The organism is Helicobacter sp. 23-1044, assembly GCF_053654695.1.
This window is the reverse complement of record NZ_JBSIUQ010000008.1, coordinates 1-54,626: the sequence shown is the minus strand read 5'-3', so window position 1 is coordinate 54,626 and position 54,626 is coordinate 1. Positions and strand designations below refer to the sequence as shown.

The 54,626-nt window shown below is 40.4% G+C and carries 70 protein-coding genes, 2 tRNA genes and 2 pseudogenes (1 of these 74 running past the window's edge); 52 read left to right on the top strand and 22 right to left on the bottom strand.

Features of this window, described 5'->3' with window-relative positions; all coding sequences use genetic code 11:
• Together ACWIUD_RS07835 and ACWIUD_RS07830 are read right to left on the bottom strand one after the other, a co-directional pair.
• On the bottom strand, positions 1–67 hold the beginning of the coding sequence (locus ACWIUD_RS07835) for an AMIN domain-containing protein (protein WP_454148282.1). It extends 932 nt beyond the left edge of the window; 67 of the gene's 999 nt are visible here — the first part of the coding sequence; the start codon lies at positions 65–67; its stop codon lies beyond the left edge, outside the window.
• Positions 64–342 carry a hypothetical protein gene (locus ACWIUD_RS07830; protein WP_454134376.1) on the bottom strand — a complete coding sequence of 93 codons (279 nt, stop codon included), beginning with the start codon at positions 340–342 and terminating at the stop codon, positions 64–66. Before ACWIUD_RS07830 ends, ACWIUD_RS07835 begins: the two co-directional genes overlap by 4 nt.
• Positions 343–420: 78 nt before the next feature.
• Here ACWIUD_RS07830 and ACWIUD_RS07825 point away from each other — a divergent pair, with 78 nt between their 5' ends.
• Positions 421–1,821 (top strand): alanine/glycine:cation symporter family protein, encoded by a 1,401-nt coding sequence (locus ACWIUD_RS07825; protein WP_454148280.1) that lies wholly within the window; start codon positions 421–423, stop codon positions 1,819–1,821.
• Between the two features lie 59 nt (positions 1,822–1,880).
• On the opposite strand, the gene ACWIUD_RS07820 is transcribed toward ACWIUD_RS07825, so the two are convergent.
• Both ACWIUD_RS07820 and ACWIUD_RS07815 read right to left on the bottom strand, forming a co-directional pair.
• The gene (locus ACWIUD_RS07820; protein WP_454148278.1) at positions 1,881–2,534 is read right to left on the bottom strand and encodes a hypothetical protein; all 654 of its coding nucleotides are present in this window, start codon (positions 2,532–2,534) and stop codon (positions 1,881–1,883) included.
• Between the two features lie 7 nt (positions 2,535–2,541).
• On the bottom strand, positions 2,542–2,901 hold the full coding sequence (locus ACWIUD_RS07815; RefSeq protein WP_454148276.1) for a glycosyltransferase family 2 protein: 360 nt from the start codon (positions 2,899–2,901) through the stop codon (positions 2,542–2,544).
• Here ACWIUD_RS07815 and ACWIUD_RS07810 point away from each other — a divergent pair.
• Positions 2,879–3,010 (top strand): hypothetical protein, encoded by a 132-nt coding sequence (locus tag ACWIUD_RS07810; protein ID WP_454148274.1) that lies wholly within the window; start codon positions 2,879–2,881, stop codon positions 3,008–3,010. The genes ACWIUD_RS07815 and ACWIUD_RS07810 overlap by 23 nt on opposite strands.
• 91 nt (positions 3,011–3,101) lie before the next feature.
• Here ACWIUD_RS07810 and dnaK read toward each other — a convergent pair whose 3' ends face one another.
• From dnaK to ACWIUD_RS07795, 3 genes are read right to left on the bottom strand one after another with little or no spacing between them, the layout of a single operon-like run.
• A complete protein-coding gene (gene dnaK / locus ACWIUD_RS07805) occupies positions 3,102–4,976 on the bottom strand; it encodes a molecular chaperone DnaK (RefSeq protein ID WP_454148272.1) in 1,875 nt (624 codons plus the stop codon).
• A gap of 10 nt (positions 4,977–4,986) precedes the next feature.
• Positions 4,987–5,574, bottom strand: coding sequence for a nucleotide exchange factor GrpE (gene grpE / locus ACWIUD_RS07800; protein ID WP_454148270.1), 588 nt, complete (start codon positions 5,572–5,574; stop codon positions 4,987–4,989).
• A 20-nt stretch (positions 5,575–5,594) separates the two neighbouring features.
• Positions 5,595–6,416: a hypothetical protein gene (locus ACWIUD_RS07795; RefSeq protein WP_454148268.1), complete on the bottom strand. Its 822-nt coding sequence runs from the start codon at positions 6,414–6,416 to the stop codon at positions 5,595–5,597.
• Positions 6,417–7,132: 716 nt separating this feature from the next.
• On the opposite strand from ACWIUD_RS07795, the gene ACWIUD_RS07790 reads away from it, so the two are divergent.
• From ACWIUD_RS07790 to ACWIUD_RS07750, 9 genes are all read left to right on the top strand, one after another.
• Positions 7,133–7,360 carry a hypothetical protein gene (locus tag ACWIUD_RS07790; protein WP_454148266.1) on the top strand — a complete coding sequence of 76 codons (228 nt, stop codon included), beginning with the start codon at positions 7,133–7,135 and terminating at the stop codon, positions 7,358–7,360.
• A 220-nt stretch (positions 7,361–7,580) separates the two neighbouring features.
• Positions 7,581–7,898, top strand: a complete 318-nt coding sequence (locus ACWIUD_RS07785; protein WP_454148265.1) for a hypothetical protein — start codon at positions 7,581–7,583, stop codon at positions 7,896–7,898.
• Positions 7,899–8,114: 216 nt separating this feature from the next.
• On the top strand, positions 8,115–8,756 hold the full coding sequence (locus ACWIUD_RS07780) for a class II aldolase/adducin family protein (protein WP_454148263.1): 642 nt from the start codon (positions 8,115–8,117) through the stop codon (positions 8,754–8,756).
• Complete coding sequence (locus ACWIUD_RS07775; protein ID WP_454148261.1) at positions 8,725–9,018, top strand: hypothetical protein; 294 nt, start codon at positions 8,725–8,727, stop codon at positions 9,016–9,018. The genes ACWIUD_RS07780 and ACWIUD_RS07775 overlap by 32 nt, the downstream gene beginning before the upstream one ends.
• Before the next feature lie 103 nt (positions 9,019–9,121).
• Entirely contained in the window at positions 9,122–9,658 is a 537-nt protein-coding gene (locus ACWIUD_RS07770; RefSeq protein WP_454148259.1) for a hypothetical protein, read from the top strand.
• On the top strand, positions 9,655–9,891 hold the full coding sequence (locus ACWIUD_RS07765; protein WP_454148257.1) for an ankyrin repeat domain-containing protein: 237 nt from the start codon (positions 9,655–9,657) through the stop codon (positions 9,889–9,891). Before ACWIUD_RS07770 ends, ACWIUD_RS07765 begins: the two co-directional genes overlap by 4 nt.
• Positions 9,892–10,217: 326 nt before the next feature.
• Positions 10,218–10,979 carry a tRNA 2-thiocytidine biosynthesis TtcA family protein gene (locus ACWIUD_RS07760; protein WP_454148256.1) on the top strand — a complete coding sequence of 254 codons (762 nt, stop codon included), beginning with the start codon at positions 10,218–10,220 and terminating at the stop codon, positions 10,977–10,979.
• A gap of 66 nt (positions 10,980–11,045) precedes the next feature.
• On the top strand, positions 11,046–11,264 hold the full coding sequence (locus ACWIUD_RS07755) for a hypothetical protein (protein ID WP_454148254.1): 219 nt from the start codon (positions 11,046–11,048) through the stop codon (positions 11,262–11,264).
• 36 nt (positions 11,265–11,300) lie between these two features.
• Positions 11,301–11,609 (top strand): hypothetical protein, encoded by a 309-nt coding sequence (locus ACWIUD_RS07750; protein ID WP_454148252.1) that lies wholly within the window; start codon positions 11,301–11,303, stop codon positions 11,607–11,609.
• Between the two features lie 120 nt (positions 11,610–11,729).
• Here the strand turns inward: ACWIUD_RS07750 and ACWIUD_RS07745 are convergent, their stop codons facing one another.
• Positions 11,730–12,539, bottom strand: coding sequence for a MetQ/NlpA family ABC transporter substrate-binding protein (locus tag ACWIUD_RS07745; protein ID WP_454148250.1), 810 nt, complete (start codon positions 12,537–12,539; stop codon positions 11,730–11,732).
• Between the two features lie 184 nt (positions 12,540–12,723).
• Between ACWIUD_RS07745 and hemJ the strand changes: the two genes are divergently transcribed.
• The 6 genes and pseudogenes from hemJ (at position 12,724) to ACWIUD_RS07715 (ending at position 16,087) form a co-directional block, all read left to right on the top strand.
• Positions 12,724–13,155 carry a protoporphyrinogen oxidase HemJ gene (hemJ, locus tag ACWIUD_RS07740; protein WP_454134536.1) on the top strand — a complete coding sequence of 144 codons (432 nt, stop codon included), beginning with the start codon at positions 12,724–12,726 and terminating at the stop codon, positions 13,153–13,155.
• A 9-nt stretch (positions 13,156–13,164) separates the two neighbouring features.
• Entirely contained in the window at positions 13,165–14,544 is a 1,380-nt protein-coding gene (gene argH, locus ACWIUD_RS07735; RefSeq protein ID WP_454148248.1) for an argininosuccinate lyase, read from the top strand.
• Positions 14,541–14,750: pseudogene (locus ACWIUD_RS07730) on the top strand (class I SAM-dependent methyltransferase); the annotation flags it as partial. The gene argH and the pseudogene ACWIUD_RS07730, both read left to right, overlap by 4 nt.
• On the top strand, positions 14,736–15,623 hold the full coding sequence (locus tag ACWIUD_RS07725; RefSeq protein ID WP_454148342.1) for a class I SAM-dependent methyltransferase: 888 nt from the start codon (positions 14,736–14,738) through the stop codon (positions 15,621–15,623). The pseudogene ACWIUD_RS07730 and the gene ACWIUD_RS07725, both read left to right, overlap by 15 nt.
• A gap of 133 nt (positions 15,624–15,756) precedes the next feature.
• The gene (locus ACWIUD_RS07720; protein WP_454148246.1) at positions 15,757–15,960 is read left to right on the top strand and encodes a hypothetical protein; all 204 of its coding nucleotides are present in this window, start codon (positions 15,757–15,759) and stop codon (positions 15,958–15,960) included.
• Positions 15,947–16,087, top strand: coding sequence for a hypothetical protein (locus tag ACWIUD_RS07715; protein WP_454148245.1), 141 nt, complete (start codon positions 15,947–15,949; stop codon positions 16,085–16,087). Before ACWIUD_RS07720 ends, ACWIUD_RS07715 begins: the two co-directional genes overlap by 14 nt.
• Before the next feature lie 39 nt (positions 16,088–16,126).
• Here ACWIUD_RS07715 and ACWIUD_RS07710 read toward each other — a convergent pair whose 3' ends face one another.
• Positions 16,127–16,258: a hypothetical protein gene (locus ACWIUD_RS07710; RefSeq protein WP_454148243.1), complete on the bottom strand. Its 132-nt coding sequence runs from the start codon at positions 16,256–16,258 to the stop codon at positions 16,127–16,129.
• A 54-nt stretch (positions 16,259–16,312) separates the two neighbouring features.
• On the opposite strand from ACWIUD_RS07710, the gene ACWIUD_RS07705 reads away from it, so the two are divergent.
• The 5 genes from ACWIUD_RS07705 to ACWIUD_RS07685 are packed head-to-tail and all read left to right on the top strand — an operon-like array spanning position 16,313 to position 21,877.
• Complete coding sequence (locus ACWIUD_RS07705; protein WP_454148242.1) at positions 16,313–16,774, top strand: RDD family protein; 462 nt, start codon at positions 16,313–16,315, stop codon at positions 16,772–16,774.
• Complete coding sequence (locus ACWIUD_RS07700) at positions 16,771–18,981, top strand: LPS-assembly protein LptD (protein ID WP_454148240.1); 2,211 nt, start codon at positions 16,771–16,773, stop codon at positions 18,979–18,981. Before ACWIUD_RS07705 ends, ACWIUD_RS07700 begins: the two co-directional genes overlap by 4 nt.
• Complete coding sequence (locus ACWIUD_RS07695; protein ID WP_454148238.1) at positions 18,974–19,636, top strand: phosphoribosyltransferase family protein; 663 nt, start codon at positions 18,974–18,976, stop codon at positions 19,634–19,636. The genes ACWIUD_RS07700 and ACWIUD_RS07695 overlap by 8 nt, the downstream gene beginning before the upstream one ends.
• 1 nt (position 19,637) lies before the next feature.
• Positions 19,638–21,722 carry a polyribonucleotide nucleotidyltransferase gene (locus ACWIUD_RS07690; RefSeq protein ID WP_454148237.1) on the top strand — a complete coding sequence of 695 codons (2,085 nt, stop codon included), beginning with the start codon at positions 19,638–19,640 and terminating at the stop codon, positions 21,720–21,722.
• Between the two features lie 32 nt (positions 21,723–21,754).
• Positions 21,755–21,877, top strand: coding sequence for a hypothetical protein (locus tag ACWIUD_RS07685; RefSeq protein WP_454148236.1), 123 nt, complete (start codon positions 21,755–21,757; stop codon positions 21,875–21,877).
• A gap of 126 nt (positions 21,878–22,003) precedes the next feature.
• Here ACWIUD_RS07685 and ACWIUD_RS07680 read toward each other — a convergent pair whose 3' ends face one another.
• From ACWIUD_RS07680 to ACWIUD_RS07665, 4 genes are read right to left on the bottom strand one after another with little or no spacing between them, the layout of a single operon-like run.
• A complete protein-coding gene (locus ACWIUD_RS07680) occupies positions 22,004–22,642 on the bottom strand; it encodes a tetratricopeptide repeat protein (protein WP_454148234.1) in 639 nt (212 codons plus the stop codon).
• Between the two features lie 10 nt (positions 22,643–22,652).
• Entirely contained in the window at positions 22,653–23,186 is a 534-nt protein-coding gene (locus ACWIUD_RS07675; RefSeq protein WP_454148232.1) for a hypothetical protein, read from the bottom strand.
• Complete coding sequence (locus ACWIUD_RS07670) at positions 23,183–23,434, bottom strand: hypothetical protein (protein WP_454148231.1); 252 nt, start codon at positions 23,432–23,434, stop codon at positions 23,183–23,185. Before ACWIUD_RS07670 ends, ACWIUD_RS07675 begins: the two co-directional genes overlap by 4 nt.
• On the bottom strand, positions 23,434–23,637 hold the full coding sequence (locus ACWIUD_RS07665; RefSeq protein ID WP_454148230.1) for a hypothetical protein: 204 nt from the start codon (positions 23,635–23,637) through the stop codon (positions 23,434–23,436). Before ACWIUD_RS07665 ends, ACWIUD_RS07670 begins: the two co-directional genes overlap by 1 nt.
• A 151-nt stretch (positions 23,638–23,788) precedes the next feature.
• Here ACWIUD_RS07665 and ACWIUD_RS07660 point away from each other — a divergent pair, with 151 nt between their 5' ends.
• The 5 genes from ACWIUD_RS07660 to ACWIUD_RS07640 all read left to right on the top strand — a co-directional run bounded on the left by ACWIUD_RS07660 (position 23,789) and on the right by ACWIUD_RS07640 (position 24,954).
• Positions 23,789–24,037, top strand: coding sequence for a helix-turn-helix domain-containing protein (locus ACWIUD_RS07660; RefSeq protein WP_454134323.1), 249 nt, complete (start codon positions 23,789–23,791; stop codon positions 24,035–24,037).
• Between the two features lie 30 nt (positions 24,038–24,067).
• On the top strand, positions 24,068–24,223 hold the full coding sequence (locus tag ACWIUD_RS07655; protein ID WP_454148229.1) for a hypothetical protein: 156 nt from the start codon (positions 24,068–24,070) through the stop codon (positions 24,221–24,223).
• Between the two features lie 94 nt (positions 24,224–24,317).
• Positions 24,318–24,629, top strand: a complete 312-nt coding sequence (locus ACWIUD_RS07650; protein WP_454134321.1) for a F0F1 ATP synthase subunit C — start codon at positions 24,318–24,320, stop codon at positions 24,627–24,629.
• A gap of 56 nt (positions 24,630–24,685) precedes the next feature.
• A tRNA-Leu gene (locus ACWIUD_RS07645) sits at positions 24,686–24,769 on the top strand.
• Between the two features lie 98 nt (positions 24,770–24,867).
• A tRNA-Leu gene (locus ACWIUD_RS07640) sits at positions 24,868–24,954 on the top strand.
• Positions 24,955–25,076: 122 nt separating this feature from the next.
• Here the strand turns inward: ACWIUD_RS07640 and era are convergent.
• The 3 genes from era to hslV are packed head-to-tail and all read right to left on the bottom strand — an operon-like array spanning position 25,077 to position 28,368.
• Positions 25,077–26,537 carry a GTPase Era gene (era, locus tag ACWIUD_RS07635; protein ID WP_454148228.1) on the bottom strand — a complete coding sequence of 487 codons (1,461 nt, stop codon included), beginning with the start codon at positions 26,535–26,537 and terminating at the stop codon, positions 25,077–25,079.
• A complete protein-coding gene (gene hslU / locus ACWIUD_RS07630; protein WP_454148227.1) occupies positions 26,534–27,838 on the bottom strand; it encodes an HslU--HslV peptidase ATPase subunit in 1,305 nt (434 codons plus the stop codon). Before hslU ends, era begins: the two co-directional genes overlap by 4 nt.
• Complete coding sequence (gene hslV, locus ACWIUD_RS07625) at positions 27,835–28,368, bottom strand: ATP-dependent protease subunit HslV (RefSeq protein WP_454148226.1); 534 nt, start codon at positions 28,366–28,368, stop codon at positions 27,835–27,837. The genes hslU and hslV overlap by 4 nt, the downstream gene beginning before the upstream one ends.
• 132 nt (positions 28,369–28,500) lie before the next feature.
• On the opposite strand from hslV, the gene ACWIUD_RS07620 reads away from it, so the two are divergent.
• Positions 28,501–28,800 carry a hypothetical protein gene (locus ACWIUD_RS07620; RefSeq protein WP_454134313.1) on the top strand — a complete coding sequence of 100 codons (300 nt, stop codon included), beginning with the start codon at positions 28,501–28,503 and terminating at the stop codon, positions 28,798–28,800.
• Positions 28,801–28,807: 7 nt separating this feature from the next.
• On the opposite strand, the gene ACWIUD_RS07615 is transcribed toward ACWIUD_RS07620, so the two are convergent.
• Positions 28,808–28,975, bottom strand: coding sequence for a hypothetical protein (locus ACWIUD_RS07615; protein ID WP_454148225.1), 168 nt, complete (start codon positions 28,973–28,975; stop codon positions 28,808–28,810).
• Positions 28,948–29,394, bottom strand: a complete 447-nt coding sequence (rplI, locus tag ACWIUD_RS07610) for a 50S ribosomal protein L9 (protein WP_454148224.1) — start codon at positions 29,392–29,394, stop codon at positions 28,948–28,950. The genes ACWIUD_RS07615 and rplI overlap by 28 nt, the downstream gene beginning before the upstream one ends.
• Before the next feature lie 68 nt (positions 29,395–29,462).
• Between rplI and ACWIUD_RS07605 the strand changes: the two genes are divergently transcribed.
• Both ACWIUD_RS07605 and lpoB read left to right on the top strand, forming a co-directional pair.
• On the top strand, positions 29,463–30,854 hold the full coding sequence (locus ACWIUD_RS07605) for a hypothetical protein (RefSeq protein WP_454148223.1): 1,392 nt from the start codon (positions 29,463–29,465) through the stop codon (positions 30,852–30,854).
• Complete coding sequence (gene lpoB, locus ACWIUD_RS07600; protein ID WP_454148222.1) at positions 30,851–31,441, top strand: penicillin-binding protein activator LpoB; 591 nt, start codon at positions 30,851–30,853, stop codon at positions 31,439–31,441. The genes ACWIUD_RS07605 and lpoB overlap by 4 nt, the downstream gene beginning before the upstream one ends.
• Before the next feature lie 108 nt (positions 31,442–31,549).
• On the opposite strand, the gene ACWIUD_RS07595 is transcribed toward lpoB, so the two are convergent.
• On the bottom strand, positions 31,550–31,693 hold the full coding sequence (locus ACWIUD_RS07595) for a hypothetical protein (protein ID WP_454148221.1): 144 nt from the start codon (positions 31,691–31,693) through the stop codon (positions 31,550–31,552).
• Positions 31,690–32,016, bottom strand: coding sequence for a hypothetical protein (locus ACWIUD_RS07590; protein ID WP_454148220.1), 327 nt, complete (start codon positions 32,014–32,016; stop codon positions 31,690–31,692). The genes ACWIUD_RS07595 and ACWIUD_RS07590 overlap by 4 nt, the downstream gene beginning before the upstream one ends.
• 111 nt (positions 32,017–32,127) lie before the next feature.
• On the opposite strand from ACWIUD_RS07590, the gene ACWIUD_RS07585 reads away from it, so the two are divergent.
• The 3 genes from ACWIUD_RS07585 (at position 32,128) to ACWIUD_RS07575 (ending at position 36,539) form a co-directional block, all read left to right on the top strand.
• Complete coding sequence (locus tag ACWIUD_RS07585) at positions 32,128–32,937, top strand: metal ABC transporter permease (protein WP_454148219.1); 810 nt, start codon at positions 32,128–32,130, stop codon at positions 32,935–32,937.
• The gene (locus ACWIUD_RS07580; RefSeq protein WP_454134302.1) at positions 32,937–33,161 is read left to right on the top strand and encodes a DUF5408 family protein; all 225 of its coding nucleotides are present in this window, start codon (positions 32,937–32,939) and stop codon (positions 33,159–33,161) included. Before ACWIUD_RS07585 ends, ACWIUD_RS07580 begins: the two co-directional genes overlap by 1 nt.
• A gap of 120 nt (positions 33,162–33,281) precedes the next feature.
• A complete protein-coding gene (locus ACWIUD_RS07575; protein ID WP_454148218.1) occupies positions 33,282–36,539 on the top strand; it encodes a type ISP restriction/modification enzyme in 3,258 nt (1,085 codons plus the stop codon).
• Here the strand turns inward: ACWIUD_RS07575 and ACWIUD_RS07570 are convergent.
• Positions 36,536–37,519 (bottom strand): hypothetical protein, encoded by a 984-nt coding sequence (locus ACWIUD_RS07570; protein WP_454148217.1) that lies wholly within the window; start codon positions 37,517–37,519, stop codon positions 36,536–36,538. The two genes, ACWIUD_RS07575 and ACWIUD_RS07570, sit on opposite strands and share 4 nt — an antisense overlap.
• 106 nt (positions 37,520–37,625) lie before the next feature.
• On the opposite strand from ACWIUD_RS07570, the gene ppsA reads away from it, so the two are divergent.
• From ppsA to ACWIUD_RS07490, 16 genes and pseudogenes are all read left to right on the top strand, one after another.
• Complete coding sequence (gene ppsA, locus ACWIUD_RS07565) at positions 37,626–40,052, top strand: pyruvate, water dikinase (RefSeq protein WP_454148216.1); 2,427 nt, start codon at positions 37,626–37,628, stop codon at positions 40,050–40,052.
• Positions 40,053–40,104: 52 nt separating this feature from the next.
• Positions 40,105–41,199, top strand: coding sequence for a hydrogenase formation protein HypD (gene hypD / locus ACWIUD_RS07560; protein ID WP_454148215.1), 1,095 nt, complete (start codon positions 40,105–40,107; stop codon positions 41,197–41,199).
• A gap of 56 nt (positions 41,200–41,255) precedes the next feature.
• A complete protein-coding gene (locus ACWIUD_RS07555; RefSeq protein WP_454148213.1) occupies positions 41,256–41,819 on the top strand; it encodes an isochorismatase family protein in 564 nt (187 codons plus the stop codon).
• Between the two features lie 35 nt (positions 41,820–41,854).
• Positions 41,855–43,201 carry a DUF3298 domain-containing protein gene (locus ACWIUD_RS07550; protein ID WP_454148211.1) on the top strand — a complete coding sequence of 449 codons (1,347 nt, stop codon included), beginning with the start codon at positions 41,855–41,857 and terminating at the stop codon, positions 43,199–43,201.
• A gap of 94 nt (positions 43,202–43,295) precedes the next feature.
• On the top strand, positions 43,296–43,634 hold the full coding sequence (locus tag ACWIUD_RS07545; protein WP_454148209.1) for a hypothetical protein: 339 nt from the start codon (positions 43,296–43,298) through the stop codon (positions 43,632–43,634).
• A gap of 48 nt (positions 43,635–43,682) precedes the next feature.
• Positions 43,683–44,225 carry an adenine phosphoribosyltransferase gene (locus ACWIUD_RS07540; RefSeq protein WP_454148207.1) on the top strand — a complete coding sequence of 181 codons (543 nt, stop codon included), beginning with the start codon at positions 43,683–43,685 and terminating at the stop codon, positions 44,223–44,225.
• A 40-nt stretch (positions 44,226–44,265) separates the two neighbouring features.
• A complete protein-coding gene (locus ACWIUD_RS07535; protein ID WP_454148205.1) occupies positions 44,266–44,913 on the top strand; it encodes a DedA family protein in 648 nt (215 codons plus the stop codon).
• Positions 44,910–46,295, top strand: a pseudogene (locus ACWIUD_RS07530) (leucyl aminopeptidase); the annotation flags it as partial. The gene ACWIUD_RS07535 and the pseudogene ACWIUD_RS07530, both read left to right, overlap by 4 nt.
• A 92-nt stretch (positions 46,296–46,387) precedes the next feature.
• Complete coding sequence (gene ychF / locus ACWIUD_RS07525) at positions 46,388–47,479, top strand: redox-regulated ATPase YchF (RefSeq protein ID WP_454148203.1); 1,092 nt, start codon at positions 46,388–46,390, stop codon at positions 47,477–47,479.
• A 190-nt stretch (positions 47,480–47,669) separates the two neighbouring features.
• Positions 47,670–47,837, top strand: coding sequence for a hypothetical protein (locus tag ACWIUD_RS07520; RefSeq protein WP_454148201.1), 168 nt, complete (start codon positions 47,670–47,672; stop codon positions 47,835–47,837).
• A gap of 221 nt (positions 47,838–48,058) precedes the next feature.
• Positions 48,059–48,703: an outer membrane beta-barrel protein gene (locus tag ACWIUD_RS07515; protein WP_454148340.1), complete on the top strand. Its 645-nt coding sequence runs from the start codon at positions 48,059–48,061 to the stop codon at positions 48,701–48,703.
• Between the two features lie 131 nt (positions 48,704–48,834).
• On the top strand, positions 48,835–49,191 hold the full coding sequence (locus ACWIUD_RS07510) for a hypothetical protein (protein WP_454148199.1): 357 nt from the start codon (positions 48,835–48,837) through the stop codon (positions 49,189–49,191).
• A complete protein-coding gene (locus ACWIUD_RS07505; RefSeq protein ID WP_454148197.1) occupies positions 49,137–49,349 on the top strand; it encodes a hypothetical protein in 213 nt (70 codons plus the stop codon). Before ACWIUD_RS07510 ends, ACWIUD_RS07505 begins: the two co-directional genes overlap by 55 nt.
• A 289-nt stretch (positions 49,350–49,638) precedes the next feature.
• On the top strand, positions 49,639–50,181 hold the full coding sequence (locus ACWIUD_RS07500; RefSeq protein ID WP_454148195.1) for an ankyrin repeat domain-containing protein: 543 nt from the start codon (positions 49,639–49,641) through the stop codon (positions 50,179–50,181).
• 173 nt (positions 50,182–50,354) lie between these two features.
• Positions 50,355–50,795, top strand: coding sequence for an ankyrin repeat domain-containing protein (locus tag ACWIUD_RS07495; protein WP_454148193.1), 441 nt, complete (start codon positions 50,355–50,357; stop codon positions 50,793–50,795).
• A gap of 66 nt (positions 50,796–50,861) precedes the next feature.
• On the top strand, positions 50,862–50,987 hold the full coding sequence (locus ACWIUD_RS07490; RefSeq protein ID WP_454148191.1) for a hypothetical protein: 126 nt from the start codon (positions 50,862–50,864) through the stop codon (positions 50,985–50,987).
• Positions 50,988–51,142: 155 nt separating this feature from the next.
• Here the strand turns inward: ACWIUD_RS07490 and argB are convergent, their stop codons facing one another.
• Positions 51,143–51,997, bottom strand: a complete 855-nt coding sequence (argB, locus tag ACWIUD_RS07485; RefSeq protein ID WP_454148189.1) for an acetylglutamate kinase — start codon at positions 51,995–51,997, stop codon at positions 51,143–51,145.
• Between the two features lie 58 nt (positions 51,998–52,055).
• On the opposite strand from argB, the gene ACWIUD_RS07480 reads away from it, so the two are divergent.
• The 3 genes from ACWIUD_RS07480 to ACWIUD_RS07470 form a co-directional block, all read left to right on the top strand.
• Positions 52,056–53,000, top strand: coding sequence for a D-2-hydroxyacid dehydrogenase (locus tag ACWIUD_RS07480; RefSeq protein WP_454148187.1), 945 nt, complete (start codon positions 52,056–52,058; stop codon positions 52,998–53,000).
• Positions 52,997–53,179 carry a hypothetical protein gene (locus tag ACWIUD_RS07475; protein WP_454148185.1) on the top strand — a complete coding sequence of 61 codons (183 nt, stop codon included), beginning with the start codon at positions 52,997–52,999 and terminating at the stop codon, positions 53,177–53,179. The genes ACWIUD_RS07480 and ACWIUD_RS07475 overlap by 4 nt, the downstream gene beginning before the upstream one ends.
• A gap of 1 nt (position 53,180) precedes the next feature.
• Positions 53,181–54,626 (top strand): hypothetical protein (locus ACWIUD_RS07470; protein WP_454148183.1); only part of this gene is annotated, 1,446 nt, incomplete at its 3' end.

Sequence of the window (54,626 nt, the reverse complement as noted above, 5' to 3'; positions counted from 1 at the left end):
TCGGCGTAAATGGGTCTTCTCGCGCCTCCAAACTCAAAAACAAAAATAAAATTATTAAAACTCTCATCCGCCCACCAACTCAAAGATTTCTTTTTGCAAAAACGCATTTTGCTCTTTGTAAAATCGCACACTCTCTTGCAGCGCGTCCTCTTGCTCCCACAGCGTCAAAAGCACCATCAAACTCTTATCGCCAATCAGCAAGTCAAAAATATGCCACAGCATCAAAGATAGCAAAATTAGCGCGATGAAATACGGAAAGTATAATTTATAAGTTTGCGTCGCCCTCTCCCTAAAACTCGCCTTTTTCTCCAAAATATCGTGCATTTTTGTATTCCTTGCCAAAAATTATCGCTGAATTGTAACAAAAAATTTTTTAAATTATATTAGAATTTCTCACTTTAAAAATTTCAAAGGATAAAAATGCAAGGTTTTAGTCAAATTTTAGATTCTGCAAATGGGTTTTTATACACATATTGGTTGGTTTTCGCGCTGATTTTATGCGGATTATTTCTTACGATTCGCACGAAATTTATTCAACTGCGATTTTTGCGTGATTGCATTTTCGTGCTAAAAGAAAAAAGCGAAAAAGAGCATATTTCGCCATTTGGCGCGTTAATGATTTCAACCGCATCGCGCGTGGGTATCGGCAATATCGTGGGTGTCAGCGTGGCGATTGCCGGTGGCGGGAGCGGTGCGCTATTTTGGATGTGGATTACGGCGATTGTGGGCGGGGCGAGTGCATTTGTAGAATCTACTTTGGCGCAAGTCTATAAGCGAAAAGTCGGCACTCACCGCTACAAGGGCGGTCCGGCGTATTATATTGAAAGCGCACTTGGTTCGCGCAAACTTGGCATTATATTCGCCGTGTCGCTAATTTTTTGCTTTGCCTATGGGTTTAATATGTTGCAAACTTACACGATGACTTCGGCATTGGAGATTTTTGTAGGGAGTGAAATGTATAATAACACGCATTTAACGGCGTTTGTAGGGATTGTGCTAGCGATTTTGGTGGCGTTCTTTTTCTTTGGCGATGATAAAAAGTCCGCTACGATTTCATCGATTTTAGTGCCGATAATGGCGTTTGGATACTTTGCGGTGGCACTTGTGGTAATCGCGCTAAATATGGATAAAATCCCGCTAATTTTTGGCAGTGTTTTAAGTGAAGCGTTTGACTTTCGTGCGATTTTTGGCGGATTTGCGGGGAGTGCGATGGTGCTTGGCATAAAGCGCGGACTTTTCTCAAACGAAGCAGGGATGGGCTCTGCGCCAAATGCCGCTGCCGCGGCGCACACTTCTCACCCCGCAAAGCAGGGTATGGTGCAAACGCTCTCTGTTTTCATCGATACGCTTGTGATTTGCTCGGCGAGTGCGTTTATGGTGCTGTGTTCGAGTGTGGATACGAGCGGATTGCAGGGGATGGCGTTAATGCAGGGCGTAATGCAGGGGCATTTTGGCGTGTTTGGATTGCTTTTTGTGAGTGTGGCAATCGTGCTTTTTGCCTTTACATCGCTAATTGGCAATTATTTTTACGCAGAGGCAAACTTCAAATTTATCACCGAAAATAAGGCGTTGTTGCAAATTTTTAGGTTTAGTGCGGTGTTTGCGGTGTTTATCGGGGCGCAGTTGAATTTGGCGTTGGCGTGGGACTTGGCGGATATTTTTATGGGGATAATGGCAAGCATAAATATCGTGGTAATGGTGCTACTAAGCAATATTGCGGTGAAAGTTTTGCGTGATTATGAAGCGCAAAAAAAGGCGGGCAAAAATCCCGTATTTAAGGCAAAAAGCGTGGGGATTTACAATACGGAGTGCTGGCGGTAGAGTAGGGCGATTTTTCAAAATCTAGCGCACTAAAACCGCAAAGATTCGCAGAATCTATCTCATTTTTTGTCAAATTCGCCTTTGTGCGCTTTTTCAAACTCTTTTAATGCCCTTTCTTTTTGCTTAATTTTTAGCGGTTTTTTTGACAAACTTAAAAGCAATCGTGCTAAAAATTTAGGATATCCGCGATTTAGTCGCTCTTTATATTTGCTAATCAAAGGCATTAGTTTATTGCTCGTGATGTGCCCTTCTAGCACGAGCGCAAGTCCTTTCATAAAAATCTCATATTGCCTATCTTTTTTGGTAGAGAGTTCGCTAACTTTGCTAATCACAAAGTGCAGATTTTCTATGCGCGTTTGCAGTTTTGCGCTGTCATTCATAATAGACTTTTCATTTAGCGCGTAGTAATAAAGTCCGCTATTTAGCGTTGCGATTGTCTCACTCACGCATAAAATCGCCATAGACGCGAGAATATCTTCTGCTACGATGAGTTTTCTATCCACGCGCACGAGATTTATCGCCTTTAAAAAAATGTCTTTTTGAACGCATTTTGTGGCGAGATTGAAATATCCGCCATTTTGGCAAAAATATTTTGCATAAAAGGCGCGATTATCGATGATTGCGTCACAATCAATAAAGTCTAACTTTTCAAACGCCGCATTTTCTTTTCGCTCAATCAAAAAGTCAAACATTATAAAGTCAATCTGTGGCACTTGCCTTTTATCTAAATCCCCCCCCCCCGTTTGCGTTTTGCAATACTTCGGCGCATTTTAGGCAGGTGTCCGCGTGCAAAAAATCATCGCCATCTAAAAATAGCAAATACTCGCCACTCGCGCTTCTTGCGCCGATATTTCGCGCTTCAAAAGTGCCAAAATTTTGCGAATTTCGCAGAATCTTTATGCGAGAATCTTTGTGAGCGAAACTCTCTGCCACCGCCAAACTTTCATCCACACTGCAATCATCCACGCAAATAATTTCAATGTTTGCATAACTTTGATTTAGCGCGCTTTTTATCGTGCGGGTGAGAAGATTTGCAACATTAAAGATGGGGATGATTATGGAGAATTTTGGATTTTTCATAAATTGCCTTTGTGAAAAAATGTGTGATTGCGAAATTATAGCAGATTCTGCGGAGTTTTGGATTGCCACGAGAATTCGCTTACGCTCATTCTCTCGCAATGACGGATAATTCGCAGAATCTCGCAGGATTTTGGTGACAGATTCTGCGAATCAAATTAAAACGCAGAATCTAGCAGGATTTCGCAGAATCTAGCGAAATTTTACTCCACTTCGGCGTCAATCACATCATCATCTTTTTTGGGCGATTCGCCTTTGGATTCGCCGTCTTTTTTGGCATACATCGCCTCTGCAAGTTTGTGGCTTACATCATTTAAATCTTTGATTTTTGCCTCAATCTCATCTTTGCTCGCATTTTCATTTTTTAGCGTCTCTTTTAGCGCGTCTATCGCACTTTGGATTTTCGCCCTATCTTCTGCGCCTAGCACATCATCTTTGACTTCGCTCAAACTTTTTTCGCTTTGATATACAAGCGAATCTGCCGTATTTCGCGCTTCTATGACTTCTTTGCGTTTGGCGTCCTCTTCTTTGTGTAGCTCGGCGTCTTTTACCATTTTGTCGATTTCACTATCGCTTAGTCCGCTTGAACCCGTGATTTTAATCTCTTGTGATTTGCCTGTGGCTTTGTCTTTCGCGCTAACGGTCAAAATCCCATTTGCGTCAATGTCAAATGTAACTTCGATTTGCGGAACGCCACGCGGTGCGGAAGGAATCCCTGTCAAGTCAAATTTGCCAAGCGATTTGTTGTCCTTTGCTAACTCTCTCTCACCTTGCAAAACGTGAATCGAAACTGCTGGTTGATTGTCCTCTGCGGTAGAGAAAACCTGCGCTTTTTTGGTTGGGATAGTAATTCCTCGCTCGATAACCTTTGTCATCACGCCACCAAGCGTTTCGATTCCCAAAGACAAGGGCGTTACATCAAGCAAAAGCACATCTTTGACATCGCCTTTTAGCACGCCCCCTTGAATCGCCGCGCCGATTGCCACGACTTCATCGGGATTTACGCTTTTGTTTAAATCTTTTGCGGTGAAATCTTTTACGCGCTCTTGCACTTTTGGGATTCGCGTGCTACCGCCTACCATTACAACCTCGCTAATGTCGCTTTTTGAGAGATTTGAATCTTTGATAACCGAATCAATTTTTGTGATAGTTTGCTCGATTAAATCATCAATTAGGCTCTCAAACTTCGCACGGGAGATTTTTTTGACAAGGTGCTTTGGACCACTCGCATCTGCCGTGATAAATGGCAAATTTATCTCTGTCTCACTTGCGCTACTAAGCTCTTTTTTGGCGTTTTCTGCGGCGTCTTTAAGCCGTTGCAACGCCATCACATCGTTTTTAATGTCAATGCCACTCTCATCTTTGAACTCTTTTGCCGCCCAATCGATTATGCGATTGTCAAAATCATCGCCACCCAAAAACGCATCTCCGCCTGTGGCAAGGACTTCGACGACATTATCGCCTGTTTCAAGCACTGTTACATCAAATGTCCCGCCACCCAAATCATACACGACAATTTTTTCCGCCGTCTTTTTATCCAAACCATACGCCAAAGCCGCGCTTGTAGGCTCATTTATGATTCGAAGCACATTTAGCCCAGCAATCGTCCCTGCCTCTTTTGTCGCCTTTCGTTGCGAATCGTTAAAATACGCAGGGACGGTGATTACCGCTTCGCTAATAGATTCGCCCAAATACGCTTCTGCGTCCTCTTTTAGCTTCATCAAAATTTTCGCGCTGATTTCTTGTGGCGTATAAACTTTGCCACTGATTTCAATCGCACACGCGCCATTTCTATCGACTATCTTGTAAGGTAAGCGTTTTTGCGCCTCTTTTGCCTTGTCCTCATCAAACATAAGCCCCATAATGCGTTTGATTGAATAAATCGTCTTTTCGGGGTTTGTGATTGCTTGTCGTTTTGCCGATTCGCCTACCAAAATCTCGCCTTTGTCGGTAAATGCCACGATTGAAGGCGTGGTATTTTTGCCCTCTTTGTTTGCGATGATTTTGGCTTCGCCACCCTCAAATACGCTCATTGCCGAATTTGTCGTTCCTAAATCTATACCTAAAACTTTGCTCATTTTTTACTCCTTAATTTTTAGTAATGGCTACCATTGAAGGGCGAATCACCCTATCTTTGTATTTGTAGCCTTTTTGAATCACTTGCGCTATTTCGCCATCCGCCTTGCCATCACTAGGCACTTGCATAATGGCATTATGCACATTTGGGTCAAACTCGCCATCTGTGCTGATATGCACGACATTATGCTTATTTAGTGCCTTTATAAAATTATCGATTGTTAGCTGTATGCCCTCGCGAATCTTTGCTACTGCCTCGCTTTCATCGTTTTTAGTCGAATCAAGCGCGGATTCCAAAGTATCCAAAATGGGCAAAAAATCTTTCAAAATCTGCTCATTTGCATACTCCAAAGCCAAATATTTTTCGCGCTCCAAACGCTTTTTGACATTGTCAAACTCCGCATAAGCGCGAATATATTTTTCTTCTAATGCTTTGATTTTGTTAGATTCGCTTGAATCACTCGAATCTACGCTAGATTTGGCTAAATCGCATTCATTTGAATCATTTTGATTTGATTCGCTTGAATCGCAATCGCTTGAATCTGCGTTTGATTCAAAAGATTCATCGCTAACTTCGCTAAATTCATCATCTTTTTGCATTGCTCCTCCTTATTTAAGATTTATGACGCAATTTCGTTGTAAAATCCCGCATAGTCGCAATCAAGCCGTCCAAAGACAAACATTTTGCCAAAGTTTTCATCAAAGCGCACATCTTGGATTAGCCCCAAATAGCCGTCTTTTAAGAAGTGAAAGCCGTTTTTTAGTCGATAAAAAATGTGGCTATTTAAAATCTCCATAAAAAGCGCACTATCGCCAATCTCTAAAAATTTGCACCCGAAATTTGACGCCTTATTTGCCAAATTTGCGCGATTTTCCAAACTATAAAACAACACATTAGCGCACACACTTCGCGCCATAAAGCGAATCTCTTCGATATTTTGATAAAGCATTTCTTGCAAAAACGCATACAAATGCGATGAATGCGGGAGAATCGCCTCGCTTGATTCGCCTTTTTGCGCTGACTTCGCATTAAATGGCTTTGTGCCACTAAAAAGCAAAATGATATATTTATCGCGAAAATTTACCACTTCGCGCAAAATTTCACTCTGCCACAGGCGAATCCCGCAATAAATCTCATATTTTTCACTCGCATTTGCCACGCTTTGCAGACTGCCAATCTCCAAAGGGACGCTAATGTCAATGTTTTTGCGCCAATAATTTTTTAGTGCGTTGTTTGTGGGGATTCGCCCACTGCTAATGTGTGGCTGGGACAAAACGCCCTCATTTACAAGCACCTTAAAATAATTTCTTATCGTAGCTGATGAAATGTGAAAATCCGCGCTACTAAGCTCCAAACGAAGCGATTCAGAGCCCAAAGGCTTACCCTCGCGTATGTAAATGGTTATCATTTCATTTAGTAGCTTTTCGCGCTTTTTATTCAAATCCAAAATCCTTTAATAAGAAATTGCGAAATTATAACATAAATTTTTAAAAAAATAGCAATATTTTGATTTGAGTGCTAATTTTTAGCTAAATTTTGCAAAAGTTTAGTGTAATAATATAAACTTACTTTATTCTATAAAACGCAATTTATTTTATACAAAGCGCAATAAGTTTATTGAGTAGAGTGTAAAAATATTATGAAATTTTAAAGGCAAAAGAAGAGTTATCAATTCAATCGGAGGGCAAATCCCCCGCGCAAGAATTACACAAAAAAATATAAACAAAAAGAAATTTTTAAAATTGTAAATTTTATCGCTATGCGTGATAAAAATCACAATTTTGCTGTGCGTTTTTGCGAGTCAAAAGTGGAATAATAGGGTTAATTTGGCGTTTTTAGTTGTTTTTAAGTGTGGTTTATGGTATTATTTCGGCAAAGGCGTTGGCAAAATATGTCGATGAGTTAATTGATGGATTTAGCGACAACAATTAAAGTGGAGTAAAAAATGAAAATTCAATTCAAAAAGTTAGCAGTTGCTTTGATAGCTGCAATGGTAGTAAATGGCGGTGCGGTATTTGGTGCTGATGAGCTGTTGGATTAAAGATTGTTTAATATTTCTTATGCAATAATTCCATCTACCTACAAGGTATATCCTTGTAGCCCCCACCCATTTAGAGCAGATGCGGTGGGGGACAAAATTTCGTATGGATATAGAATATGAGTAGAAAAGAAAGAGTAAAAGTTCGGTTGGATTATCTAAAAACGCTAATTTTTACTTGCATAGCTGGTGTTTTTGGTATTGTTGGCTATGTAGCTGTTAATTTTGATAATATTAGCCTAAAATTTGGCATTACTGCCCTAATTGGCTTTTTATTGTTAGGACTTATTATATTTTTTGCTAATCGAGCTTTTAACAAAAAATTAGATGAATTGGAGCGTTTATAATGAGTATGTTTGTGTTAATTTTTGGCATTATTACTTTTGCATTTTCATTGCTAATTACACTAAAAACCGCAATGGCTGAGTGAGACATTGCACATCATTAGTGTAATATTTGATTGTCTTTTTTAGCGTAGCTATTTCGTTATTCTTTGATGGCTTACTTTGATAACTTCATTATTTGGAATTTTTGCTTTATGGAATCTTAATCACAATGAGAAAATCTATGCTAGGAACAAAATTCATATTAGATGAGGAAAAAATACTCCGTGAGGACAAATATGATTTGGATAAAATCTATGAATTGATAGAGCAAATCGCCACTACACGAGCAAAACTCACAAAAGTTGCTAAAAATCACTTTGTATTCACAGGCGAGAGAGATGCTCCCGCATATTTGGGGATTTTGGTGTATAATCATTTGTCAAAATACGAATGGTTTGCCACAAATATCAAAGAGTGGCATTGGCTTGATGATGAAGAGGGCGATTCTAATATAATCGAATTTTTAAGAAAAGAGGGCAAGGAACTATGGGCGGTATAATAGCAAACGATATTCAAACACAAATACAAATCGCTAAAACTACCACAAACAAGCACAAAAAGTATAACCCCACAAGCTAAAATTAAACGAAAACAACAAAATAGATTTACAACGCAAATTAAAGAAAAAATATTAAAATTAGAAAAATAGATTCTGCGAATTTAGCAAAAAAATCGCAGAATCTACCTAAAAATCACGAAAATTAAAAGGCAAAATATGCTAAAAAATGTAGATTCTGCGCTGTTAAAAAGCATTAGAAATATCTCACGCACGATGTTTAAAAAGGATTGTTTTAATATCTTTCAAGGTTCAATCTCGCACAAACTAAATGAGACAAAATTCATCATCAACACAAAGGACGCGCTCTTTGATGATTTGCGGATAGAAAATTTAGTCATTCTCTCACACAAGCGCGATTATAGCTACAATGAAGCAAGCTCACAAGCCTCCCTGCACTCTTACATTTACAAAGAAATCGCCGAAGCAAAATGCTTTGCCTACGCGCTCCCGCCCTACACGATAGCGTATTCACTGCAACATTTAAAGATTATCCCAAAGGATTACTACGGCGCAAAGGTGCTAAAAGAGATAAATATCTACAATCCAAAATCCTTTGATAGCTGGGAAGAGCGCGCCGATACGGAAGTAGGCAACTTTTTAAAGCAAAATAACGCAAACTTTGTAATCGTGCGCGGATATGGGATTTATGCCTACGGGCGGGATTTAATGCACCTTGCAAAGACAATCACGCTGATTGAAAATTCTGCCAAAATCTTAACGCTTTATAATTTGGAAAATACGCTATTTAGGTATAAAGTCGAGCTAAGTGCGAATCAACATTCACTTTGGGATGAGTGAGATTCTGCGATATTTTGGGGCGATATTTGGGCTAGATTCTGCGAATCGTGCGAAAATTTTGTGTGATTTGTGGAATCTAGTATGTGCCTTGCCGTCATTGCAAGATTCGGCAACGCCGAATCGAAGCAATCCAAAAAATATTATTCTCGCGCGAATCGAAAAATCTCAAAATAGAGATTCTTCGCTACGCTACCGCTCCGCTCAGAATGACAAACACTTCATATTTCACACCACCCACAAAGGACGCAAAATGATTACATAAATCTATATTTTACGCACAAGATTCGCGCGTGGATTTAAATCGGCGGTAAAGAAAAAGTGCCTTGATTCACATAAAGGCAAAATTTACATTTTAAGGACAAAAAATGGAGCAAAACACAAAAAAACTCATAGACTATGCACTAAATTGCATAGAGAAAAATAATTGTCTGCCTACGACAAAGCAAAGTGCGCAAGAGTTAGGCATAAATGAAAGCGAAGTTGATAAAATCAAAGCAGACACCAAATACAAAGATTTTATAAAACTACGCAAGAGATTTAATAGCCTTGACAAAGAGCGCAAAGCTGATTTTGGCGGATTTAGGGCGTTTTATGAATGGTATAGCACACAAGAGCCAAAGTGCTATTATTGCGGGACTACACAAGCGCAATTAGAGCAACTTTTTAATGATGAGTTAATCCTATCGACTAAATTTAATCCGACTTTGCATATCGAGCAAAAAACGCCAAAGCAAGGCTATAAATCCACAAATCGAGTCCTAGCCTGTGCGCTATGCAATAACGCCAAAAGCGATATGATTAGCGATGAGAATTTTAGTGCGTATTTTGCGGATTGTGTGCGAAAATTTGTCGCTGATTTGCTTAGTGGCAAAATCACAAATGATATAAGGGGGATAGAATGAAAAGGATTCAAAGGATATTATTGGCTTTTATGTTAGGTGTGTTATCGATTCAAGTTGTATGGGCGGATAAAAATGCGGATTTGATATATGAGTCGCTTGAAGGCAATCTAGCCAAAGTCAAATCGCTAGTAGAGCAAGGCGCAGATGTTAATGCGAAAACGGATAATGGCAACACTGCATTAACTTTGGCAAAAACCAAAGCAATAAAAGAAGTTTTGCGCAATGCAAGATAAAAAAATAAGGATAGCAAAATGAAAAAGCTAATTTACGCCTTTGTGGCGATAATGTGTGGCGTGTGTAGTGTAAATGCTAATAAAGTGCAAGAAGCGTGGTGCGGTAATAAAAGTTTATCATAAGGGCTTGAAGTAAGCTGTATTTATTATCGCAGGGCAAATCATAGATTCGCCCAAAGCAATCCACGCTGAATCGTCATCACAATGGCTTTTACAAAAAGCCCAAAGCAATCCAAAAACATTTAATCCATATTAAGTCATTTTTTGCTAACATTCGCGCTTTTATTTTTCAAAATCCACAAATTACAGCGATTCAAAGGACACAAATGATAAGCAAAAAGATTTTAAGCGCGGTGGGGCGGACAAACGCCGAGTATGGCTTAATCAAAGAGGGCGACAAAGTGCTTTTGGGGCTTAGCGGGGGCAAAGATTCGATGCTTTTGGCTGCGATTTTAAAGCGAATGCAAAGCCACGCACCCTTTAAATTTGACTTTAAAGCAATCACAATCGACTACGGGCGCGGGGGCGAGTATGAATATATCATCGATTATTGCGCAAAGCACGGCATTCCCTACGAACTCTACCGCACAAAAATCTTTGAGGCTTTGGAGGAAAAGAAACGCCCAAATAGCTCATATTGTAGTTTTTGCTCACGAATGAGGCGCGGTGCGCTGTATAGCAAGGCGTTAGAGGGCGGATTTAACAAAATCGCTTTGGCGCACCACTTAGATGACGCGGCGGAGAGCTTTGTGATGAATTTCAGCTTTAATGGCGCATTGCGCTCTATGCCACCGATTTATCGCGCTGGGAACGGGCTATTTGTGATTCGTCCGCTGATTTTTGTGCGCGAACGGCAGATTATCGACTTTATCAAAAGCAATGAAATTTATATCGCCCCTGATTGCAACTGCCCGATAAATTGGGTAGATAGCGACAAAAAGCCCTTTGCAAGGGCAAGTGCAAAGGCAATGCTACGCGAAATCGAGGCACAAAATAAGGACTTTTTTATTTCGCTAAAAAAAGCGTTTAGCAATATTCACGCGGGAAGTTTTTGCGATAAAAATTTTTTAGATTCTGCGGATTTGTGAGATTCTGCGATTTTTTACGAAAAACGCAGAATCTCGCGCGAAAAATTTATAGATTCTGCGATTTTTATGAAAAACGCAGAATCTACTTCACTTCGTCATTGCGAGGCACGAAGTGCCGAAGCAATCCAAAGATTCTGTGAATCGCAGAATCTACCCACCCCCTTAATCCCCCTCCGCAAGGGAGGGGGAAATTATTCCGTCATTGCGAGCGAGCGAAGCGAGCGTGGCAATCCAAATCAAATTGTCGTTTTGAGCGAGCGCAGTGAGCGAAGAATCTATTTTTAGATTCTGCGAATCACACAAAAAACGCAGAATCTTGGATTGCCACGAAAATGCTACGCATTTTCTCGCAATGACGGAATATGTGGATTGCCACGATTCTGCAAAAAATCGCAGAATCTCGCAAAGGCGGAGATTTTTCGCTCGTTTCACTTGCGTGAGAATGACGAAAATATGGATTGCTTCGTTGTTTTCGCTTCGCTTCGTGCGCCTCGCAATGACAGGTTTTTTGCATTAGATTCTGCGATTTTCGTGCGAGTCGTAGAATCTCGCACGCCGTTTCAAACAATCGAAGTATTGATTGTTTCGCTTCGCTCACAAATTCTGCGAATTGCGGTGTTGCTTTCGTAGTTTTTGCTAAATTTTGGGTGCGAGACTAGACTAGCGGTCTGCGAGCACCTGAAATTTAGCAAATCTGCGGAATGAATACCCAAAGACAAATTGTGCTCACGAGACAACGCACTTATAAAATTAAAATGCTGGCACCACTTCGCCTTTATATGTTTCCTCCAAAAACGCCTTTGTTTTCGCGCTCGTCAGCGCATTTTTCAACTTTAATAAATTTGGATTCTGCGCCTCACCGCTTCGCACCACCAAAATATTCGCATAAGGCGAGCGCGAGTCCTCTAAAAACAGCGCATCTTTCGCGCTCATCCCCGCTTGCAAGGCATAGTTTCCATTGATTACCGCGCAATCCACATCGCCAATGATTTTTGGCAGCATCGCCGCATCCACAGGTTTAATCTTTAATTTCTTCGGATTCTGCGCGATATCAATCTCTGTTGCGTATAAATTATTTTCATCTTTTAACTTCAAAAGTCCATTATTGTGAAGCAAAATAAGTGCCCGCCCGCCGTTGCTAGGGTCGTTTGGGATGGCGATTGTCGCGCCATTTTTTAGCGCGGAAATATCCGTAATTTTTTTAGAGTAAAATCCAAGCGGTTCGATGTGAATTTTTGCGATGGATTTCAAATCTAACTTTCTATCCGCTGATAATTTATCCAAATACGGCTGGTGCTGGTGGAAATTCGCATCCAATTCGCCGTCATTTAGCGCGATATTTGGCAACACATAATCGCTAAATTCAACAATCTGCAAGTCAATGCCTTCACTTTTCAAATCATCTTTAATATTCTCCAAAATCCGCGCGTGAGGGTTTGGCGTCGCGCCGACTTTGATTGTGATTAAAGTATTTCCGCTAGATTCTGCGTTTGCAGAATCTCCGCACCCGATAATAAAAAATCCCGCAATTAGCGCAAAAATCAATGCTAATCTTTTCATATTTCTCCCTTAACTTTCAAAATTAAAAGCGCAATTTTTGCCTATATTTGCTTAAAATGAAATTTATTTTTAAGATTTTTTGTGCCATAATTCGCATTTTTATACCAAATTCGCAGAATCTAGCGTAAATTTCGCAGAATCTAGCGCGAATTTCGCAGAATCTAGCGCGAAAAAGGGGAAATTTATGAATTTATATCTTATCTTAAAAGCACTTCATATTGTGGCGTTTGCTTCGTGGATGGCGGTTTTGTTTTACTTGCCACGACTTTTTGTCTATCACACAGAAAATAAGGACAAAGCGGATTTTGTGAGCGTAGTAAAGATTCAAGAGGATAAACTCTACTATTTTATCGGCACACCCGCGATTGTGGTAACGATTCTAACGGGCATTGCGATGATTGCGCTAAATATGGATTTGTTTAAATCAGGCGGGTGGTTTCATCTAAAATTGCTCTTTGCATTTTTGCTAATCATCTATCATTTCGATTGTGGGCGACATTTGCGCAATCTAAAAAATGACATTTACGCAAAAAGTGGCAAATTCTACCGAATCTACAACGAAGTGCCTACGCTGTGCATTTTTGTAATCGCATTTAGCGCGATATTAAAATTTTAGGTGGCAATCGTGGCAAAGCTTTGGGGAGGGCGATTTCGCGAGACAAGCGCGAAAGTGTTGGAGGAATTTAACGCTTCGATTCACTTTGACAAAGAGCTTTATGCGGAGGATATTTTTGGCAGTAAGATTCACGCAGAAATGCTAAATCATATAGGGATTTTGAGCGACAGCGAAAAAAACTTCATTTTGGGCGGTTTGGATAAAATTCAAAGCGAAATCGAAAATGATGAATTTAGCTTCAAAATCGCCGATGAGGACATTCACATGGCGATTGAACGGCGTTTGGTGCAACTTATCGGCGAAGTTGGCAAAAAGCTCCACACTGCGCGTTCTCGCAACGACCAAGTCGCCCTTGATACAAGGCTCTATGTCCAAAAGCAAAATGTAGCAATTCAAGGGCTTTTAAAGGATTTAATCGCCACGCTTTTAAATATCGCAAAAAATCACACCACAACGATTATGCCCGGTATGACGCACTTGCAACACGCCCAGCCTGTGAGCTTTGCGTTTCATATCCTTGCGTATTGCTTTGCGTTTCGGCGCGATATTTTGCGCCTTAAAAGCGACTATGAGCGCAATGATTTTTGTCCGCTTGGGAGCGCGGCTTTGGCGGGTAGCCCATATAAAATAAAGCGGGATTTTTGTGCGACAAAGTTAGGATTTTCTGCGCCTACATTTAATGCGATGGATTCGGTAAGTGAAAGGGATTTCGCGCTTGATTTGCTGTATGCAATAGCGATGATTGCGCTTCACTCTTCGCGCTTTGCTGAAGAGCTGATTTTGTGGAGTAGTAGCGAATTTGGCTTTATAACCATTAGCGATTCCTTTGCCACAGGGAGTTCTATAATGCCAAATAAGAAAAACCCCGATGTGCCAGAGCTTATTCGTGGCAAAAGTGGCAGGATTTTTGGCAATCTACTTGCACTGCTAACCACTATGAAAGCCCTGCCACTCGCTTATAATAAAGATATGCAAGAGGACAAAGAAGCCCTTTTTGATAGTGTGAAAAATATCAGCATTTGCCTAAAAGTGCTAAATGCGATGCTAAAAGAAGTGCAAATCAACGCCGATTCAATGCTAAATAAGGCAAAAATGGGGCATTTGACTGCGACAGATTTGGCGGACTTTTTGGTGCAAAAAAAGGGCGTTAGTTTTAGAGACGCACATCATATCGTGGGAAAAGTCGTGGGATTTGCCGAATCTATGGGCAAAGATATTAGCGAATTAAGCGAAAATGAGCTGTGTGCGCAAGATTCAAATTTGGATGGCGCAAAGGCGGTGTTGGATTTGCAAACTTCGCTAAATTCGCGCGATTCTTATGGTGGAAGCGCGGAAGTGCGCGTGAATGAGCAAATAGCAATAATGCAGGATTTTTTAGATTCGCTATGAAAAAAATAGACAGCAAACAGCGCGAAATCGTGGCAATGTTTGATTCAATCGCGCAAAATTACGACATTGCAAATCGCATTTTAAGCTTTGGGATTGATAAAAAATGGCGCAAAGAAGCGTGCGAAAAAGCGATAGGATTGTGCGAAAAAGATTCGCTAGATATATTAGATGTTGCCTGTGGCACGGGAGATATGATACTTTGTTGGTTAAAAGCTACGGGTGATGGCAATTTGTCTTTGGAGTCGCGCAATTCGTTCTCGGGTAATCATTCCGCAGATTTGGCGAATCGCCACAAGGCACGGACACAAAGTCCGCTATCCTTGTGTCGATTCACCAAAAACTACGAAAGCACTACTGCGATTCCTTCCGTTGTAGATTCTGCGAATGCAGAATCTAATAAAATGCAAAATACGCAAAACAAACAATCGAAGGATTTGCGGTGTTGCTTTGGATTATTTTCGCGTGAAACAAGCGAGATAGGACTTGGGCGTCCATCGAGCGAAGTTTTATGCGAAAATAATCCAAATGAATACCCAAAGGCAAATTGTGCGCAAGAAAACGCACCAAAATTAACCTCCATTCGTGGCATCGACCCTTCCTCCGAAATGCTAAAAATCGCAGCCCAAAAGCTCCCACCCTCCGTGATTTTGCAAAACGGCGAGGCAAAGGATTTGCGTGTGGATAGCGACAGCGTGGATATTCTCTCAATCGCCTATGGTTTGCGAAATGTTGTCGAGGTGGATTCCGCGCTAAAAGAATTTCATCGCGTTTTGCGCAAAGAGGGCATTTTGGTGATTTTGGAGTTCAGCAAAAAGGACAACGAAAATATTTTTGACAAAATCGCGCGATTTTACACAAAGCGAATCTTGCCCTATATCGGGGGCTTTATCTCCAAAAATTACGCTGCGTATAAATACTTGCCAAATTCGGTAGATGGATTTTTAAGTTTGGAGCAAATCGCCCACAAACTGCAAAATTTGGGCTTTAGCATAAAAACTAGCAAACGATATTTTTGCAATGTCTGCTCACTAATCATCGCGCAAAAAGTTTCAGCACAAAAAGATTCAGCACAAAATTAACGCTAGATTCTGCGAATCGTAATAAATTTTAGACAAATTTGTAGAATCTAACCCACCCCCTTAATCCCCCTCCGCAAGGGAGGGGGGGGGGAAAAAACAGAGAAAACCCCTCCCCTTGCGGGAGGGGTTTGGGGTGGGGCATTTATCGCAAGAGAGTTTTTTTTGGATTGCCACGAAGTCGTGCCGACTTCTCGCAATGACGAAAAATAACGCACTAGATTCTGCTTCGTTTGTCATTTTGAGCGAAGCGAAAAATCTAAAAAATAGAAATTCTTCGCTCATTTCATTCGCTCAGAATGACAAAATAAACGCAGAATCTCGCAATGACGAAAAATAGTGCATTAGATTCTGCGAATCAAATAAAAATCACAGAATCTAATGCACAAAATACCCACCCCTTTAGTCCCCCTCCGCACGGGAGGGGAAAAAATAGAAACACCGCCACAAGGGAGGGGATAGTTTGATTTAACCTCCGCACGGGAGGGGGATTTTTTAATTTTATTCTACATTTTAAGTCTAAAAATGGTAGATTCTGCGTTTTTGAAAATTTTAATTTTTTGGTGATAGATTCTGCGATTTAGAACGATTTCGCTGAATCTATGAATTTTTTGCGTGTGAGATTCTGCGATTTTCATTCAAATTTTGCTGAATCTGCCACCAAAACCGCGAGAAACAAAAGGACATTTTTAATGAATCTAATGGATATTTTGGATAGAGAAGGGTTGAAAATCGCAAGTGATGAGCGGCGAATCCTAGCATTTTTCATCGATGAAATCATCATTTCGCTAATTATTTTTGTGGGATTTTTTGGCGAACTCTCCACATTAAGGGGCGATGTGGGGCAGATTCAGGTGCTTTTATCAAATGCGTTTTTATATATTTTCGCACTTCAAGTCGCCTACCACAGCATTTTTAGCGCACTTTATGGCGCGAGTTTGGGTAAGATTATTTGCAAGATTAAGATTGTGAAAATCGACACGCTAGATAAACCAAATGCGCTAGATGCGGTGCTTCGCTCTCTTATTCGCATAATTTCTACGCTTTTGCTTTATATCCCGTTTTTAGTGGCGTTTGGAGATACATTTAGACGCGCGATGCACGATTTGCTTATCAAAACAATCGTAATTGACATAAGGCAAGAGATAGAATGAGATTTGCCCTAGCATTCGTTTTTTTCGCACAGATTTTAGTTGCGCAAAGTGCGGTAAGCGAGTTTGATAGGGATAATAATCGAATCTTTGAGCTTTACGCCGATAGCGTAGAATCTAGCGATAATTCAGTCGTTATCGCAAAGGGCAATGCCGTTTTGATTTCGCAAAATGCCTATATTATCGCTGACTTAATAAAGTATAACACAAAGACACGAGAGGCGGAGGTGAGCGGTAATGCGCACTTTTACAAAGATGGCAATTTATATTTTTCAGCGCAAAATGCAAAGATAAACTTTGATGAAAAGCACTATTTTATCGAGCCTGTTTATATCCAAGACGCAGAATCTGGCGTGTGGATTAGCGCGAAAAAGGGCGATGGCAAGGGGACGCTTTATGAGTTTGATGACCCGATAATTAGCGCGTGTGATATTGCCGACCCGGTGTGGCGTATTGAAGGGACTTCGGGGACTTTTAATCAAGATAGCAATATCGTAGGAATATGGAATCCACGCATTTATATTAAAAATGTGCCCGTGCTTTGGTTGCCGTATTTGTTTTTATCCACAAAAAGTGAGCGTGCTACGGGATTTTTATATCCAAGTTTTACGCAGTCAAGTTTGGAGGGATTTGTATATTTGCAACCCTTTTTTATCGCCACGCATAGTTTTTGGGATATGACGCTAACGCCACAGATTCGCTTTTCGCGGGGATATGGCGGTAATTTGGAGTTGCGATTTGTGGATTTGCAAAATAAGTTGTTTTATTTTAATGCGGGATTTTTTGATAATTTTCATAAATATATGGTGAAAAATCAAGTGCAAAATAAATATATTTATGGATTCAACTTTAATCACGAGCGGCGCGGGATTTTAAGCGAATTTTTTGATGGATATAGCGATGGATTATATTTAGACTTTCGCTTTATGAATGATGTGGATTATATTCGCTTGCAAGACGCAGAGAACACAGATATTGAAAATCGTATCCAAACTTCAAAGGCAAATTTTTTTGGCACAAAAGGCGAGCATTACGCGGGATTATATTTCAAATATTTTTTAGACTTGCAAAGTCCTACAAATGACGCCACCTTGCATACTTTGCCGCATTTTCAATACCATAAATACACTTCTCAGCTTGGCATTAGCAATCTTACATATTCAATCGATGCAAATACCAAAAATATTATGCGCTATCGCGGGTTTGGATATGTGGATAATAGTGTGCGTGTGCCACTAAACTTTCACTTGCCGATTTTTGGCGGATATGCTACGCTTGGGGCGAGTGTGAGTGCAAATGCCGGAGTTGTCACGCTAACTCGCGCAGATAAATTAAGCGAAAAAATTAAGCAAAATAAGACAAGCAACTATTTTAGCGCGAACTATGGATTTTTCATTGCAAGTGATATTGCAAAGCATTATAATAAATTCTTTCACGCGCTAAATTTTAAAGCAGAAGTTACAAATCCGCTTTATTCTTACAAAGATGATGAAAATAATATCCTAAATGCTGAATCTGCCGCCACAGACGCCGAACTTTATCCGGCGTTTAAGTCAAATACGATTTTTAGCGATGTAAAACCATCGCTTCGCTTGGGATTTTCGCAGTATTTTTTTGATATCGATGGGGGAGAAATATTATATCATCGAATGTCGCAACTCGTGGATTTAGGCGATGGTTTGGAGGATATTGAGCGATTTAGCTCTCTTCGAAATGAAATTGGATTTAATATTTTTGATAATATCAGCGTTTCAAATACGCTTTCATATTCGCATAAATTTCAAAATTTAGATGAAATCTCATTTTCAATAAATGCGCGATATGGGTATTTTCAAGGGAGCGCGACTTATTATTTACGGCAAAAATTCGATGGCAATTATAAAGAGTGCTTAGATGGCGCGTGTGTGGAGACTACGGCAAATTTTTTGCGACTAAAACTAGCGCACGACTTTGAGTATTTCTCACTCAAAGGCGATGTTGGATATGATTTCAATCAAAATTATTTAAGAGATTGGAATGTGAGTATTTCAAAAGATATTCGTTGCTTTGGCATTGGACTAAAATTTGCAAATGAGATTACGCCCATTTTAACAAAAGAAGGGGCAAAATCTATCACAAATCGCTATATTAGTTTGGAGTTTAGATTCGTGCCACTGACTTCAACTAGCATAAAATATAATTTCAAAGAGAGCGTAAGAAGCAATGATTGATAGGGTTTATGAAAAGTTTGAAAATAGAAGCGATGCGCTAAATAAATTGCTTGATAAAACGCCAAGTGCGGAGTTTGAGAAAAGCGGGACGATTTTAGTGGCAATTAGTGTTGGCGGACTTTTTAATGCAAGTGAGATTGCAAGGCGATTTAATGTGCCATTTGATTATTTATTTAGCGAATCGATTTTTGCGCCAAAAAATAATGAATGCGAAGTGGCGATAGTTAGCGAAAATATGGATATTGCGATAAATAGCGCGCTTGTGCAGTCCTTTGGCATAAGTTATGATTTTATTTACGGCGAAGCAAAAAGGCGATATGATGAGAAGATTTTGCCTGATATTTATAAATATCGCAAGGGCGAAAATATCAGCGCGCTTGATAAATGCAATGTGATTTTGGTTGATGATGGCGTGGAGAGCGGACTTAAAATGAGTGTGGCAATCAAAACTTGTAAGAAAAAGTTATGTAGCACCATTCGCATTTTTACGCCACTAATCGCAGAATCTACGCTTTTGCAGTTAGAAAACGCGGTGGATAATATTTTTTATGTGTATGCGCCAAAGCACTTTGTGGATACGGAGCATTATTACAAGGACTTTGGCAGCGTAGATTCTGCGTTTGAAGCGTTAAATGACAAATTTAAAGGGAGATAAAATGGAGATAGTTTTAGAAAATGGCGAGATTTTAGTAATTGATGAAGTCGCAAAAAAGGCAAATGGAGCGATTTTGTTGCGTAAAGAAAAGGCAGTGATTTTAGCGGTGGTGGCGATGGATTCAAAAATTGAAGGCGACTTTTTGCCCTTAACCGTGCAATATATTGAGAAGTCTTATGCAAATGGCAAAATCCCAAGCGGATTTTTAAAGCGGGAGGGCAAACCTAGCGATTTTGAAGTGCTTACTTCGCGACTAATTGATAGAAGTTTGCGTCCGCTTTTTGCTAAAAATTTTCGCTATCCGTTGCAAATTAGCGTGTTTGTGCTAAGTGGCGATGAGAGTTGTGATTTGCAAGTTTTGGCGTTAAATGCGGCGTCTATGGCACTTTATATTTCAAATATCCCGATAGATTCTGCGGTGAGTGCGATTCGCGTGGGACTAATCGATGATAATTTTGTGATAAATCCGCCAAATATCGCAGAATCTACAATCGATTTATTTGTCGCTGGGAGCGAGAATATTTCGATGATTGAGTTTAAAAGTAATTGCGATTCACTATGTGAATCAAAGATGATTTGCGCGCTAAATTTGGCAAAAGAAAAATTGAGTGCAAATGCAAAAATGTATGAAAACGCGCTGAGTGCGCATAAAAAAGCGCATTTGGATTTGGGGGATTTTGATTTGATAGATTCGGCGAATGTTGCGGATTGCGCGATAGATTCAGCGAATTGCGCGGATTTAGATTCGGCGGATTTAGATTTGGCATTTGCGAAAATTTCTAAAAATTATGGCAAAGATTTGGAGAATGTGATTCAAAAAATGGGCGAAAATAATGCGCCCCTAAATCTCTTAAAACGCCAAATCATCGCAGAATCTAAGTTTAGCGAAAGCGTGGTAGAAAAAATCGTGGCAAAATTTAAGCGAAATTTTATCCGCAATATGATTTTAAATGAGCGCATTCGCCTTGATGGGCGGAGATTAGATGAGATTCGCAAAATCTCTATCGCTACAAATATCTTGCCAAATGCGCACGGCAGCGCACTTTTCACTCGTGGCGAGACGCAAGTCCTTGCGGTTTGCACGCTTGGCGCAGAATCTGACGCCCAAATCGTGGATAATTTAGGCACAAAAAGCAAAAAAGAAAGATTTTTATTTCACTACAATTTCCCATCATTCTCCACAGGCGAGGCATATCCAATCGGCGCAGTAGGGCGCAGAGAGCTAGGGCACGGCAATTTGGCAAAACGCGCACTAGAATCATCGCTAAAATCGCACGGCGACAAAACCATTCGCATTGTAAGCGAAGTGCTTGAATCAAATGGCTCTTCATCGATGGCAAGCGTGTGTGGCGGGAGTTTGAGCCTTTTTGCGGCGGGTGTAACGCCAGAATTTTTAGTCGCGGGTGTTGCGATGGGGCTAATTAAAGAAGGCGATAAATACGCGATTTTAAGCGATATTACGGGGGTTGAGGACTTTGAGGGTGATATGGACTTCAAAGTCGCGGGAAATGAAAACGGCATCACCGCGCTTCAAATGGATATAAAGATTAGCGATGTTAGCGTGGAGATTTTAAGCGGTGCGCTAGATTCTGCGCGTGTAGCGAGACTAGCGATTTTAGAAAAAATGCAAAATGCAAAGGCACAAATCGTGCTAAATGACAATGCGCCAAAAAGCGAGAGTTTCTCCGTGCCACAGGGCAAAATCCCGCTTATAATTGGTAGCGGTGGCAAAAATATCAAGCGAATAATCGAGCGATTTGAAGTGAGCGTAGATATCGCCAAAGACAGCGGACAAATCACGCTTTTTGGCACAAATGTGGCGAATGTTGCGGAGGCAAAGGCGGAGATTTTGAAATGCGTAGATTTTGCGGCGGAGAAATTTGCGGTGGGCGAAAAATTTAGCGGTGTGGTAAAGAGTGTCGTGCATTTTGGGGTATTTGTGGAAATCAAAAATGGTGTCGATGGGCTGATTCACGCTTCAAAACTATCGCGCAATGGACTACATTTAGGCGATTTTAGCGAGGGACAGAGTGTGAATGTGGAAATCGTAGGGATAAATAATGACAAAATCGAGCTAGGACTTTAATGGTGCAATTTGTTCTGGGGTAATCATTTGCGTTGTTTTTATACAAAACTACGCTCAATGAACCCCAAGTTCTATTTCGCTTGTTTCGCATAAAAACAACGCAAAGCACTACCGCCATTACTCCGATTGTGATTCGTTGCACGAATCAACTTTAATAATTCGTCATTGCGAGATTCGACAACGCCAAATCAAAGCAATCCAAAAAAATAAAGCGAATCTCACCCCGCCCGTCATTGCGAGAAAATGCGTAGCATTTTCGTGGCAATCCAAATCACGCGAATCTACATACCATTATACAAATTACACGCGCCTTGATGCCCTAAATCACAAGCTTTGCCATATAGTTCTTTTGCCTTTACTGTGCTTTGTCTTGTCCCTTTGCCACGAAAATACAAATATCCTGCCAAAACGCACGAATCCGCAAAATCCACAGCACAACTGCGCTCAAACGCACTTAATGCCTTTTGATAATTCTGCACTACGCCTTTTCCTGCCCCAAATACGCCCCTGCCTTTCAAATATGCCTTGCCTAGCACAAAACAAGCGGTTTTTTGCATATTTTTGCTATTTGGTGTATTGCAATCTTTTTCCATAATGGGCGCAAAATCACTATTTCCGTCATAGTAATTCCAATTCCAAAAGACTAAATATGGTCGATGGTTACCCAAACTTACGGATTTTCTAAAATATTCTACCCATTTTTCATTATTTAGCTGCATATAAACAAGCACCCCTATATCGCAGCATTGCAAAATCCCATTTTCACATTCTTTTACACACGATTCCACGCTTGGCAATTTATTTACTATCGCTTTGCATTCGCTAATATCCCCATTTACGCATTTATTAAATCTTTCCTCCATTGTCGCACCAAAGCCAAAAGTTGCAATTATCACAATGCCAAAAACTATCTTTTTCATATTTGTTTCCTTATGGACACAGATAAAATGCGCCCACTTGGTCGTATTTATCCACGCTATATGAGCCTACCATAGGTATCATTGAAGTGGTTGTGGTGGTGGCAGTGCCATAGCCACTAGCCCAGCCACCTGAGCCGTAAGCATTTGCATTCATATTTGTGCTAGAAGTGCTGGTAGATGGCATCATATAGCTGTAAGTGCCTCGCTCTGTGTTTGTATATACTGCAAGGCGGATATAGTAATTTGCGCCTATGTTTTTGGCGTGTCTTTTTGCCTCGCTCTCACTGTGTATGCCACCATTAAAGCTAGAAATGCCTATTAGTAGGCATTCATACTCTGCCTCTAGCATATCTCTATATGCGATAAACTGCTCAGCGTTATTTAAAAACACTTCGGGGGCTAAATCATCTACAAATTTTCCGCTAGATTTCGCAATCTTTACTTGCTCATCTGTCATAACAGGCTTGTAAAATTCGGCAAATCCACTACTTCCACAGCCTACAAATAAAAATGCGACTATTGCGCATAGAATTAGCGATTTCATTTTTTGGCTTTTGGTTTTGGAGATTCAACCAAAAGATTCAAATAAAGTCCCAATGCTGTGCAGTAAGGCTTTGCTCGTTCTGGCAAAGGCAAAACATTATAAAGTGCCACATTCACATACAAAGGCGGGACAACTTCTTTTAGAATTTCAACGCATTTGTCATAGCCACTATTTGATTCCTTTGAATTTGCCGAATCTGCTCCATAAACCGCCACGCTTAATAAAAGCAATAAAGCTAACTTTTTCATTATTTTGCCTCCTTGTTTTTAGGATTTAAATTTTCCAAAAGCTCTTTTTCCATTTTATGAATATGCTCTCGCGTTAGCCATAAAGCATAAAGCATATTTTCATAAACACGCTCATTGTCGTTTTTATCTTGCAGGGCATATTTAGCTGTTATGCTATTTAATGCCTCTTTGATAACCTCATTTATATCTTTCTTTTTTGCCATAGCTTCTCCTAGCACTGAATTTAAAATCGCACAATACTAGCTAATTTGATTTTTCTCAACTAGTTATAACTAGTTGAAATGCAATCGTGGCATATTTAAAATCTAAATCAAAATCAATAATAGCTAAAAAATAAAGGTGGCAAAACGCCCAATGCAAGAGGATTACCTAGAAAAAGCCCACAAAATCATAGGGCAAAATGTCAAAAACGCTAGGCAAAAAGCTGGACTAACGCAACTGCAACTAGCCCTAGAAATAGGACACAAAAGCGTTGGGCTAGTCTCTTGCGCAGAAATCTATCACAAAAAACAGCACTTCAATATCGAGCATTTACTAAAAATCGCAATCGTCCTAAATGTCAGCGTGGAGGACTTTTTCAAAGGTTTAGATGAGATAAAATAGTGTGATTTTCGCAAAATTTTTCGCAGAATCTTGCGTGATTTTGGCGTAGATTCTGCGAATCACATAAAAAAATGCCGAATCTTTTTCGCAGAATCTAGTGTAAAATCTAATAAAAACGCAGAATCTTTACGCATTTTCACACAAATTTTCAAAAATTTTGCAAAAATAAGTGAAATTTTATTTTGATTTTGCAATAATTGCGCCTATCAAAGTTTTGAGTAAGTAGGGAGATGAATCCGAACGGCAGGGCTTTGAAATACTTTAATTATGGAGAATTGAGATGAAAAAGTTTCTTTTTTTGTTTTTGGCTTGTGTGGGCGTAGCGTGTGCGAATGATGGTCTTGGCACTGAGCTAATCAAGGCGTATTCTGCGATGGGCGCGGTTATCGGGCTAGGTATTGCGGCACTTGGTGGCGCGATAGGTATGGGAAATGCGGCTGGTGCGGCGATTTCAGGTATGGCGCGAAATCCGGGCATCGGCGGAAAGCTATCCACTACGATGTTTATCGCTATCGCGCTAATCGAAGCGCAGGTTATTTACACGCTAGTTATCGCAATCATCGTGCTTTACGCAAATCCGCTGTTGTCATAAGTGCGCTTTGTAGATTCGCGTGAATTTTGGATTCGCGTGAATCTAGGCGGATTTTAGCGGTTGTGGTGGAATGGTAGACACGCCATCTTGAGGGGGTGGTGAGGCGACTCGTGCGAGTTCAAGTCTCGCCAACCGCACCAAAAATTTGGGATTTTTAAATCTTTTTAAGATTCACACTATAAAGATTCGCATTTTGTGCGATATGTAATTTTTAAAACTTTATTTAGGCTTCGTTTGCGCCGGGGTGGTGAAACTGGTAGACGCGCCAGACTCAAAATCTGGTAGGGGCAACCCTGTGTCGGTTCAAGTCCGACCCTCGGCACCATTTTTAACAAAAATCATTTTTATAAATTTAGATATTTAAAGCAAAACGCAGAATCTATATAAAATCGCAGAATCTTACGCTAGATTCTGCGATTTTGCGGCGATTTTAGGAAATTTTGCAAATCACTCGCCAATCATCTTTTCAATCGCTTTTTTATCCTTACTCCACCCTTTTTCACACACCACATTTAGGCTCAAAAATACTTTTCCACCGCTAAATTCTTCAATCTTTTTTCGTGCGTCTATGCCGATATTTTTGATTCGTTTTCCGCCCTGCCCTATGATGATTTTCTTTTGGCTTGTCTTTTCTGTGATGATTTCAGCGTAGATTTTGGTAAGATTTTCACTCTCTAATATCCGCAAAATGCGCACTTCGCTAGTGTATGGGACTTCTTTATTTGTGAAATTAAAAAGAGATTCGCGGATTTTTTCGCGGTAAATCTCGCGAATATGCGTAGAAGTTAGGATTTCGCTATCATACAAAAATGGCGAATTAGGCAAATGTGCGCAAATCGCACCAAAAATCTGCTCTAAATTCACGCGCTTTGTGGCAGAAATGGGGATAATCGCCTCAAATTTGGAGCTATATTTTTGATAAATTTCAAGCTTTTTTAGTAGATTCGCCTTGCTTGTTAAGTCAATTTTTGTCAGCAAAACAATATGTTTTTTATCGTTTGCAATCTCCAAAAACGCTTCATAGTGCGCTAAATCATCGCTTATCGGCGCAAGAAACGCCACAATGTCGCTAGATTCAATCGCCTTGTGGCTCTCATCAACCATAATGGCGTTTAGCAATTTTTGGCTTTTGTGAAGTCCGGGCGTGTCGATGAAAATCATTTGCGCGTTTTCGTGCGTAACGATTATATTGCATTGTTTGCGCGTGGCATTGACTTTGTGCGAAGTGAGCGCAAGATTTTCATTTATGAGAGCGTTTAGAAGTGTGGATTTGCCGGCGTTTGGACGACCGATGAGAGCAATAAATCCGCATTTGGTTTTATGCGCGTTGTCTTGTTGGCAATTTGCCTTTGGGTATGACAGATTCTGCGATTTTGTGTTAGATTCTGCGCTTTTTATTTGATTTGCAGAATCTGTGTAATTTTCGTCATTTTGATTTTTAGATTCGCTTGAATCTTCTCGCAAAAAGGGCTGCACCCCCCGCCCCGCTCCCCCTACGCGCCAAAAAGCAGCCGCTTTTTCGCTTTTAGGGGGAGTGCCTCGCTTTTCCGCTTCTAGCAAAAAATCGGCGGTTGCACTTCTGCAACCTTGCTCCCGATTTTTTGCACCACGAAGCGGGCGAGATTTGGTGCTGTCGCACGAATTATTTTTATCATTTTTGCTATCGCAAAAAATTGTGGATTGCTTCGGCGAATCTATCGAATCGCCTCGCAATGACAAAAAAACACTAGATTCTGCGAATCGCACAAAATCGTAGAATCTGTATTTAAAAACAATTCTAGTATTTTGCGGTGGAGATTTTGTATTTTTAAAATTTTTTGGGTGTGAGACTAGACTAGCGGTCTGCGAACGCCCAAAAAATTTTAAAAGTGCGAAAAATGCACCCAAAGACGAATTGCCATCAATCACAAAATATACCTCGTGCTATCGGCATTCTGTATGATTGAATCTAACTTTGATTCAATATCTTTTTTGCCTATTTTTATGCTCTGTCCTTTGAGATTTGGCGCATCAAAGCTAATGTCTTCTAACACCTTTTCGACAATAGTATGCAATCGCCTTGCGCCTATGTCCTCTGTCTTTTCATTTGCAATGTGGGCAAATTTTGCGATTGTCCGCAGTGCTTCATCGTCAAATTCTAACTTCAACCCCTCAGTTTCAAGCAAATAAATATATTGCTTAATTATGCTATTTTTGGTTTGAATCAAAATTTTATACAAATCGTCCTCGCTAAGCGAATCCAACTCCACGCGAATGGGGAATCGCCCCTGCAACTCGGGGATTAAATCGCTTGGCTTACTTAAATGAAACGCACCTGCCGCGATAAACAAAATATAATCCGTCTTAATTTGCCCATATTTCGTATCTACAAGGCTTCCCTCCACAATGGGGAGCAAATCGCGCTGGACGCCTTCTTTGTTTGGATTTTGCCGTGAGTTGCTGTTATCGCTTGCCGTTTTGTCAATCTCATCGATGAAAATGATTCCGCTTTCCTCTGCCTTTTTTACCGCTTCGATTTTCAGCTCATCGATATTTGTGATATTTTCCATCGCTTCGTTTTTTAGCAATTCTTTGGCGTCTCTAACATTTGTCTTTATTTTTTTAATCTTTTGTGCTTTGGGAAAAATCTCTACAATGCCGATATTTGGCATAGGAAAGGGATTTATCGGGGCTTCGGTGATTTCTACTTCGATTTCCAAATCATCAACTGCGCCAGATTTTACCTTTTGCTTCATTTTTTCAAAGCTGATTTTATATTCCTCTTTTTTGCTCTCACTTGCGGTATTTGGGAGCGGTGGGATTAGGTTGTTTGTGATTTTGGTTAGGATATAATCCTCCGTTTTATCGGCGTTTTTCTCCATATAATCAGACTTCACCAAATTCATAGACGCATTTACCAAATCTCTCACCATTGATTCGACATCGCGCCCTACAAAGCCCACTTCGGTATATTTACTCGCTTCGACTTTGATAAATGGCAGTCCCAAAATCTTTGCCATTCTGCGCGAAATCTCCGTTTTGCCAACGCCTGTTGAGCCTATCATTAGGATATTTTTTGGCATTATTTCATCTTGAATCTCTTTTGGCAACTGCATTCTACGATAGCGATTGCGAAGTGCGATTGCAATGGCGCGTTTTGCCTTGTCCTGCCCGATAATATACTCATCTAAATATTCTACAATCTCTTTTGGGCTTTTATTATCTCTCATTTTAACTCCAATATTTTTATGTTTGTGTTTGTGTAAATGCAAAGCTCACCTGCGATTTGCAAGGATTTTTCGACTAATTCGTGCGAATCCAAATTCGCATTGCGGTGCAACGCTCTTGCAGCGGATAGCGCGTAGTTTCCACCGCTACCGATTGCCGCAATCACGCCGTCCTCTGGCTCTACCACATCGCCACTTCCGCTTAAAATGTAGATTTTTGCGCGATTTAGGACAATCATCATCGCTTCTAATTTCCGCAAATATTTGTCCTTGCGCCATTCCTTGCTAAACTCCACCACCGAGCGTTCCAAATCGCCCTTTTTTGCCTCCAAAATCTTTTCAAACATATCAAATAGACTAAACGCATCTGCCGTGCTACCCGCAAATCCGCTTAAAATTTTCCCGTCATAAAGGGCGCGAATCTTTGTGGCGTTTGATTTTAATACGCAGTTGCCAAAGGTTACTTGCCCATCGCCACCGATAACGGATTTATCCGCCCCTTTGAATGCTAAAATGGTTGTCGCGTGAAACATTTTCAATCCTTATTTCGCAGAATCTAAAAAGTGCGAATTTTACAAAAACTCGCCTTAAAAAATGCGTAAATTTAGCAGAATTGCGATTTTTGTGCTATAATGCGCTTTATTTTGGTTTTCAAGGATTTCAAAATGGCAATAGCGTTAAATAAAAGCACCAAAATTTTGATAGATAATTTTATCGATAGGCATTTTCAGGGCGAAGATAAGGCGCAAATAAAGCAAGAAGCGTTAGAAATCGCAGACTCAATTTTAGAGCAAAGCAATAAAGATTTGGATAAATTATCCACAAAAGATGATATTGCGCTTGTAAAAAATGATATTGCGCTACTTAAAAATAACATTATCGAAGTAAAATATGAGCTGTTAAAATGGCTTGTTATGACGCAAATTGCGATTGCAGGATTGCTTATAGCGACTAAAATTATGTAAGATTTTGCTAGATTCTGTGAAATTTATTTTTGACCCACCCCCTAACCCCCTCCGCAATGGAGGGGGGAATATTTAAATTCGCAGAATCTAATGTTTTTCGCGCTAGATTCTGCGATTTTTTGATTAAATTTGATTGATTCGCAGAATCTACTCCGCGACTATATCCACCTTGCAAACCGCGTGAATCCCAAAGCCCAGCTTCAAATCTAACTCATAAATGCCCGTGCTTTTTATGGGATTTTTCAAATCCAACGCCTTTTTGTCAATGTCAATATTGAATGTTTCTTTAAAAGCCGCCGCAATTTCATCTTTTGTGATTGCGCCATAAAGTGCACCATTTGCGCCCACTTTTTTGCGAATTTCAAGCGTTAGATTTTGCAACTTTTTCGCCAAATCAATGAGTTCGCCCTTTAACTTTGCCTCTTCTTCAATGCGCTTTTTTTCTTGCGCTTTATAGCGATTGATTGTCTCATTTGTGGCGAGTTGCGCTAAATTTTTGGCGATTAAAAAATTTTTGCCATAGCCGTCTTTGACTTCGCAGACGCTCCCTGCCTTGCCTAAACCTTTGACATCTTTTAAGAGTAAAACTTTCATTTTTTGCCTTTTTTTGCTAAAAATTTTAATATAATTGCGAAATTTTATCACAAATTTTAAGGTTCGTTGTGTATTTTTTAAAAGTGCTTCTCTCCGCCCTATTTTGCGCTGTTGCATTTAGCGCGTGTGCGTCAATGGGCGATGTTGCGAAGCTAGAAAATCTCTACTACCAAACGCAGGATTTAGATTTAGCCTATAATTACGCCAAAAAATACAGCGAAGATGACTTTTTGTGGGCGTTACAAAGTGGGATTTTGGCGTATCAAATGGGCGATTTTGCGGGGGCAAATGTTTATTTAGATTCTGCGGAGGGATTTTTTGAAGGCACAAGTGGCGAAAACGCCTTTAACAGCGGATTTAAAAGCTTTGCAAGTATCATTATAAGCAATGGAATGTTTGAATATAACGGGGCGTTTTTTGAAAGCGTATTTGCAAATCATTACAAGGCATTAAGCGCGATAATGACGGGCGATTTTGCAAGCGCAAGGGTTGAGTTTAACCGCGCAAATGATAGACATCGCCGCGCAAAGGATTATTTTAGCGATTATATTTTGGCAAGGGATGAGAGCATAAGGCAGAGTGCGGGCGAATACGGGCAAGAAACGGATGGCGTAAATGTCGCGCAAAGCTATGATTCAGCACTTTTGCAATACAAAGAGCATTATCAAAATTTGCGCGCTTATAAAGCATTTGAAGGTTATGTAAATCCCTATATTAGCTATGTTTCGGGCATTTTTTTCTTATCGCAAAATGATTTTGAAAAAGCGCAAAATTTGCTTAAAGAATCTTATGCAATCACAAATCAAAAGGCGATTTTAAGCGATATCAAAATCGCAGAATCTCGCAAAAAAGGCAACAAAAAGCGATATTCGTGGATAATCATCGAAGAAGGGCAAATCCCTAAAAAAGAAGAAATCCGCTTTGATTTGCCGTTATTTTTTGTGAATTCTAGCGTTTTGAGTTTTAATATCGCATTGCCTGTTTTGCGTGAAAATTACGCATATAGCACAAATTATAATGCGAAATCCACGCTAGATTCAGCGAATCTAAAAGCGTTTGAGATTGCCGACATTTCGCCACTTTTAAATAACGAATTTGACATAGAATTACCCTACATCATTTTCACTTCGCTTTTAAGCTCGTCCTACAAGGCATATTTGCAATATTTTTTGGGAGAGAAATTAGGCATTTTTGGCTCGCTTGCAGGGGCGATTTTTAGCTATGCGAGCACAAGGGCGGATATTCGCAGTGTGCGCATTTTGCCCTTGCGATTTTATATTTTGCGAGTGGAGAATAAGGGCGATTTTGCGCTATTTAATGGTGCGGTGAAATTAGGCGACTTCGCACTAACAAAATGCGAAGATTTATGCGATAAGAGCGATAATCTAATTTACATTCGCGCGATAAAAAATGATATAATTAGCATTTTATTTCACAAATTAAATGGAGAAAGCAAATGAAAAAATTGCTATTTTTTGGCGTGTTTGCGCTATTTGTCGGGTGTGCGGATAAGGTGGAGTATGTGGATTTGGCAAAGTCGGGCGAATTCACAAGTAGCGGATTAGACTATCACGATATTCAAAATGCCGCCGATGGCGCGATTACATCGCTTCTAAAAAGTCGCTACGCAAAAAATATCGATAAACCCAAAGTGCTTGTGATTTCAGATGTCATAAACGACACAATGCAGCATATCGACACAGCGCAGCTCACACGCAAAATCACGCGCGAAATGCGGAATAGCGGGAAATTTATCCTATCTCTTGCGATGGGCGCAAGTGGCGATAAAATGATTCATACCGCACGAAAAGCGCGAGACAACGATGAATACAATCAATACACCACAATCGAAAAAGGCGAACTCATCGCGCCGGAGTTAAGTTTGTCAGGCAAAATTATCCAAAAAAATACCAAAATTTCAAGTGGCAAACAACGAATTGATTATTATTTTTTGCTAACTTTGAGTGATTTGAAAAGCGGACTTGTGCTGTGGGATGATGAGGTGAATATAATAAAAGTAGGAAGCAACAAAAATGTCGCGTGGTAAAATGCAATCGTCTTTTTGGCGATTTTGCGGGATTGTTCGCACTCAACTGCTTAATGGACTTAAATGTCCTATTTTCGCAGTTTCGTGCTCCAAAACCCACAAAATCGCCTAAAAATACTTCTGCATTTGATTTTTATAATCCGCCATTACTTCGATAGTTGCTTTGCTCCACTCGCACAACCCCAAAAATTCATCCACAATACTATAATTTGCTAGATTCTGCGAATCGCAGAATCTAATAAATTTTGTCATTTTGAGCGTAGCGAAAAATCTCCGTCATTGCGAGATTCTGCGAATGCAGAATCGTGGCAATCCACAAAATAATTATTTAGATTCTGCGATTTTCGTGCGAGATTCTGCGTTTCGCAGAATCTAGTGTTTTTCGTCATTGCGAGAATTGCGTAGCAATTCGTGGCAATCCATAAATTAAAAAAATAGATTGCTTCGTTGTTTTCGATTCGCTCAAACTGCCTCGCAATGACGGAGTATTCGCAGATTCTGCGATTTTCGTGCGAGATTCTGCGTTTTAAACATTTCGCAGAATCTAACCAAAAATTCGCAGAATCTCTCGCCAAATTTTAAGCATTTCGCAGAATCTACCACTAAAATTTCGCCATTTCGCAGAATCTAAAAATCTTTTTGCTAAAATATCGCTTTTTTTCAAAATCCACGCCAAAAGGTTGCATTTGTTAGAAATTTTGCAATTACAATTCATCCAAAACGCCCTAATCATCGCAGTTCTCATATCCATCTGCGCGGGGATTATCGGCACGCTAATTGTCTCAAATAAAATCGTCTTTTTAAGCGGTGGCGTGGCGCATAGCGCATTTGGTGGCGTGGGATTGGCGCTATATTTTGGATTTCACACAATGCTTGGTGCTTCGCTGATGGCGGTTTTAATGTCGCTAATTTTGCTTTATTTTGTGCTGTTTAGAAGGCAAAATATCGATAGTTTCATCGCGGCAAGCTGGGCGTTTGGCGTGGCACTTGGCATTATTCTAATCGATATTACGCCCGGATATGCGGTGGATATCACAAGTTATCTTTTTGGCTCGATTTTGGCGAGTGGAAAAGAAGATATTTGGATAATTGGCATTTATGATTTGCTACTTTTGGCGTTTGTTTTTGCCTATTGGAGGGAGATTTTGAGCGTTTCGTATGATGAAGTTTTTTGCAGGTTGAAGGGCGTTTATACGCGCATTTTTCTTTGCGTCATTTTTATTTTTATCTCGCTTGGCATTGTGATGACGATGAGCGTGGCGGGGATGATTTTGGTATTAGCGATTTTAAGTATCCCATCTTATATCGCCTTTATGTTTGCAAACTCACTAGCAAAAATGATGGTGTTTGCGGGGATTTTATCGCTAATTTTTATCATTAGCGGGTTTGTGGTGTCGTATTTGTATGACATAAGTATCGGCGCGTGCGTGGTGATGAGCGCGATTTGCGGGATGATTTTAGCGCAAATTGTCAAATTTATTTTAAGGAAAATATGATGGATAATGTAGAAAAAAAGTCGCTTCGTGCGATAAAAATCGCTGTTTTTGCGGTGGCGGTGAGTTTGATTTTGGGGATTTTTAGTCTTTGGGTGGTGCTAAATCAAGTGACAATTAGCGTAGGTATCGATAAAAAGTTGATTGAAATGGAAGCGCGACTAAAAAAATTAGAAAGCGCAGAATCTCACAAAATCGCAGAATCTAGCGCAGATTCTGCGAAATAACGCGCATTTTAATAAATTTGCAGAATCTAGATTCTACGAATTTAAATGAAATTTAGCGTAAAATATTATAATTTTTAGATTTGCTTTGGCAAATCGCTATTTTAAATCAAAGGACACAAAATGCAAGCACGACTTTTAAACTACCACGCCACACTTCAAAGCCTTATAAATCGTGGCGATGCAAATGAGCATTCATTTCGCACCGCACTTGAAAACTTACTAAACGCACTCAAACCCACGCAAGACATTCGCATAATCCACGAGCCAAAATCAAAAGAAGGGCAAGGCAATATTCGCCCTGATTTTAAGATTGTCCGCCAAATGCCACAAGAAAAAGGCGGCTATGAATCGCTTGTAGGTTTTATTGAATGCAAAAACTTTGGCGCGGATTTATCACCCCTTGTCAAAGGCAAACAAATCGCAAAATATCTATCCGTCTGCCATAATATTATTTTGACAGATTACAATCGATTTATTTTGCTCTCTTACGGCAAGATTATCGATGATTTGGTGCTTTTTGATAACCTTGATTCGCCCCAAAATACCCCAAATCAAGCCAAACTCATCGAAAAATCCACGCGATTTTCGCACCTTTTGGGCGCGTTTTTTGACACGCTTGTAAGCATAAAAGAAAAAGATGAATTAGTCAAAATATTAAGCACACAGAGCTTTTATTTAAGTAGTGTGATTTTTGAAGCGCAAAATACGGATTTACCATTCAATCAATCCTTTGGCAACGCCTTTGATGCGTTTAGAAATTTAGAAAATACTGCCGTAGAGCCGATAGAATTTTGCGATATTTTGGCGCAAAGTATCGTTTATGGTATGTTTGTGGCACATATTGATAGTGAGCGATTTGACATTGAGCGATTGCCATTTGGGTGCTTTGCTTCGCTTTTGCCACAACATTTTGCCGTGCTAAAAGAATTTATTTGGTTTTCTTTGCCACCTATTTCATTGCCTAGCCCTATTGTCTATGCTATTAGCAATATCACCAAAGCCATCGCACTTATCGACAAACCAAGCCTTGCGATTAGCTTTCAGCGTGAGATTAGCGAGATTAGCATTTATCTTTATGAGGATTTTTTAAAGGCGTATGATGACTTGCGCGGAGAGCAAAAGCGCAAAGAAGGCGGCGTTTTCTACACGCCCGAGCCTATTGTGGATATGATTACGCGCTCTATAAATGAGCTACTAAAAACACATTTTGGCAAATCTTTTAGCGATGAATGTGTGAAAGTGCTTGATTTTGCCACAGGGACAGGGAGCTTTTTGGCAAAGGTTTTTGAGATTATTTTGGCAAATCAAAGTGCGGTTTTCACAAAGCAAACTATCATAAATAAGTGTTTTAGGGATATTTATGGCTTTGAGATTAGCTTTGTCCCCTATATCGTGGCACATTTGAAGTTAAGCTCACTTTTGAAAAATAAAGGATTTAGCGATTTTAGCGAAACACAAAAATTTCAAATCTACCTTACAAATACGCTTGATTTGGATAGGGCACGCGATACAAATCACTTGCTTGTGCCATTTATGCACCTAAAAAATGAGCGCGAAAAATCCTTGCAACTCAAACACAAAGAGGATTTGCTAGTGATTTTAGGAAATCCGCCGTATAATGTGAAGTCCAAAAATAAAGGCACAGAGATTTTGCAACTTTTAGATTCATATAAAATGGGCTTAAATGAGCAAAATATCCAACCGCTAGATGATGATTATATAAAATTCATTCGATTCGCGCAGTGGAAACTTTTAGAGCAAAACAAAAATTATGGCATTATGGGCTTTATCACAAATAATTCATATCTAAATGGGCGCACTCATCGCAAAATGCGCGAATCTTTGGCAAAAACATTCGATGAAATTTATATTTTAAACTTGCACGGCGACAACAGCGAAAACAAAAACGACAAAAATGTCTTTGACATTCGCGTAGGTGTTTGCATAAGCATTTTTGTAAAATATGAATCCTCCCCCTCCCTTGCGGAGGGGGACAAAGGGGGTGGGTATAATTTAGCCCAAATCCACTACTTCTCCACAAAAGACAACGCAATCTTGCGCCGAGCAGACAAATTTGCACTATTAAATGACATTGCAAACAACGGACTAAAAACTATCAAATGGAAAAAATTAAAATTAGATTCGCCATATTTTTGGTTTGTGCCAAAGGATTTTAGCAATGCCGAATATGAAAACTTTTGGGCGTTAGCAAAGGATAAGGCATTAGGCGAATCAAAAGGGATTTTTGAAAATTTTAGTAGCGGAATCAAAACTTCGCAAGATAAAATTTGCATATCTTTTAAAAAGCTCACTATGGAGGCAATAATAAAAGATTTTATAGATTTGGATTGTGAGAAAATAGCAAAAAAATATAAAATCAAAAATTCGGCACAATGGAGCATAGAAACAGCAAAAGCTGATATTGTCGCAAATGTGGATTGCTTCGATTCGGCAAGTGCTGAATCTCGCAATGACAAATCGCCTACCCCGTCATTGCAAGGGAGCGAAGCGACCGAAGCAATCCAAAATAAAATCCAAAAAATCGCCCATCGCCCCTTTGATGGACGCTACACTTTTTATAGTGGCAAACAAGGCTTTTTAGGACGCCCACGATTTGATACTATGAAGCATTTTTTAAATAAAGAAAATTTAGGGATTTGTTTTCCAAAAACTTGTTTGAATCCGAACTTTGATTATGGATTGATTATTGATAAAATTGCAGATGTGGCGTTAGGTGGCACAAATACAGGCTCGGAGACTTATATCGCGCCTTTGTATTGCTATGATTCAAACCTAAATGGAAACTCTAAAACGCCAAACTTCACGCAAGAATTTAGCGAATTTAAAGCAAAGCACAAAGTTTTAAAATCTAAAAGCCCAAAGCAAATTTTGGCATTTATTTATGCAAATCTCTATAACCCCGCATATCGTGCAAAATATTTAGAATACCTAAAAATCGGTTTCCCGCGAATCGACTTTGAGATAAGCCAATCAAAGTTTGAATCTCTTGCAAATTTAGGGCAAAATCTCATCGACTTGCATTTGATGAAAACAATCCCGCAGGACAAAAGCATAGATTTAGTTTTCCGCGCAAACGCGAATAAATCAAACCCAAATTTCACGCTTGAGAAGCCAAAATATGAGCCAAATCAAAACAAGATTATTTTAAACGCAGATTTGGAGATAGTGGGAGTGAGTGCGGAAGTGTGGGACTACACGATAGGCGGGTATAAAGTGCTAGATAAATGGCTAAAATACCGCGCCAATGATAAAAATGGCGCAATCACGCTAGAACAAAGCGACTTTACACATATCCTAAATGTCGCCAAAATCCTAAAAGCCACCATTGCGATTCAAGCCAAACTCGCGGAAATTTAGCGGATTAGATTCTGCGAAATGACGCGCATTTGGTGGGTGAGTGCTAAAAAGTCGCCTTGATGAAAGCAAATTAGCGTTACGCCAAATTTTTGTGCGAAGCGAATGGTGCTAAATGCGGGTTTTTCAGCACAAATGATAAAGGTGCATTTTTGTAAAATTAGGATTTTTAAGGTTTCGATATCGATTCGAAAGTTTAAGAAAATCGTGGCGTCTAATAAATTGCCTTTGCCTTCGCTTAAATCTAATGCTTTGCCGATTGCCTTATAAATGGCGTTTTTGGGGTTTGTGTCAAAGGATTGAAAAAACGCAGAATTTGTGCTATTTTGTGTCATTCTGAGCGAAGTGTAACGAAGCGAAGAATCTCTATTATTTTTTTGAGATATTTCGCTTCGCTCAATATGACAAAAATTTTTAGATTCTGCGAAAATGCGGACAAAAAACGCAGAATCTAACTTTGCAGAATCTACCCACCCCCTAACCCCCTCCGCAAGGGAGGGGGGATTTTTGCGTGAATCCACCGCAAGAACTTTCGTAGATTCTGCGTTTTTAAAATTCACGCTTGAATCTACAAAAAACCCGCGATTTTTCTCCAAAAATTCGCTTGAAATTTTCGCCCGTGAGCCATTAAAGGGCATTACAACTCTATCGCGTTCGATTTTTTTGTCATTTATCTCAATTTGTTCGCAACTTTGAATAAAGTCTTTTTGCGATAGGTGCGATAAAATCTCATCTTTTGACAAGGGCGAATCTATGTAAAAAACATTATCCACTCGCCTAAAATCCACGCTCAATCCAAATGCGCCAAAATACCCCGCCACAAGGTGCTCCAAGTCATAATCTAACGCAAAAAATGTGATTTTGATTTCTTCTAAATTCGCGCATTTTACAATTACGCTAATCTCAATATCATTCAAAAACGCAGAATCTACCGCAGATTCTGCGTTTTTTAGCGATTTTACTTTGATTTTTTTAAGTAGCATTTTGCCCCCATTTTGCAAAAAAATAAAAATATTTTGCAATTTTAAGCAAAAAATCCTAATAGATTATTTTATAATTTCAAAATTTTATTTTTTGAAGGGGAGCGCGATGAAATACATTAAGTTTTTTAGCGAGTTGAATAACAAGGATGTGCCGATTGTCGGGGGCAAAAATGCGAGTATTGGAGAGATGTTTCAAGAGCTGATTGGGGTTGGCATAAAAGTGCCAAATGGCTTTGCAATCACAAGTGAGGCGTATTGGTATTTGCTTGATTCAGGCGGGATACGGCAGAAAATTAAGGATTTGCTAGATGGCGTGGATGTCTCTGAAATCGATGTGTTGAAGGCGCGTAGCAAGAAGATTCGCGAGTTAATTTTCACTACGCCTTTCCCAAAGGACTTGAAAGATGAGATTTTGGAGGCGTATTCGATACTTGGCAAAGAATACAATATGAATACCGCCGATGTCGCCGTGCGAAGTAGCGCAACGGCGGAGGATTTGCCTGATGCAAGTTTTGCGGGACAGCAAGATACTTTCTTAAATGTGCGTGGGACGCAGAATCTAATCCATTATGTGAAATCCTGTATGGCTTCGCTTTTTAACGAAAGAGCCGTTAGCTACCGCGCGTCTCGTGGCTTTGACCATTTCAAAATCGCGCTATCTGTGGGAGTGCAAAAAATGGTGCGAAGCGACATAGGCGCAAGTGGTGTAATGTTTAGCATTGATACAGAGACAGGATTTCAAGATGCGGTGTTTATCACGGCATCGTGGGGACTTGGCGAAAATGTCGTGGGAGGCACGGTAAATCCTGATGAATTTTATGTATTTAAGCCCACTTTAAAGCAAGGCAAACGCCCTATTATTAAAAAAGAGTTAGGCAAAAAAGACATAAAAATGGTTTATGCCCCAAGCGGAGCGGAACGCCCTACGCGCAATATCCCTACGACTATCGAAGAATTGAGTAGCTTTTCAATCACCGATGAGGACATTTTGACTTTAGCGCGGTATGCGATTTTAATCGAAGAGCATTACACAAAAGAAGCGGGAGAATATCGCCCTATGGATATGGAGTGGGCAAAGGATGGCAAAAGCGGCGATATTTTCATAGTTCAAGCGCGTCCTGAAACCGTGCAAAGCCAAAAGCACAAGAAAAAAGTCGCAAATCGCATTGAAAAATACAGCTTCAAAAAGCCTGTGGATAAGATTCACACGCTCGTGCAAGGAATGGCAATAGGCGATAAAATCTCACAAGGTAAAATCAAAATTATCCAAAACATCGAACATATGGGGGAAATCAAAGAGGGCGATATTTTGGTAACCGACAATACCGACCCAGATTGGGAACCAGCAATGAAAAAAGCCGCCGCAGTTATCACAAATCGCGGTGGGCGCACTTGCCACGCGGCAATCGTAGCACGGGAAATCGGCGTCCCAGCGATTGTAGGGGCGACAGGTGCGACTGAAAAACTCGCAAATGGCATAAAAGCGACCGTTTCTTGCGCAGAGGGAGAGCAAGGATTCGTGTATAATGGGCATTTTGACTTTGATATTGAAGTGGAGGATATTTCGGATTTAGGCAATACCAAAACCAAAATCTATATGAATGTAGGCAACCCTGAAAAGGCATTTAGCTTCGCGCAGTTGCCAAATAATGGCGTGGGATTAGCTAGAATGGAGCACATTGTCATAAATAGCATAAAGGCGCACCCTGTGGCGTTAGTGGATATGCAAAATGGCAAAAAAGATGTGCAGGATTTTGAAGCGATAAAGCAAATCATAAGCGGATATGACACGCCAAAGGACTTTTTCACAGGCAAAATCGCCGAAGGCATAGGAATGATAGCCTCCGCATTTTACCCAAATCCCGTGATTGTGCGCACTAGCGACTTTAAGACAAACGAATATCGCAATATGATAGGTGGTGCGCCTTATGAGCCACACGAGGAAAACCCGATGCTTGGCTATCGCGGGGCGAATCGATATTATTCAGACATTTACCGCACGGCGTTTGAGTGGGAATGTCAGGGATTAGCGCGTGTGCGTGATGAAATGGGGCTTACAAATATGAAAGTTATGGTGCCATTTTTGCGCACACCAGAAGAAGGCAAAAAAGTGCTAGAAATTATGCGCCGAAATGGGCTTGAATCAGGCAAAGACGGGCTTGAAATCTATGTGATGTGCGAATTGCCTGTAAATGTCATTTTAGCAGATGAGTTTTTATCGCTATTTGATGGCTTTTCAATCGGCTCAAATGACTTAACACAGCTCACTTTGGGCGTGGATAGGGACAGCGAATTAGTAAGCTCGATTTTTGATGAGCGCAATCCAGCAATGTTAGAAATGTTTAGACGCGCAATCGCTGCGTGTAAAAAGCACAAAAAATATTGTGGCATTTGCGGACAAGCCCCCAGCGACTACCCAGAAATTGCGGAATTTTTAGTCAAAGAGGGCATAAGCTCCATTTCGCTAAATCCAGATTCAGTTATATCCACTTGGCGCGTTGTTGAGAAGTTAGAAAAGAGTTTGAAAAAATAGATTTTTTAGATTCTGCGATTCGCAGAATCTGCCCCAAAATCAAGGCAAAATAATGCTTTTAATCGATAGTTTTAGAGACAAAGACAAAATTTTTGGCATTCTTAAAAAGATTCGCGCCGAATCTAAAAGCCTAAAATCACAGCTCAAAATTATGGAAGTTTGCGGTGGGCACACGCATAGCATTATGCGCTATGGGCTAAATAAACTGCTCCCGCCAAATATTGACTTTATACACGGACCGGGTTGCCCTGTGTGTGTAATGCCAAAAAATCGCATAAATGAAGCCTTTGACATTGCGATGCAAAAGGGCGTGATTTTGCTAACTTTGGGCGATATGATTCGTATCCCGTCCTCCAAAGGTAGCCTTGCAGAAGCGCGTAGCAAAGGCGCAGATGTGCGATTTCTCTACTCGCCACTTCAAGCATTGCAAATCGCAAAGGACAATCCGCACAAAAAAGTAGTATTTTTTGCAATCGGCTTTGAGACGACAACGCCGATGACTACGGCTTTGATTGAGCGCACAATACAAGAAAATATCAAAAACTTATATTTTCACATAAATCACATTTTGGTTGTCCCGCCCCTAAAAATTTTGCTAGATTCAGAGCCTTGCAACATTCACGCACTCATCGCCCCAAGCCATGTTAGCGTCATAAGCGGGGCAAAAATCTATGAAGAACTTTTATGCTACCAAATCCCTATCGTTGTGGGCGGATTTGAGCCGTTAGATATTTTGGATTCGGTGTTGCGAATCTTGCGCCAAAAAAATAAGGGCAAAGCCACGCTTGAAGTCGAATATAACCGCGTGGTTACGAGGGGGGGCAACGAAGTAGCGCAAAATCTAATAAATAAATATTTAGAGCCAAGAAAATCTTTTGAGTGGCGAGGACTTGGCGAAATCTCGCACTCCGCGCTAAAACTCCGCGATGAGTTTTCCGCACTTGATGCAGAGATAAAGTTTGCAGACATTATCGATAAGCGCAAGGTGGCGGATAACAAAAACTGCATTTGCGGAGAGATTTTGCGTGGGCTGAAAAAACCGCTTGAATGCAAGATTTTTGCAAAAGTCTGCACCCCGCAAAATCCCATAGGTAGCTGTATGGTAAGCAGCGAGGGCGCGTGTGCTGCATATTATAAATATCAGTGATTTTTATAAGATTTATGGTAGAATGCGCTTTTATTTTTAAAATTTAAAGGCAAAAAATGCAAGAAATTTTATCACTAAACAAAGATGAATCGCTACTTTTAGTTATCGACATTCAACAGCGATTAGCGCAAAGTATGGCACAAGATGAGTTTAGCGCAATGTTGCGTCAGACAAAGATTTTGATTGCAGGTTGCGACATTTTAGAAGTGCCGCTCTGGCAGAGTTTGCAATATGTAAAAGGGCTTGGGGAGAGCGTGGAGGGCTTGTTTGGCGAATCTAAACACAGCGATTTTGAAAAGCGCGTTTTTAGCGTGGTATATGAGGGCAGTCCGCTTTTGGCGCACCTAGCGCAAAATCCGCACATCACGCAAATCATCATTGCTGGAATGGAGGCGCATATTTGTGTGCTTCAAAGTGCAAGAGATTTGCTAAATATGGGTTTTGGCGTGGTTGTGGCAAGTGATTGCGTGATTTCGCGGAATTGCGCAAATAAGGCAAACGCGCTGTCTTTTTTGGCGAATTGCGGGGCGAGTGTGCTAAATACGGAGAGCATTTTATTTGATTTGCTAAAAGATTCGCGCTCACCGCAATTTAAGGCGATTTCGGCATTGATAAAATGATGGCGTTAAAAAAATAGAATTTTTAGGGGGATTTTATGCGAAAAATTATCAGTTTTTTGATTTTATGTGCCATAATTTTTGTGGGTTGCGATAAAAAGGCGGAGGATTTAGGCGTAGATTCTGCGATTATGCAAGATAATTTTGATTTTGGTGCGCTTAAAGTTGAAGCAGAGGCGCAAAATTTTGATTTATCCAAAATCACGCTTAAAAGCACAAAGGATTCAAATGCCACGCCACCGCAGATTAGCAAGTCGTTGGCAAAATTTTATTTGCTTGGTGGCGAAATCGATGGGCAGCAATCCACGCTATATCTCAAAATCTCATCTGCGCCTAATGAAAATCAAAATAATAGCATAGCATACATTTCAGGCAAAATCGTGCGCGGTGGGGAGATTTTCGCACTAAAAGGCGAAGTGGCACAAAATACAACGCAAAATATGGCACAAGATTCAAATCCCATAGATTCGCCCCAAAAAGCGCGAGATTCAAAGGTGGATTCAAAAGATTCAAAGGTAGATTCAAAGATAGATTCGCAAGATTTAAACGCGAATCTAGCGAATCCACAAACCATTCAACTTGAAATCACAAAAGATGGCGCAAACACAGCGCAAGATTCAAACAATCAAATCGCCCAAATTTTTGAAGCGCAAATCGCTAAAAATGGCGAGATTAGCGGACGATTCGCAAATAATGGATTTTTCAAAGAAGGCAAAAGCGTAGATTTCAAACTTGCGACAAACAAAATCAACGAAATTGCGATTTTTGGCGTAAGCGTGGCGCAAAAGCACATTGGCAAGGACTTTGATGGCACAAGCAAAGAGTTTAATTTCAACGCTTCGTTGCAGATTCCTATCATAGTGTCAAATAAGCTAAATTTTACGCTTGACAAAATAAATGCGCAGTTGCGCGATATAACGGATTTTAGCGAGTATGCAAATGCGGATGATTCGTTTAATTTTGATGGTATTTCAAACTTCAATGTCGCTTATATTGATGAAAAAGTGATTGTTTTTAGCAACTACAATTACATTTATAGTGGCGGTGCGCACGGCAATTACAGCGATGATGCGGTGGCTTTTGATTTAAGCAATGGAGCGCAAATCGCAAATGAGCCAAAAATCTTGTTAAAAGATGAAAATGACGCAAAATTAAAGACGATGATAAAAGAGCGATTGAGCGCGGAATACGGGGATAGTGTCGATGAAAATGCTATGCTTTCAAAATTTAAAATCACCCCAAATGGCGTGGAATTTTATTGGGGCATTTATGAAATTGCGCCTTATGCAGCTGGAATCATAAGCATTTATTTTGACTTTGCCGAACTTGCGCCCTTTGTGCGCGAAGATTCTGCGTATGCTTATCTTTTTAGCAAAAATAGCTAATAAAACGCAGAATCTGCATTAGATTCTGCGATTTTAAATTTTGCTAAACATAATTTATGTTAGAATTACGGATTTTTAAAATTTTGGGGAGAGTATGAGCACGGTTGCGACTTGGTTTTTACTTACGGCGTTTGTTTTGTTTGTCCTTTTTATGCTTACCAAAACCTTTTTTTATAAGCATATCGCGCAAAAAGAGGAAAAGACTTCTGCGTCTATCAAGCTGACATTGCACGAAGCAGAGATTTTGATTCGCAAACACCAGCTTCAACTGCAACGCGCTTTGGGGAACAACGACATTTTGACAGAGGAAATGAATACGATGAAAAACGAAATCAAAGCCCTAAAAGCGCGCAATTCGCAGTATAAAATCGAATGCGACAAGTATAAGACGCGAATCCGCGAGTTAGAGCAGAAAATCGAGGCGTTGCTATAATGCAAATTCGCAGAATCTAAACGCAAAATCTAAATAAAAGGAAAAACTATGGACTTAAACACATTGCAAAGCAAACTAAAATCCGCCATTAGAGATGTGCCCAACTTCCCAAAGCCGGGCATTTTATTCCGCGACATTACGACTATCATCAATAACGCGGAGGTTTTCGAGGATTTGATGACATTCCTTGAATCGCGCTACAAAAGCTACGGATTGGATTTTGTCGTGGGTATCGAATCACGCGGATTTATCTTTGGCGCAGCCCTTGCTTCGCGCCTAAAAATCGGCTTTGTGCCGATTCGCAAAAAGGGCAAACTCCCATATACCACGGTTAGCGAAAAATACGCATTAGAATACGGATTTAGCGAAGTTGAGATTCACATAGACGCATTTGGCGACAAAAAGGGCGCAAAAGTCCTGCTAATCGATGATTTAATAGCCACAGGTGGCACGGCAAAAGCAGGGATTAAACTAATCGAATCCATCGGCGGGACTTGCGTTGAAGCGTGTTTTATCTTGCGTTTGCTTGAATTTGATGCTGTTAGCGAAATTGAAAAAAGCACAAAAGTCTTTTGCGCGTTAGAATTGTAGGGATTTTCAAAGTGATTTAGGGCGAGTTTAAGGGCATTTAATGGAAGAATTTATCATTGAGCTATGGGATAAATATGTCGCTGACTTTGGTTATCTCATACTTTTTTGTTGGAGCATTTTGGAGGGCGAACTTGGGCTAATCTTTGCAGGAATCGCCGCTCACACGGGACATTTGAATGTCTTTATCGCCATTTTTGTCGCAGGGCTTGGCGGATTTGTGGGTGACCAAATTTATTTTTATATCGGGCGATTCAACAAAGACTACATTCAAAAACGCTTCAAAAATCAACGGCGCAAACTAGCTCTTGCCCACCTGCTCTTGCAAAAATACGGGTGGCCTATCATTTTTGTGCAGCGATATATGTATGGAATGCGGACGATTATCCCTATCTCAATCGGGCTAACGCGCTACAACGCGCTAAAATTTGCGATTATAAATCTCATCAGTGCTTGGATTTGGGCGGCGATTACAATCCTTTTGGCGTGGTTTTTTGGCGAACATATTTTAAATCTATTGCATTGGCTAAAATCTCACCCATACATATTACTTGTATTTTTGGCGACATTTTGTGGCGGTGTGATTTACTATTTCAAAACGCAAACAAAGCGCGTTGATAAGCGGTTAAACAAACTCGAAATCGAGTTAGAAAACAAACAAAATAAAATAAACGAAAGGACAAAAATATGATAAATTTAGTAGTGGCGACAAACGCAAAGGCGGACATTGAAGCGATTTTGGTGGATAAAAATAGCGCGATTGACAAAGCAACAAGCGCAATTTTCAAACTACAAGGCTTTGAATGCAAGGCAGGGCAGGGCATTTTTGTGGGCGATAAATTTTATCTTGGGTTAAGTGATTTTAGCGTAGATTCTGCGCGTGAGGCAGGTGCAAAACTTGTGCGCCACCTAAAAAACGCAGAATCTTTTAAGATTAAAGGTTTTGGTGATAGTGAAAAAAATTATGCTTTAATGCTTGGAATACTCTGTGGTGCGTATAATTTTGACACTTTCAAAACACAAAAAAGCAAAACAAATCTAAAAAAGATTTTTGTGCTAGATTCTGCGAAATATTGTGATTTGAAAAAAGCGCAGATTGTGGCAAAAAGCGTGAATTTAGTGCGTGAAATCGTAAATACACCCCCAGCGGATTGCACTCCAAAAGATTTGGCAAAAATCGCGGTGGATTTGGCAAAGGCAAAGGGTTTGACTTGCGAAATCGGCGATGAAAAATATTTACAAAAACAAAAGGCAAATGCGCTTTTGGCGGTGGCAAGGGCAAGTGTAAATCCTCCGCGACTAATAAAGCTAACTTATAAGCCCAAAAATCCAAAGGCAAAAATCGCACTTGTCGGCAAGGGGCTAACTTATGATACGGGAGGTTTGAGCCTAAAACCAGCGGACTATATGACTACGATGAAAGCGGACAAAGGCGGTGGGTGCGCGGTAATCGGTGCGCTTTGTGCGATTGCCGAACTTGCGCCAAATATCGAAGTGTGCGGAATCATAGGCGCGGTTGAAAACGCAATCGGCGGGGACGCTTACCGCCCCGATGATATTTTAAAAAGCCGCGAAGGCATAAGTATCGAAGTCAAAAACACAGACGCAGAAGGGAGGCTCGTGCTAAGCGACTGCCTATCATTCGCACAGGATTTAAAACCAGACTTAATAATCGACTTGGCAACGCTCACAGGCGCGTGTGTCGTGGCTTTGGGCGAATATAGTAGCGGGATTTTGGGCTATAACGAATCGCTAAAAGCAGAATTTGAAGCAATCGCGCTAAAAAGTGGCGAACTTTGCGCAAAACTGCCCTTTAATCGCCACTTAGAAAAACTAATCGAATCCAAAAACGCCGATGTCTCAAACTGCGCTTCTAGTCGCTATGGCGGGGCGATTACGGCGGGGCTATTTTTAGGGAAATTCATCCGCGATGAGTATAAAGACAAGTGGCTTCATATCGACATTGCAGGACCTGCATTTGTGGAAAAAGAGTGGGATATAAATCCTTATGGTGCGAGTGGTGCGGGCGTTAGAAGTGTGGTTGATTTTATTTTGGCGGTGGCAGATTCGGCTGTGAATCTAAAAAGCGCAAATCCAAAAAGCGTGAAAAATAGCGCGAATCTTACAAATAAAAAGTGCGAATCTAAAGCGCGTAAGGCAAAATAATGGGTTTAAGCGTAGGCATCGTAGGACTGCCAAATGTCGGCAAATCCACCACTTTCAACGCACTCACAAAGGCGCAAAATGCCGAGAGCGCGAACTATCCATTTTGCACTATCGAGCCAAATAAGGCGATTGTCCCCGTGCCAGATGAGCGAATCGCACAACTTGCCAAAATCGTCCAGCCTCAAAAGATTCAGCACTCTACTATCGAATTTGTCGATATTGCGGGGCTTGTGAGAGGCGCAAGTAAGGGCGAGGGCTTGGGAAATAAATTTTTGGCAAATATTAAGGAAGTCGATGCGATTTTGCATATCGTGCGGTGTTTTGATGATAGCAATATCACGCACACAGAGGGGCGAATCGACCCTATTGGCGATATTGAAATCATTGAAATTGAGCTGATTTTGGCGGATTTGGAGAGTTTGGAGCGCAGAATCGAGCGACTAACGCGCGCCGCAAAGGCGTCCAAAGAGAGCGCGACAATGTTAGAAGTCGCCCTAAAATTAAAGGCGCATTTGGAGCAAAATAAAGCTGCAAAAACCTTTGCAGATAAGGATAGCACGGAGTTTATCGCGCTTGATAGGGATTTGCGATTTTTGAGTAATAAGCCCGTGATTTATGGTGCAAATGTCGATGAGAGTGGTGCAAACGCGCATTTTGAGGCATTACAGACTTACGCAAAGGCGCAAAATAGCGCGGTTGTGATGATTTGCGCTAAAATAGAAGAAGAGATGATTGATATGAGCGAGGCGGAACGCGCAGAGTTTTTGAGTGAGCTAGGTTTCGCGCAAAGTGGCTTGGAGCAGATGATTCGCATAAGTTTTGAGACGCTAAATCTAATAAGCTATTTTACCGCTGGGGTAAAAGAAGTCCGCGCTTGGACGATTGTGCGTGGGACAAAAGCCCCAAAAGCCGCCGCCGTCATTCACAATGACTTTGAAAAAGGTTTTATTCGCGCAGAGACGATTAGTTTCGCGGATTTTGTGAAATATGGTGGCGAGAGTGGCGCAAAGGAAAACGGCGCAATGCGAAGCGAAGGCAAGGATTATGTCGTGCAAGATGGGGATATAATGCACTTTAGGTTTAATGTGTAGTTTGGCTGGTTTTTTCAATTTGCTCTTGGGTGCACCTTTCGCACTTGTCAAAATTTTTGGGGTGTTCGCAGACTCCAAGTCTAGTCTCAACCCCAAAAATTTTGACAAATACAAAATCTCCACCGCAATCCCTTCGATTGTTTGCTTAGATTCTGCGCTTTTTATGTGAATCGCAGAATCTGTTTTAAAATTGTTATTCTCGCGCGAGTGCAACGAGCGAAGAATCTCGAAAAATCTTGTCATTGCGAGTCCTTGCGATAGCAAGGCGAAGCAATCCACAATTAGATTCTGCGATTCGCAGAATCTAATAAAAATTTGCCAAAATTCGCAGAATCTACATTATTTTTCACAAATTTAAACTTCACTTAAAAATCTTTTGCTAAAATTAGCGTTTTTATTTCACATAAAAGGACATAAAATGAAGCGCAAAATGCAGCAGAATCTAAAATCCCCCCCCCCCTATACAAATTCATAAATCAGCTACTTTTCGCACTTATTTTCACCACAAATTTCACATTCGCAGAATCTAGCGGATTTTTTGTCGGCGGTGGATTTGGCAGTAGTGCGTGGAGATATAAAATTCCAAAAACCACATATCACGAAAACAAAACAATCATATATTTAAACCACACATTTGATTATGAATTTTTCGGCGGATACAAATATTTTTTCACAGAAAAACTTGGCGCGAGATTCTATGGCAACCTACACTTTATGCACCACTCACAGCGTGGCGATGAGCTCATCATCCTTTATACCGCCACCACAAATATCACTTCGATAAATTACACGATAAATGCGGACTTTTTGTGGAATTTTTACAATGGCGGTGGCGTAGAGATGGGCGTATTTACAGGACTTGGGCTAGGTGGCACAAGCAAAGTTTATGATTATCCGTGGCTTGGCGAGTATCCTAAGATGAAAACGATAAGCGCATTTGACTTTGGAGCAAATTTTGGCTTGCGTGGGAGTTTTAGCGATAATCACAGCGTTGAGCTTGCCGTGCGTGTGCCGTTTTTGGCATTTGATGAAACGCAGTCTTTGAGTGAAAAAACAATAAATCGCCACGCTTTTAGTATGAGTATGCGCTATGCTTACACATTTGGCGCACAAAAACCCACTAAAAAAATCAAACGACAGCCAAAGCAAACCATAAAACCAAGCAAAAAGCAAAGCACAACGCAAGATTACGATGAGTATGATTTGGATAACTATGAATACTAAACCTATCCACATTTCGCAGAATCTAACAGCAAAACCGCCTTAAACGCGCTTTTTTGCGAAAAATCGCTTGTGAGATTCTGCGATAGAATCTAAAATCAGTTTTCATAAATTTTAATAAAAAAGGACACAAAATGAAAAAATTCAGCATTATACTAATGGCATTTATCTTTGCAGGTTGCACGCAACCACTCGCGCACTACTCCATCGCAAGCACCAACGCCGTGCCAATCCCTATGAAAAAGGGCGATTATTTCGAGGGAGAGAGCTGTGTGTGGAGCATTTTAGGCATTCCAACGGGCTCCCTTGCATTTCGCGAGAGCAAGGCGGTGGCGGACGCATTGCAAAAAGCAAGCGAGGCGGGATATGACGCCGATGTGCTGACAAATGTCACCATAGAAGCTAGTGCTTGGAGCGCGATACTTTTTGGGCAAGCTTGCGTGAAAGCTACGGGGCAGGCGGCAACTATGCCAAAGCGAAAGGCAAGGTAGATTTTTACAAAATCGCAGAATCTGCGTTGAAATCATTGCAAGATTCTGCGATTTGCACTCTATTTTGTCATTTTGAGCGAGTAAAACGAGCGAAGAATCTCGAAAAATCTTGTCATTGCGAGGAAGTGCGTAACACTGACGAAGCAATCCACAATTAGATTCTGCGATTCGCAGAATCTAATTAAAAAACACAAAAATCCGCAGAATTTAAAAGCAAATTTTCGCTAAAATTGCGACTTTTAAATTTCAAACATAAAGGATTGATAATGTGGAAAGATATTTGGCAAAACAAAGGTGCGAATCTAAAAGATAAATTCGCGCTAGATTCGCACGAAATGGCATTAGATTCGCATAAAATGTGCCGAATCTAAAAAAATCAAATTTTTAGATTCATATATAAATTTTTCGCTACAATCGCTTTTTAAAATTTTAATTTAAGGACAAAAAATGAAAATGCTTAAAAATGTGCTTTTTGCCTTTGCGCTTGGGGCGTTGGCTGTTTGTGCGGTGTATGCGGATATAGATAAGGATTTGGTAGATTCGGCTGAAAATGGTGATGTAAATAAAGTCAAATCGCTAATAAAACAAGGCGCAAATGTAAATGCGAGAAGCGAACTTGGTTCAACTGCTCTAATACTTGCTTCATACGATGGACATTTTGAGGTTGTGAAATTTTTAGTGCAAAATGGCGCAAATATAAATTCAAAAAATGATGGTGGCTGGACTGCTTTAATGTGGGCTTCTGACAAAGGACACTTAGAAGTTGTGAAATATTTGGTGCAAAAAGGTGCGGATATAAATGCAAAACAAAATAATGGCTTCACTGCTTTAATATTGGCTTCACAAAGTGGGCATTTTGAAATTGTGAAATTTTTAGTAGAAAATGGTGCAAATGTAAATGCGAGAAATGAAGTTGGACGGACTGCTTTATATTTGGCACAAACCGACGAAATAGAACAATACCTAAAAAGCAAAGGCGCGAAAGAGTAGGGTTTTTGGCGGTGGATTGGCTATTTTATTGTCATTGCAAGGCGAATCGCACTAGCTGTCATTGCAAGATTCGCAACGCGAATCGAAGCAATCCAAACGAATTTTCTTTTTAAATCTCATTTAAGCAATGTGATATAAAATTCGCAAAATTTTATTTAAAAAAGGGGATTTAGATGACAAAAAATCTACTTTTGATTTTTATGCTAGCCATAGCACAGATTCAAATAGCGTGGGCGAACTATGATAGAGACTTAATCAGTGCGGCAGTGGTTGGCGACTTAAATGAAGTTAAGTCGCTAATATCCAAAGGTGCTGATGTGAATATGAAAGATGAATTTGGTGGCACTGTTTTAATGAAGGCTTCAATGTATGGACATTTTGAGATTGTAAAATTTTTGGTATCCAAAGGTGCGAATGTGAATGCGAAAGATGGCATTTTGGGCTTCACCGCTTTAATGAGTGCTTCAATAGAAGGACATTTTGAGGTTGTGAAATTTTTGGTAAAAAATGGTGCAAATGTGAATGCGAAAGATATGTTTAGTGAAACTGCTTTAAGCTACACAGAAAATAGCGAAATAAAGCAATTTTTGATAAACAATGGGGCGAGAGAATAGGGATTTATTCTACCCAACCCCTTAATCCCCTTAATCCCCCGTGCGCATTTGGGAGGGGGAGAATTTTTGAGATATTTCGCTACGCTCAATATGACAAAATATAGATTGCCACTACTTGCCAAAGTCAAGTCTCGCAATGACGGCGTGGGGGCGATTCGCTTTGTTTTTTGGATTGCTTCGGCGATTCATTGAATCGCCTCGCAATGACGAAATTTTTTTAGATTCTGCGAATTGAGCGCGGTTTTATGTAAAAGTGGTTTTATGCAAAAGTAGTTTTATGCAAAAGCGATTTTACATAAAAATAATTCAAATGATTACCCACAAGACACAACACCTACAAATCCCGCTCAATCGCCCACGATTTGCGTCCCTATCCCTTCGCTTGTAAAAAGCTCCAACAAAATCGAATGCAACACCCGCCCATCGATAATATGCACCTTTTTCACGCCATTTTCTACGCAACTCACGCACGCATCGATTTTTGGTATCATTCCACCGCTAATCACACTTGAATCTTTATACGCCTTTGCGCTTTTTGGCGTGAGCGTGGGGATAACTTCGCCGTTTTCATTCAGCACGCCCTTTGTATCTGTCAAAAAAATCGCCTTATTTGCGCAAATCGCCTTTGCGATTTCACACGCCGCGCTATCGGCATTTATGTTAAATCCGCAGTGTTCTATGCTATCTCCCGCCGCGATTGGCGCGATGATGGGCACAAAGCCGTCATTTAGCAACTTTTCGACAATCTCCGTATTCACAGCCACAATCTCCCCTGTGAAGCCAAATGCGCCATTGTCCTTTGGTATCGCCCTTAAAAGCCCCGCGTCCTTGCCTGAAATGCCCACCGCTTTGATTCCATAGTGGCTGAAAAAAAATGTAAGTTCGCGGTTTATATCCCCGCTTAGCACCATTTCTACGACTTTCATCGCTTCTTTTGAAGTTACGCGAATCCCATCTCTAAATTCGCTCTCAATCCCCAAAGATTCAAGCATAGAAGTGATTTTTTTGCCTCCGCCGTGAATTATTATGGGTTTAATTCCTAGCATATAAAGCAAAATTATGTCTTTTGCGAAGTTTTCTTTTAATTTTAGATTTTGTTGCGCCGCCCCGCCGTATTTGATAACCATAACGCTCCCGCGAAATTCTTGGATAAAAGGTATCGAATCTACCAAAATATCTGCGATTTTTATCTTTGCTAACATATTTCCCCCAAAAATGTAATATAATTTCAGCGCATTATAACTAAAAAAGGGGGTTTTTATGAATATTGTATTATTAGATGCGGAGACGCTAGGGAGCACGGATTTAAGCGCGATTGAGAGATTGGGGCGATTTAGTAGCTATCAAAAAACGGCGAAAAAAGACATTATCAAACGCGCAAAAGATGCGGATATCATTTTGACAAATAAAGTTGTGCTAGATTCTGCGACTTTGGCGAAGTTACCGAAGTTAAAGCTGATTTGCATAACCGCCACAGGGATGAATAATATCGATTTAGAAGCCGCCAAAAAGCTAAAAATCGCCGTCAAAAATGTCGCAAATTACAGCACCGCAAGTGTCGCACAGCACACGCTTGCCTGCGTGCTAAATGCGATGGCAAAGCTAAATTATTATGATAGATTCTGCAAAAAGGGCGAGTGGAGCAAAAGTGCGATTTTTAATCATCTAAATGATAATTTTGAGCTTTATGAGCTGCAGGGCAAGTCTTGGGGGATAATTGGGCTTGGCAATATCGGCAAAGCGGTGGCAAATCTCGCCCTTGCTTTTGGCGCAAATGTGGCGTATTTCTCCACAAGTGGCAAAAATGATGATAAAAAATTTAAGAGAGAAAAGGATTTGAACGCGCTTTTTAAAAACTGCGATATTATCAGCATTCACGCGCCACTGAATGAATCTACGAAAAATTTGATTACCAAAAAAGAGCTTCGTTTGCTTAAAAAAGATGCGATTTTGGCAAATATGGGGCGCGGTGGGATTGTCAATGAAGCGGATTTGGCAAACGCGCTAAAAAAGAGGGACTTTTATTTCACCGCCGATGTGCTAGAAGTCGAGCCGATGACTAAAAAACACGCCTTACTTGATAAAAAGCTCCGCGCTAAAATCTTGCTAACGCCCCACATCGCGTGGGCGTATAAAGAGAGTCGGGAGCGACTAATTGAAGGCGTAGAGAAAAATATAAAAGAGTTTTTGGATAAAAAGCAATGATATTTTTTGCAAAAACGCAGAATCTAGCGCGTTTTTCGCAGAATCCACCGCAGATTCTGCGAATCGCACGAAAATCACAGAATTTTGGGGTAGATTCTGCAAAAATTACATTGCCTCATATTTTGCTTTTTATTATTTTTTCTCACGGGGGGGGGATTTTTAAATCTAAATGCGGTTGAGTTGAGCGTCGCTTGTAAAATCAATAGCGGAAATTGCGATATTAAAAAGCCCTATGATTTAATCACTAATCACACCCATTTCACGCTAAATGGCAGTGGCACTAGCATAAATCTCGCGGAGAACGGCAATGAGAAAGGAATCATAGCAACTTTTATCAATTATAACACGATTGATACTTATATCACATTTAACAAAGGTGCGATTAAAAATCTCATCAATTATGGCGCAATGCAGGGGATTTCCGTGAGTTATAACGCCCACAGCAATCAAATGGTTACCATTCAAAATTTCGGCACGATAAATCCGCTTGAAGGCAAATATCATTTTAAAAGCGTCAATCTCACAATACAAAATTATGCGATGAAAATCACGGAAGATTCTGCGAAATTTAACGCATTTAGCGGGACAAATCCCATCGATAACTCGCATTTGGTGCTACAAAATGGCAGTGTGAAATTTGCCGAAAACGGGAAGTTAATTTTGGACTTTGGAGGGGATTTTGAGTTTGGCAGTGGATATTTGTTTGAAAAATTAGTCGTTGATATAAGTGGAGCAAATAAGCTGCCTGTGGATATTTCGCGCCTAACTGCAAAAGATGACATTTTTGAAATCGCACAAAGTGGCAATACATTTTTCGTCACTCCAAAACCGCAAAATACTTTGATTAGCGCGACTTTTAGGGCAAATCTCCGCACGATGAATAATTTTTCGATGATGACTAGCGCGATTATTTTCCCACGAAAATTTGCCAAATCGCAGAATCTAACGCGAACTCCGCAAAATTCACAAACCCCTCAAAAACGCACAATTCGCAGAATCAAAAAAGTTTCGTCATTGCAAAGTGCAGAATCTAACGCACAATTTCCGTCATTGCAAGAATCTGCGTTAGCAGATTCGTGGCAATCCACAAATGCAAACGAATACGCAAATCTCAAACAAAACGAAACATTTTTCTACAAAAACGCAGAATCTACCGCAAAAAATCGCAGAATCTCGCGTAATTTACGCACTTCAAACGCCGTGCGAGATTCTGCGTCATCCCTGTCATTGCGAGATTCTGCGTCAGCAGAATCGTGGCAATCCACAAAAAATCCCGCAGATTCTGCGAAAAACTACCACTTCATTTTCACGCCCTTCATAAATCACAACTCTTTCGCCAAAGCAGGAAACTACGCATTAAGCGGATTTGACTATGGTTTCATCACCGCTTTTAGCGTGACACTCGCAGAATCACACACTTTGGGCGCACACTTTGCCCTAACTTATGGCACATTACGCGACAAGCACGATAAAGACTTGGCAGTCAAAAATCTAAATTTATTCGGCGGACTGCATTATAAAATCGACTTGCCCTACGCGCTGTTTTTAAAGGCACGCGGGGACTTCTACCACTTCTCAAACGACTTAAAAACGCAATTTTTGGCGGATTTAAAACCGCAAAATTTG

What these genes read in the sequence shown, in the direction of transcription:
- ACWIUD_RS07825 (WP_454148280.1), top strand. Translation starts at nt 421, where the DNA reads ATGCAAGGTTTTAGTCAAATTTTAGATTCTGCAAATGGGTTTTTATAC.
- ACWIUD_RS07810 (WP_454148274.1), top strand. Translation starts at nt 2,879, where the DNA reads ATGGAGAATTTTGGATTTTTCATAAATTGCCTTTGTGAAAAAATGTGT.
- ACWIUD_RS07815 (WP_454148276.1), bottom strand. Translation starts at nt 2,901, where the DNA reads ATGAAAAATCCAAAATTCTCCATAATCATCCCCATCTTTAATGTTGCA.
- dnaK (WP_454148272.1), bottom strand. Translation starts at nt 4,976, where the DNA reads ATGAGCAAAGTTTTAGGTATAGATTTAGGAACGACAAATTCGGCAATG.
- grpE (WP_454148270.1), bottom strand. Translation starts at nt 5,574, where the DNA reads ATGCAAAAAGATGATGAATTTAGCGAAGTTAGCGATGAATCTTTTGAA.
- ACWIUD_RS07790 (WP_454148266.1), top strand. Translation starts at nt 7,133, where the DNA reads ATGAGTAGAAAAGAAAGAGTAAAAGTTCGGTTGGATTATCTAAAAACG.
- ACWIUD_RS07785 (WP_454148265.1), top strand. Translation starts at nt 7,581, where the DNA reads ATGCTAGGAACAAAATTCATATTAGATGAGGAAAAAATACTCCGTGAG.
- ACWIUD_RS07780 (WP_454148263.1), top strand. Translation starts at nt 8,115, where the DNA reads ATGCTAAAAAATGTAGATTCTGCGCTGTTAAAAAGCATTAGAAATATC.
- ACWIUD_RS07770 (WP_454148259.1), top strand. Translation starts at nt 9,122, where the DNA reads ATGGAGCAAAACACAAAAAAACTCATAGACTATGCACTAAATTGCATA.
- ACWIUD_RS07765 (WP_454148257.1), top strand. Translation starts at nt 9,655, where the DNA reads ATGAAAAGGATTCAAAGGATATTATTGGCTTTTATGTTAGGTGTGTTA.
- ACWIUD_RS07760 (WP_454148256.1), top strand. Translation starts at nt 10,218, where the DNA reads ATGATAAGCAAAAAGATTTTAAGCGCGGTGGGGCGGACAAACGCCGAG.
- ACWIUD_RS07755 (WP_454148254.1), top strand. Translation starts at nt 11,046, where the DNA reads ATGAAAAACGCAGAATCTACTTCACTTCGTCATTGCGAGGCACGAAGT.
- ACWIUD_RS07745 (WP_454148250.1), bottom strand. Translation starts at nt 12,539, where the DNA reads ATGAAAAGATTAGCATTGATTTTTGCGCTAATTGCGGGATTTTTTATT.
- hemJ (WP_454134536.1), top strand. Translation starts at nt 12,724, where the DNA reads ATGAATTTATATCTTATCTTAAAAGCACTTCATATTGTGGCGTTTGCT.
- ACWIUD_RS07725 (WP_454148342.1), top strand. Translation starts at nt 14,736, where the DNA reads ATGATACTTTGTTGGTTAAAAGCTACGGGTGATGGCAATTTGTCTTTG.
- ACWIUD_RS07715 (WP_454148245.1), top strand. Translation starts at nt 15,947, where the DNA reads ATGACGAAAAATAGTGCATTAGATTCTGCGAATCAAATAAAAATCACA.
- ACWIUD_RS07710 (WP_454148243.1), bottom strand. Translation starts at nt 16,258, where the DNA reads ATGAAAATCGCAGAATCTCACACGCAAAAAATTCATAGATTCAGCGAA.
- ACWIUD_RS07705 (WP_454148242.1), top strand. Translation starts at nt 16,313, where the DNA reads ATGAATCTAATGGATATTTTGGATAGAGAAGGGTTGAAAATCGCAAGT.
- ACWIUD_RS07700 (WP_454148240.1), top strand. Translation starts at nt 16,771, where the DNA reads ATGAGATTTGCCCTAGCATTCGTTTTTTTCGCACAGATTTTAGTTGCG.
- ACWIUD_RS07695 (WP_454148238.1), top strand. Translation starts at nt 18,974, where the DNA reads ATGATTGATAGGGTTTATGAAAAGTTTGAAAATAGAAGCGATGCGCTA.
- ACWIUD_RS07690 (WP_454148237.1), top strand. Translation starts at nt 19,638, where the DNA reads ATGGAGATAGTTTTAGAAAATGGCGAGATTTTAGTAATTGATGAAGTC.
- ACWIUD_RS07680 (WP_454148234.1), bottom strand. Translation starts at nt 22,642, where the DNA reads ATGAAAAAGATAGTTTTTGGCATTGTGATAATTGCAACTTTTGGCTTT.
- ACWIUD_RS07675 (WP_454148232.1), bottom strand. Translation starts at nt 23,186, where the DNA reads ATGAAATCGCTAATTCTATGCGCAATAGTCGCATTTTTATTTGTAGGC.
- ACWIUD_RS07670 (WP_454148231.1), bottom strand. Translation starts at nt 23,434, where the DNA reads ATGAAAAAGTTAGCTTTATTGCTTTTATTAAGCGTGGCGGTTTATGGA.
- ACWIUD_RS07665 (WP_454148230.1), bottom strand. Translation starts at nt 23,637, where the DNA reads ATGGCAAAAAAGAAAGATATAAATGAGGTTATCAAAGAGGCATTAAAT.
- ACWIUD_RS07660 (WP_454134323.1), top strand. Translation starts at nt 23,789, where the DNA reads ATGCAAGAGGATTACCTAGAAAAAGCCCACAAAATCATAGGGCAAAAT.
- ACWIUD_RS07650 (WP_454134321.1), top strand. Translation starts at nt 24,318, where the DNA reads ATGAAAAAGTTTCTTTTTTTGTTTTTGGCTTGTGTGGGCGTAGCGTGT.
- hslU (WP_454148227.1), bottom strand. Translation starts at nt 27,838, where the DNA reads ATGAGAGATAATAAAAGCCCAAAAGAGATTGTAGAATATTTAGATGAG.
- hslV (WP_454148226.1), bottom strand. Translation starts at nt 28,368, where the DNA reads ATGTTTCACGCGACAACCATTTTAGCATTCAAAGGGGCGGATAAATCC.
- ACWIUD_RS07620 (WP_454134313.1), top strand. Translation starts at nt 28,501, where the DNA reads ATGGCAATAGCGTTAAATAAAAGCACCAAAATTTTGATAGATAATTTT.
- rplI (WP_454148224.1), bottom strand. Translation starts at nt 29,394, where the DNA reads ATGAAAGTTTTACTCTTAAAAGATGTCAAAGGTTTAGGCAAGGCAGGG.
- lpoB (WP_454148222.1), top strand. Translation starts at nt 30,851, where the DNA reads ATGAAAAAATTGCTATTTTTTGGCGTGTTTGCGCTATTTGTCGGGTGT.
- ACWIUD_RS07595 (WP_454148221.1), bottom strand. Translation starts at nt 31,693, where the DNA reads ATGACAAAATTTATTAGATTCTGCGATTCGCAGAATCTAGCAAATTAT.
- ACWIUD_RS07580 (WP_454134302.1), top strand. Translation starts at nt 32,937, where the DNA reads ATGGATAATGTAGAAAAAAAGTCGCTTCGTGCGATAAAAATCGCTGTT.
- ACWIUD_RS07575 (WP_454148218.1), top strand. Translation starts at nt 33,282, where the DNA reads ATGCAAGCACGACTTTTAAACTACCACGCCACACTTCAAAGCCTTATA.
- ACWIUD_RS07570 (WP_454148217.1), bottom strand. Translation starts at nt 37,519, where the DNA reads ATGCTACTTAAAAAAATCAAAGTAAAATCGCTAAAAAACGCAGAATCT.
- ppsA (WP_454148216.1), top strand. Translation starts at nt 37,626, where the DNA reads ATGAAATACATTAAGTTTTTTAGCGAGTTGAATAACAAGGATGTGCCG.
- hypD (WP_454148215.1), top strand. Translation starts at nt 40,105, where the DNA reads ATGCTTTTAATCGATAGTTTTAGAGACAAAGACAAAATTTTTGGCATT.
- ACWIUD_RS07555 (WP_454148213.1), top strand. Translation starts at nt 41,256, where the DNA reads ATGCAAGAAATTTTATCACTAAACAAAGATGAATCGCTACTTTTAGTT.
- ACWIUD_RS07550 (WP_454148211.1), top strand. Translation starts at nt 41,855, where the DNA reads ATGCGAAAAATTATCAGTTTTTTGATTTTATGTGCCATAATTTTTGTG.
- ACWIUD_RS07545 (WP_454148209.1), top strand. Translation starts at nt 43,296, where the DNA reads ATGAGCACGGTTGCGACTTGGTTTTTACTTACGGCGTTTGTTTTGTTT.
- ACWIUD_RS07540 (WP_454148207.1), top strand. Translation starts at nt 43,683, where the DNA reads ATGGACTTAAACACATTGCAAAGCAAACTAAAATCCGCCATTAGAGAT.
- ACWIUD_RS07535 (WP_454148205.1), top strand. Translation starts at nt 44,266, where the DNA reads ATGGAAGAATTTATCATTGAGCTATGGGATAAATATGTCGCTGACTTT.
- ychF (WP_454148203.1), top strand. Translation starts at nt 46,388, where the DNA reads ATGGGTTTAAGCGTAGGCATCGTAGGACTGCCAAATGTCGGCAAATCC.
- ACWIUD_RS07510 (WP_454148199.1), top strand. Translation starts at nt 48,835, where the DNA reads ATGAAAAAATTCAGCATTATACTAATGGCATTTATCTTTGCAGGTTGC.
- ACWIUD_RS07500 (WP_454148195.1), top strand. Translation starts at nt 49,639, where the DNA reads ATGAAAATGCTTAAAAATGTGCTTTTTGCCTTTGCGCTTGGGGCGTTG.
- ACWIUD_RS07495 (WP_454148193.1), top strand. Translation starts at nt 50,355, where the DNA reads ATGACAAAAAATCTACTTTTGATTTTTATGCTAGCCATAGCACAGATT.
- argB (WP_454148189.1), bottom strand. Translation starts at nt 51,997, where the DNA reads ATGTTAGCAAAGATAAAAATCGCAGATATTTTGGTAGATTCGATACCT.
- ACWIUD_RS07480 (WP_454148187.1), top strand. Translation starts at nt 52,056, where the DNA reads ATGAATATTGTATTATTAGATGCGGAGACGCTAGGGAGCACGGATTTA.
- ACWIUD_RS07475 (WP_454148185.1), top strand. Translation starts at nt 52,997, where the DNA reads ATGATATTTTTTGCAAAAACGCAGAATCTAGCGCGTTTTTCGCAGAAT.